The sequence below is a fragment of the Paenarthrobacter sp. YAF11_1 genome (assembly GCF_052113445.1).
Taxonomy (GTDB): domain Bacteria; phylum Actinomycetota; class Actinomycetes; order Actinomycetales; family Micrococcaceae; genus Arthrobacter.
Genome location: NZ_JBFRDF010000005.1, coordinates 1 through 56,528 on the forward strand (window position 1 = coordinate 1; position 56,528 = coordinate 56,528).

Sequence of the window (56,528 nt, forward strand, 5' to 3'; positions counted from 1 at the left end):
GCGCACGGTGCACCATGACCGCGGCGTTCCACCGCATGTACGCACGGTACCGGCGCTCGAACTCCTCGTTCCCCGGGAACTGCGCTTCCTGGTCCACCGGGATCGTGTTCACATAATCAGTGGTCGTCACCATCGGCACACCCACCGACCTCGCACCAGCACGCTGGAGCAAACTCCGCATAATGTACTGGGCACGCTCGGTACCCTGCTCCGCGATCAACGCATCAAGGGACTCAATCCACTCCGCGGTCTCTTCCGGATCACGATCAGGCAGCTGGGCAGTCAACCCGCTGAGGATGTGTGAGGTCTCTTCTCCTGCAGCCACGTCCAACCTCTCTTCATTGAATGTCTGGGCGCTTGCTCTGTGGGGGCGCTCATGGAATTTCGTATTGTGAGAATAAAATTCTGCAATTCGAGATTACGTCCGCTGATGGGCAGCGTCAACACGGATTGCGTATCCGAAACAGTCAACTGGGAAACCGCTGCCCAAGCAACCGAATGTGACCCTGCATACACCTGGAACCCTTGACGTTACGTGACCTGAGTCATAGAGTGCTTTCACTATTCAATAACTAGATTCCGCATTGTGGAATCAGTATGAAGTGGAGATCCACGATGCAGACGACTTCATCAGTCGGCGTCACTGAGACTCCGGGAGACAAGGACGCAGGTGGCCCCAACCACCCGGTCGTGGGCAACACCGACCTCTGCGCCATTGCTTCCGAAGCATCAGGCCGTACCATCAGCCCCAGTCTTTACAACATCGACCTCGCTCCCACCAAGGCCAAGGGCCGCAAGTGGACCAGCTACAGCATCTTTACCCTCTGGGCCAACGACGTCCACAGCCTGGGTAATTATGCCTTCGCCATCGGCCTGTTCTCCCTTGGTTTGGGCGGCTGGCAGATTCTGGTGGCCCTCGGAATCGGCGCCATCCTCCTTTTCGCCCTCCTGAACTTCTCGGGGTTCATGGGCGAAAAGACCGGCGTACCCTTCCCGGTCATGAGCCGCATCAGCTTCGGCATCCGCGGGGCACAGATTGCCAGCCTCGTCCGCGGCGCCGTTGCCGTGGCGTGGTTCGGCATCCAGACCTACCTGGCTTCGGTGGTCCTCCGCGTCATGCTGGTGGCCATGGCCCCCGGACTGAAGGACCTGGACAGCAACTCCATTCTCGGCCTCTCCACCTTGGGGTGGCTCTCCTTCGTGGCGCTGTGGATTGTCCAGCTGGTCATCGTCAGCTTCGGCATGGAAATGATCCGTAAATACGAGGCCTTCGCCGGCCCCGTCATCCTGGTGACCATGGCTGCGATCGCGGTGTGGGTCTTCATCGAAGCCGGCGGAGCCATCCAGTGGAGCGGCATCAAGGGTCTGGAAGGCACCGAAATGTGGCTCACCATCTTTGCCGGTGGTGCACTGTGGGTTTCCATCTACGGAACGTTCGTCCTGAACTTTTGCGACTTCACGCGTTCGTCGGCTTCCAAGAAGTCGATCGTCAAGGGCAACTTCTGGGGCATCCCCATCAACATGCTGGTCTTCGGCGCAATCGTCGTGGTCATGGCCGGTGGGCAGTACAAGATCAACGGCACTGTCATCGAGAGCCCCTCGGACATCGTCCAGAGCATCCCGAACACGCTCCTGCTGGTCCTGGCCTGCCTCGCCCTGCTGATCCTGACCGTCGCCGTGAACCTGATGGCCAATTTCGTGGCTCCGGTTTACGCCCTGACCAACTTGTTCCCGCGGCACCTGAACTTCCGCAAGGCGGCGTGGGTCAGTGGAACCATTGGCCTGGTGATCCTCCCGTGGAACCTCTACAACAACCCGATTGTGATCGTGTACTTCCTGGGTGGCCTCGGCGCGCTGCTTGGCCCGCTGTTCGGCGTGGTCATGGCCGACTACTGGCTGGTCCGCCGCGGCAAGGTCAACGTCCCCGAGCTCTATACCGAGGACCCCAAGGGTGCCTACTTCTACAAGCGCGGTGTGAACCCGAAAGCAATCATCGCGATGCTTCCGGCAGCCGGCCTCGCCATCGCTATCGCCTTCATTCCCGGGCTGGCAGCAGCTGCACCGTTCGCGTGGTTCATCGGAGCCGGCGTCGCCGCCCTGACGTACTTCGCTGTCGCGGATAAGAAACAGGTCCACGAGGACGTCTCCGGCGAGCCGATCGCTGTCGCCAGCACCCACTGACTCATCGAGCATCAAGGCGTCGCCCGTACTCCCCGGTTCATCGGGCAGGACGGGCGCTGCCGTTGAGAGGAACCCCCATGCGCATCCTTGTCGCAAACGTCAACACCACCCAGTCCATGACGGACTCCATCGCAGCCCAGGCCCGTGCGGTGGCCGCTCCTGGTACCGAGATCATCGGTATCACCCCGCGTTTCGGCGCCGACTCCTGCGAGGGAAACTTTGAGAGCTACCTCGCCGCGATCGCCGTCATGGATGCCGTGGTCAACTACCCCGAGCCTTTCGATGCCGTCATCCAGGCCGGCTATGGCGAGCACGGCCGCGAGGGCCTCCAGGAACTCCTGGATGTCCCCGTGGTCGATATCACCGAGGCCGCAGCCAGCACCGCGATGTTCCTGGGCCACAAGTATTCGGTGGTCACCACACTGGACCGCGCGGTGCCGCTCATCGAGGACCGCCTCAAACTCGCCGGCCTGGAAGCGCGCTGCGCTTCTGTGAGGGCCAGTGGCATGGCCGTGCTGGAACTCGAGGAATTCCCGGAGCGTGCTGTCGAGGCGATCGTGGGCCAGGCCGAGGAAGCAGTGAACAGTGACAAAGCCGAAGTGATCGTCCTCGGCTGCGGCGGCATGGCCGGACTCGACGAGGAGATCCGCCAGCGCACCGGCGTCCCCGTTGTGGACGGAGTGGCCGCAGCAGTCACCATTGCCGAGTCCCTGGTCCGCCTTGGCCTGTCCACGTCCAAGGTCAGGACATATGCCACGCCGCGTCCGAAGACTGTCATAGGCTGGCCGATAACCTCAGCCCAAGCAACCTCAGCCCAAGCAACCTCAGCCCAAGCAACCTCACCCCAGCCTGCCGACGCCGCACGCTGACGCTGCCACCCGCATTTCCCCGAAAGGCAACCACATGACTGACTCCAGCCCGCCCACAGACCCGAGGGTCGCCGTCGTCACCGGGGCAGGTTCGGGGATCGGGCGGGCCGTCGCCCGGCTGATGCTCTCCGATGGCTACAGGGTGGCGCTGGCGGGGCGTCGTGAGGCGCAACTGCTGGAGACTGCCGGTGACCATCCGGAGGCGTTTGCGGTTCCGTGCGACGTGACAGCGCCCGACGACGTCGCGCGCCTTTTCGCGGAGGTCCGCCAGCGCTGGGGCCGGGTTGATGTGCTGTTCAACAACGCAGGGATCTTTGGGCCGGCCGGAGACGTCGGCGAGATCAGTGTGGACGACTGGAATGCGACGCTGCAGGTTAATGTGACCGGCTCCATGCTGTGTGCCGCCGAAGCTGTGCGGACCATGAAAGCCCAAGAGCCCCGGGGTGGCCGCATCATCAACAACGGCTCCATTTCGGCGCATTCGCCCAGGCCCAGGTCTGTGGCGTACACCGTGACCAAGCATGCGATGACGGGCCTGACCAAGAGCATCGAGCTCGACGGTCGGGAGTTTGGCATCACCTGCGGGCAGATCGACATCGGTAATACCCGCACCGAAATCATGGACACCATCGGCGTGGGCTCCGGGGCGCTGCAGGCCGACGGCAGCCGGAAGGTGGAGCCCATGTTCCCCGTGGACGACGCCGCCCGGGCTGTGCTGATGATGGCCAACATGCCGGCGTCGGCCAGTGTGGGTTCCCTGGTGGTAACGGCTGCCGGCATGCCATTCGTGGGCCGCGGCTAGCGTCAACCACCCGTCCCGCGTGGGTGCTCGCGTACCGCCACCACCCACTTTGATTTCTGAATGCCCGTGACACGCCTGCGAAGGGGTGTGTCGCGGGCATTTCTGCGCCAAAGGCGGTGATGGAGGAGCGGGCACTCGCCCTCCAAACCGAATGTGACTTCCACAATACGGAATAACATTTTCCCCTTGCGGAATGGTGTGAGCGGGATTACATTTGAAAAACCCCCTCAAAATGTGGGGCTGTTCCCAACTGATTGGTTCAGATCAATGAAGATCCCAGACTCCGCGGCGCTGAAGGCGAGTTCGGCCCCGCAGAAGAAAAAGCGGCTGTACCAGTCGCTCTTTTTTCAAATCCTGATCGCCGTCGTCGCAGGTGTACTCATCGGTCATTTTTGGCCGACCATTGGGTCAGCCCTCCGGCCACTGGGCGATGGATTCATTCAACTCATCAAAATGATCATCGCTCCGCTGATTTTCCTCGTGATCGTCACGGGCATCTCGGCAGTGGGCGACGTCAAGGCGGTCGGAAGGGTCGGGGTCAAGGCGCTCCTGTACTTCACCGGCGCCACTCTTTTCGCCCTCGTCTTCGGGCTCATCGTCGGAAATATCGTTCAGCCTGGTGCTGGCCTTAATATCGACCCCGCTACGCTCTCCCAGGACGCACTGAACGCCAAGACCGGAAACGCGCCTCCCAAGGACGCCGCAGCGTTCATCCTGGATGTCATTCCCGTCAGCGTGATCGGTGCTTTTGCCAACAACAGCCTGCTTCAGGTGCTGTTCTTCTCAGTCTTCTTCGGCGCCGCCATTGTGGTCATCGGCCGCGAGCGTTGCCTGCCGGTCATCAGCCTCATGGAAACCGTCCTGGAGCTGATCTTCAAGATCATGTCCTGGATCATGAGGGTGGCCCCCATCGGTGCCTTCGGTGCCATGGCCTTCATCATTGGCCAGTACGGGATCAGCACTCTGAGCACCTATGCTCTCCTGATAGCCGCCTGCTACGGAGCAGCCATCATCTTTATCGGCTTGCTGTTCGTGGTGGCCTGGGGCTTCGCCCGCGTTCCGCTGTGGCAGTTCCTCAAGTACACCCGTGAAGAGTTCCTGCTGGCACTGGGCACTGCGTCCACAGAAGCTGTGATGCCGCGCATCATGACCAAGCTGACCAACGCCGGTTGCTCCCGTGCCACCACCGGCCTGGTAGTTCCTACCGGCTATTCCTTCAACCTCGACGGCGCCGCGATCTACCTTTCGATTTCGCTGCTGTTCCTGGCACAGGCGTTCGGCCACAATCTTGATCTCGGCCAGCAGCTGGCTGCCCTGGGTGTGCTGCTCCTGACCTCCAAGGGCATGGCGGGCGTACCGGGTTCGTCCTTCCTGGCACTCTCCGCTACCGCTGCCGCCCTCGGTATCTTCCCGGTTGCCGGCGTCGCCCTCCTTCTCGGAGCCGACCGCCTCATGGACTCCATGCGCGTCGTAGTGAACCTGCTCGGCAACTGTGTGGCAACGTTCGTGGTCGCCAAATGGGAAGGCCAGTTCGACCGCAGCGTTATGCTCCGCGCTTTCAACGGTGAGATCACCAACGAGGACACGGCCATCATGCTCGGCAAGGAAGACGTCTATGCACAGCAGGAACTGGATCGCATCAGCGGTGGCCAGGAGCCCTCGCCGAAGTTCCGCGGCGGTCCTGCCGCCAGCGACATCCCGCAGTTCGAGATGAGCAAGAAGGGGCAGTCAACAACCCCGGTCTGCCCGGACTAACCGGATAGTTTTGTACAGCTGATGCCCTTAAGACACGGTCTTAGGGGCATCAGCTGTACAAAAACTCCCTAGAGCGGGAGCAGTTCGGAGAGGTTCGCGCGTAGGCCGGACGCGGTCACCCGGTGGGTTGAAACCGCGTCCGCCCACGACAGACTGCCGGTCACCAAGGAAAGCCACGTGGCGGCGTCGCACTCGATCACGTTCGGGGGAGTTCCGCGCGTGTGGCGGGGACCCTCCACACATTGGGTGACGCCGAAGGGCGGCACCCGGACCTCCACCGAATTGCCGGGCGCGCGGGCGGTGACTTCCTCCAGGGAGTAGCGGACCGCCGTCGCAATTAACGAGCGCGACGGCGCGTTCCCGGCGGCGGCACCCGGCGAACCGGCGGCAGTACCGGAAGGTTCGACGGCGGCCCGCCAGGCTGCCAGCGCGGCGCGGCCTTCCTCAATGTCGACGCGGCGTCGTGCAACGGCCAAGGGTTCTCTCCTCAGAGATCTAGTCGAGCAGGGCTGAGACAGCGTGGCCCAGCCGGATTTTGCCCACGGTGCGTCCGCCTCCGAGGACGGGCTCCACTATGCGTTCCAGGACATTGGAAACGGCAGGGATGTCCACGGCGCCGCTCACGGCCAGGAGGGTGAGCCCCACCAAGGACGTTGCGCGGAGGTTCCCGTCCAGCATCTTCACGGCCACCGTTGCGCCGGTGGATGTGGCCAGGACCAGAATGCCCTCGGCACCGATTTTGGCCAGGACCTCGAGTTCTTCCATGACGATCGTGTTGGACTCGCCCGTTCCTTGGACGGCCCAGGGGTAGTCGAGCATGGAGGTGGCGATGGTGGCGGCCCGGGCGTTGGACGTTTTATCCCCCGGAGACTTGGCCAAACGGGAGTACGCACGGGCCAGTCCGGTCAGCGAGATTGCGGCAACGGGAGCGCCGCAACCGTCGATCCCCAGGTGGGAGATGGTTTCGCCGCTGTATTCCTCAATGACGGACCGGACCCTCTGCTGGAGGGGGTGGTTCGGCTCAAGGTAGCTGCGGAGGTCCCAGCCGTTTTCGGTGCAGGCCCACAGGAAAGCGGCGTGCTTGCCGGAGCAGTTGAAGGCCAGCTTGGACTGACCCCGCTCCGACCGGACCAGCCAGTTGCGGGCAGTCTCGTCCTGCGGCCAAGCGGTGGGGCACTGGAGGTTCTCTTCCTTCACGCCCGCCGCTTTGAGCATTCCCTCCACAACGTCCATGTGATCCAGGGATCCGGTGTGGCTGCCGCACGCAACAGCAACCTGTGCGCCACGCAGGGGCACACCGGACTGCATGGAGGCCAGGGCTTGGAAGGGCTTGAGGGTGGAGCGGGCCAGGATGGGGGCATCGATGTCACCAAGACGGGTGACCACCGAGCCGTCGCCGGCGAGAACAACGGCCGCGCCGATGTGCCGGGACTCAATAAAGCCACTTCGTTCGATCACTGCCAGTTCCACCGCGGACTCAACGTTGAACGTTTCATGCGAACTCATGGGCATAAGCCAAGTCTAGGGCGCGGCAGGGTCCGGTGAATGACACAGCTTAGGCCGCGGGCCCTTCACAAAGTACCCTTGAGGACTGTGAAGGTACTCGTCATTGGCCCAGGCGGCCGCGAACACGCCATTGTCCGCTCTCTGCTTGAAGATCCCAACGTTTCCGAGGTCCACGCGGCCCCGGGCAACGCGGGCATCAGCAAACTCGTTCCCACCCATGCGATTGACGGGAACAACCCGGAAGCCGTGTCTGCCCTCGCCATCAAGCTGGGCGTGGACCTGGTTGTCGTAGGACCCGAGGCGCCGCTGGCTGCCGGTGTGTCCGACGCCGTCCGCGAAGCCGGCATCCCGGTGTTCGGTCCCAGCAAGGAAGCTGCCCAGCTGGAGGCTTCCAAGGCCTTCGCCAAGCAGATCATGGCCGAAGCCAACGTCCCTACGGCCATGGCCCGCGTGGCCACCAACGCCGAGGAAGCTGCAGACGCCCTGGACACGTTCGGCGCACCGCACGTAGTTAAGGACGACGGCCTGGCCGCCGGCAAGGGCGTGGTGGTCACCAAGGACCGCGCCGAAGCCCTGGCACACGCCCAAGCGTGCTTCGACGCCGGTGGAACCGTGGTCATCGAGGAGTTCCTCGACGGCCCCGAGGTTTCCCTGTTCGTCCTCTGCGACGGCCGCACCACCGTCCCGCTCTCCCCGGCGCAGGACTTCAAGCGCATCTTCGACAACGACGAAGGCCCCAACACCGGCGGCATGGGCGCGTACACCCCGCTTGAGTGGGCTCCTGCAGGGCTGGTCCAGGAAGTCATCGACCGCGTGGCGCAGCCCACCGTGGACGAGATGGCGCGCCGCGGCACCCCCTTTGTCGGCGTGCTCTACTGCGGCCTGGCACTGACCTCGCGCGGTACCCGCGTCATTGAGTTCAACGTCCGCTTCGGCGATCCCGAGACACAGGCTGTCCTGGCCCGCCTCAAGACCCCGCTCGGGGCGCTGCTGCTGGCAGCTGCCAAGGGCGAACTGGACACCGCAGAAGAGCTGCGCTGGTCCAAGGACACTGCAGTCGCCGTCGTCGTGGCCGCCGAAAACTATCCTGACGCGCCCCGCACCGGCGACCGCATCCGCGGCCTGAAGAAGGTTGACGAGTTGGACGGCGTTCACGTGGTCCACGCCGGCACCAAACTGGATGACGAAGGCAAAGTGGTCTCCGCAGGTGGTCGCGTCCTGGCCGTTGTTGCGCTCGGTTCGGATCTGGTGGAGGCCCGCGAAAAAGCGTACGACGGCGTCGAGCTGGTTCAGCTTGAAGGCTCACAGTTCCGTACGGACATCGGAGGCAAAGCCGCACGCGGCGAAATCCGCGTGCCGTACACCGCCACCGGCACCATCCCGAAAGTGCAGGCCTGAGCATGACTGACGGCATCCCCACGGGCGGCTTCAAAACTGAAACGTTGGACCTGCCGGGTTGGACGCACGTTTACTCCGGCAAGGTCCGCGACCTCTACGTCCCGGCCGACGAAGCCATCACGGAGAAGATCGGCCAGGAGTGCGTCCTGGTGGTAGCCAGTGACCGCATCAGCGCGTACGACCACGTGTTGAGCAGCGAAATCCCGGACAAGGGCCGCGTCCTGACCCAGCTGAGCCTATGGTGGTTCGACCAGTTGGACGTTGAGCACCACGTGCTGGCGTCCACGGTTGAGGGTGGCGTTCCTGCCGCCGTCGAGGGCCGGGCCATGATCTGCAAGAAGCTGGACATGTTCCCGGTGGAGTGCATTGCCCGCGGCTACCTCACTGGCTCCGGCCTGGTGGAGTACAAGGAATCCGGCACGGTCTGCGAGATCCCGTTGCCCGAAGGCCTCGTGGATGGTTCCCGCCTGGACGAAGCCCTGTTCACGCCGTCGGCCAAGGCCGAGGTGGGCGAGCACGACGTCAACATCACCTACGACGACGTCGTGGCCATGGTGGGCGACGACATCGCAGCCCGCCTCAGCGAGTTGACTTTGAAGATCTACACCCGCGCCGAGGAGATAGCCCGCGAACGCGGCATCATCCTGGCCGACACCAAGGTGGAGTTCGGCATTGATGCAGCCACTGGCATCATCACGCTGGGCGACGAAGTCCTGACCCCGGATTCTTCACGGTTCTGGGAAGCGTCCACGTACGCGCCGGGCAAGTCGCAGCCCTCCTATGACAAGCAGTACGTCCGCGACTGGCTGACGTCAGCCGAGTCCGGCTGGGACAAGTCCTCGGACACCCCGCCGCCGGCATTGCCCGCCGAGGTAGTGGAGCGTACCCGCGCGCGTTACGTGGAGGCTTACGAGAAGCTGACGGGCCGCACCTTCGCCTAGGCACCCAACTGAGTCGCAGTTCAGGCCGTTTTTGAGCTCTCAGAACGGCCTGAACTGCGACTTACTTGGGTTAAATCAGGCTTCCGAGTGTTCTTTCGCGGCACGGCGCTCGGCCAGGCGGATCTCGAGGACGGCATCCATGGCTTGCTGGACCCTGTCTGAGGCTCCGGCAGCGCTGAAGTCGTGCTGGGCCTCTTCGAGGAACTGCAGTGCCTCAGAGGCTTCGCCGGCGGCTTTCAACGACTTGCCGAGCAGCAGCGAGACTTCGCCGGCCGTGTGCCTGGCCAGGACCTTGCGGTCTGCATGGATTTCGCGGAGTTTGTCGACGGCGGCCGGAATGTCACCGGTCAGGTACAGCCAGCGGGCGCGGATGAAGGCGACCTCCAGTTGGTCGGTCTTGTTTCCGCCCACAATGGACAGCGCGAGTTCCGCACGCTCAATGGCGGAGAGGGTTTCCGGTTCCACGATCCCCGAGGATAGGCGGACCGCTGCGGATGCTTTGTTGAAGCGGGCCCACAGTTCGATGTCGTTGGCGGGGGAGAGGAGCTTGGCTGCGCGCTCGTGGTGCTTGATGCCCTCCACATAGTCGTGGCGCATGAAGGCCACGTTGCCCACCACCCAGGCCACTTCGCCTGCGAGTTGGGACATGGAGTGCTCGTCCATGTGCTCGATCATGGCCAGGCAGTACGTCCACGCTTCATCCAGCTTGCCGCTCTCGGCAAGCGCGCCGATCAGCGCGCGGTGCGCGCCGATGATGAGCGTGGATCCCTTGGGCAGCTGCTCGCTGAGCTTGACGGCTTGCTTGGCATGCTCGACGGCGGTGGCCAGCTGACCTTGTCCGTGACACACCGCGGCAAGCATCTGCCAGGCGCGCACTCCCAGGCCGGCGGATTCGGTGGCCATGGGGTGTTCCAGGAGGTGCTCAACGATTTGCTGGCATTCCTTCAGCTGCCCCTGCTTCATGACGCATTCGGCCTGCATGTACGTCATGTTCCACCAAGCGCTGTTGTTCTTGGCCTCGAGGGCGATCTGCGCGGCGGTGGCGGCGTGGCTGGCGGCAAGTTGGTAGTCCCGGAGGTCCCAGGCTTGCCGGGCGTAGAGCCCGGCGAGGACGTACTCGGCGTCGCTCACGGAAACGGGTTGGCTCCACGCTTCCAAGGCTTTGGGCGCGAGTTCAAGCCGGCGTGCCAGTTCTTCGATGACCTCAGCCGTTGGTTCTCGACGGCCTGTTTCGAGCAGCGAAATGTAGCTGGGCGAATACAGGTTTTTGCCGAGTTCTGCCTGCGTTAACCCACGTTCGAGCCGTTCGGCACGTAGCTTCTCGCCGAATCCGTTTCCCACGGGTCCCTCCTACAGGTGTCTTTTGACCAAAACCTTGACAGTCTCTGTGGAAAACATTTTACAATGTATGTCAACAGGGACCGTGCAATTTCCGTAACGAATCCGACTCGCATTGGGGTACTACATCATGTTCAAGAAAATCATTGCTTCAGTAGCCGTGGCAGGCGCACTGACGTTCGCGGTCGCGGCTCCCGGTGTGGTCTCTGCTGCTCCCGCAGCCGATTCCAGCACTGTCAGTGCTATTGGCAACTGGCCCGATCCTATGCGCGCAAGCGTCACAGCGCCGAGCAAGGACACGACCACCGTTGAACCGACATATTCAACCATGTCGATCGGCAACTGGCCGGATCCCATGTAAATCAATTGTAGTAAAAGAAACCCCGGAGCGTGACGAGCGATGCTCCGGGGTTTTCTTTTTGCTCATTCGCAAGGGCAGGGAAACACAAAAGAGGGTCTTCCATGTGGAAGACCCTCTTTGTTTTGGTCGGGATGACAGGATTTGAACCTGCGACCTCTTCGTCCCGAACGAAGCGCGCTACCAAGCTGCGCTACATCCCGATCCGCTGCGAAAGCAACTGTTCAAGAATAGCCGAAACGTCCCGTGATGCGAAATCGAGGAGCCGGTGTGCCTCGTCACAGCCGCAGGGCCGCGAAAGCTACACCAGGGAGTCCCGCCAGGCCCCGTGCAGCTGGGCAAAGCGCCCGCCTCCACTGATCAACTCGGCGGGCGTTCCGTCCTCCACGATGCGGCCGTCGTGGACCACCAGAACCCTGTCGGCTGTCTCTACGGTGGAGAGGCGGTGGGCGATGATGATTGCTGTGCGGGCGGAGTTCCCGCCGGCTACGCCTTCCAAGAGCTGGGCGAGGCCCTGCTGAACCATCCGCTCGGACGGAATGTCCAGGGAGGACGTTGCTTCGTCAAGGATCAGCACGGCAGGTGCGGCAAGGAAGGCCCGGGCGAAACCAATGAGCTGTCGCTGGCCTGAAGACACCCGCCCGCCGCGCTTGTTGACGTCCGTGTCGTAGCCCTCGGGCAGGCTGGTGATGAACTCGTGGGCTCCCACAGCGGCCGCAGCAGCTTCAATCTCGGCCCTCGACGCCTCAGGCCGGCCCAACGCGATGTTGTCCGCCACGGAGCCACTGAACAGGAACGCTTCCTGGGTCACCATGACTACCGCACGGCGGAGGTCGGTAGTCGCCAGGTCCCGTAGGTCCACCCCATCCAAGGTGATGGAACCGGACGTGACGTCATAGAAGCGGGCCACGAGCTTAGCCAGCGTGGACTTGCCGGCACCTGTCTGGCCCACCAGCGCGATAGTTTGTCCCGCCGGGATGTGCAGATCCAGGGTAGGAACAACCACGTGGCCGTCGCTGTAGCCAAACTCCACGCCCTTGAAGTCGATCTCACCCCGGGAACTCTTCAACGGCACCGGGTTCTTGGGCGGACGGACCGTGGGAACTTCTTCGAGGAGCCCGGATACCTTCTCCAACGCTGCCTGTGCGCTCTGGAAGGAGTTGTAGAACATCGCCATCTGGTCCACCGGCTGGAAGAACCGCTTGGTGGACAGGATCAGGGCCAGCAGGACGCCGACGGCGAGGTCGCCACCCAGGACGCGGAAGCCACCCAACAGCAGGACCACGGCGACGCAGACGTTGCCGATCAGCACCAGACCCGGCTGGAAAATGCCGTTCAGGTTGATGGAGCGGACGGTGTTCTTCCGGTAATCCTCAGCCAACTCGCCGTACCGGTCAGCGTTTTCGGACTCCTTGCGGAAGGCCTTCACAGCGCGGATGCCGGTCATGGTCTCCACGAAGTGGACGATCAACCTGGCAGACACCACCCGTGATTCGCGGAAGGCGATCTGCGAGTGCTTCTGGTACCAACGGGCCAGGAAGAACATGGGTACGCCGGCAGCCAGCATGATCAAACCGCTGCGCCAATCCAGCGCAAACACCGTGACTGCCGTGAAGAGCATGAACAGCATGCCTGATGCCAAAGAGCTGACACCGGAGTCCAGGAGTTCGCGGAGTGCTTCAAGGTCCGAGGTCTGCCGGGCAATGATGCGCCCGGACGTGTATTTCTCGTGGAACTCAAGGCTCAGCCGCTGCGTGTGCCGGAAAACGCGCAGCCGGAGATCCAGGAGCATGGCTTGACTCAGCCGGGCCGTGGAGGTCACGTACAGCGCAGTCATGCCGGCGGTGGCGATCGCAGCGGCCAGGTACAGGGCTCCGGCCCACACCAAGGGGCCGTTATTGCCCGACTGGAGCGCGGGAAGGGCGTTGTCAATGCCGAAGGCGATCAGTGCGGGCCCGGCAACGCGGGTGAGCTGCGAGACCACCACCATCACGATCGTCAGCCAGAAACGCAACCGAACCGGGCGGATGAGCGAGGCAAGCAAGGCGAGCGACCGGCGTCGTACGGCTTTGCTGTCTGCTTTGGTGAGGAGCGTGTTGTCCTCGTTGGCGGTTCCAAACGTTGCGGCACTCACCGGCGTGCCTCCTCTGCTTCTTCGAGCTCGTCCAGTTCGGTGTCCAGGTCCTTGGGACCGGTGTCCAGGCTGGCGATGACGTAGCGGTAATGATCGTTGTCGGCCAGCAGTTCCGTATGGGTCCCGACGGCGGTGATGGTTCCGTTTTCGAGCAACGCCACCCGGTCCGCCAGAGCCACAGTGGAAGGGCGGTGCGCGACGATCAACGTGGTGGTCTCGCGCAGGACTTCCCGCAAACGGGCCTCTACGCGTTCCTCGGTGTTCACGTCCAGCGCGGACAGGGGATCGTCCAGGACCAGGACCCTCGGCTTGGCAGCGATGGCACGGGCCAGGGCAATGCGCTGGCGTTGGCCGCCGGAGAGGCTTAACCCCTCTTCGCCGATGAGCGTGTCCACGCCGTCGGGCAACGAGTAGGCAAACTGGGCCTGCGCTACGTCCAGGGCTTCATCCAAGGCGGCGTCGCTCGGATCGGGAGCGCCCAGGAGAACGTTGTCGCGCACCGAACTGGAGAACAACGTGGTGTCCTCGAAGGCCACGGCGACGATCCTGCGGAGCTCGTCAATGTCGTAGTCGCGGACATCCACGCCGTCGATGGTCACGGCGCCCTGGGTCACGTCGTACAGGCGGGGGACCAGTTGGAGCATGGCACTCTTGCCGCTGCCGGTGATGCCCACCAGGGCCATGGTCTCGCCCGGGCGGATATCCAGGGTGAGGTCGTGCAGGAGCGAACCGCCGTCGTCGAACCCGAAACCCGCATGCTCAAAGCGCAAGGCGCCCTTTACCGTTTCCGGCACCGTGGCCTGGCTCGGCGAGGTGATGGTGTTCTCCGTGTCCATGACTTCGAAATGGCGGTCCAGGGCGGTCTTCGCGGTCAGTGCCATGGCAAGGAGCATGCCCGAGAATTCCACGGGCGTGGCCACCACGGCGGCGGTTGCGAAGAAGGCCACCAGCGCGCCGATGCTCAGCTCCCCGCTGGCTGCGAGCATGATGCCCACCACCAAACCGACGCCCAAGGCCAGCTCCGGAAGGAGCGTGACCACCAAGGTGAAGCCGGCTTGCTGTTTGGCCTTCGCTATCTCGGTCTGGCGAAGTTCCTCGGCCTGGCCGTTGAAGTTTTCCAGTGCTTCGCGGCTCCGGCCGAAGGCCTTCAGGACGCGGATGCCGTGGACGGATTCCTCCACGGTGGTGGCGAGGTCGCCGGCCTGGTCCTGGCTCAGGCGGGTGACCAGGCTGAAGCGGCGGCGGAAGCGGAAGGAGTTGATCATGATCGGCACGGCCGCGCCCAGGAAAATCAGCGCCAGTTGCCAGCTCATGGAGAACATCACGCCAACGCCGATGATCACCGTCAGCGTGGTGACCACCAGCATGATCGCGCCGAAGGCCATCCAGCGGCGCAGGAAGCTCAGGTCCGTCATGGCACGGGAGAGCAGCTGGCCCGAACCCCAGCGGTCGTGGAACGCCACGGTGAGCTGCTGCAAGTGCCCGTACAGGGTCACGCGCATCCTGGTCTCAACGGTGGTGGCGGGGTTGATGACGAACTGCCGGCGCAACGCCACCAGGCCGGCTTCAGCCACACCCAACGCAAGAATCACGACGGCGGCGATCCAGACTGCGTCCGTGGAACCGCCGGGCTGCAAAGAGTTGTTGACGAGGACCCGCAGTACCTGCGGGATCGTCAGTGCAACAATGCTCGCGAGCAAGGCGCAGATCAGGCCCATGAACAGGCGGGGGAGGATGGGCCGCACATGAGGGTACAGGCGGCCGACGGAGGTGAAAAATGACGTTTGCTTGGACATGCCCGCTTCTCAACAGCTGGATCTTCAGATGGTGCGGAGGTAGTTTCCCGTAGCAACTACCCTATGTCATGGCGTGATTCGTTTCACAGGTCAACGCAACGTAGGTGAAATGTTTGACCCAGTTATTGAGGATCGTAATGATCCCTCTGCGTTTAGCTGCGTGCCGTGAGGGTGAGCAGGACTGCCTCCGGGCGGCAGGCGATCCGGACTGGCGCGAAACGCGACGTACCGATACCGCCGGAGACGTTCACTGGTGTGGTGAATTCATTACTTTCCCAGTCGTGGAGGCCTTTTGCGCGCCACGTGGGGAGGTCGCAGTTGGAGACCAAGGCGCCGTAGCCGGGGATGCAGATCTGACCGCCGTGCGTGTGGCCGGCGAGGATCAGGTCTGCTCCGGCCTCGGTGAAGTGGTCCAGCACGCGCTGGTACGGAGCGTGAATGACGCCGACCTTCAGATGGCGGCGCGCATCCTGGTTGACGGTTCCGCGGGGCCAGCCGGCGTAGCGTTCCCGTTTGAGGTGCGGGTCGTCGATTCCGGAGAAATCGAAGCGCAGTCCGTTGAGGACCACTGACTGGGCGCGGTTGGTGAGATCGATCCACCCGCCCATGCCGAACGCAGAGCGGAGCTTTGGCCAGTCGAGCTTGATAGGTTCAGTTTTGAGCTTTGACGGCCCGCGGAAATATCCCGCCGGGTTCTTGATTCTTGGCGCGTAGTAGTCATTGGATCCCGGCACGAAAACGCCTGGGAATTCCAACAGCGGGCGCAGGGCCTGGATCAAGGGGTCGACGGCTTTGATGTGGCTCAGGTTGTCGCCGGTGTTGACCACAAGGTCGGGTTTCAGATCCGCCAACGACTGGAGCCACTGGGCCTTCTTGTCCTGACCTGGAACGAAGTGGATATCGCTCAGGTGGAGGACCCGGAACGGCGCTGAGCCCTCAGGGAGGATCGGCAGGGTTTCGTGGCGGACCTCGAACTGGTCCTTCTCCCACCAGCCATAGGCAGCTGCTGCCGCGCCGGCTGTTGCACCGAGGGCTGTAGTGACGGCGAAACCGCGCCCGACGGTGCGGACGCGGTTTGCCAGTGAATCACGGAAGGACACGCTTAGTCCTTATCGTTGTTGCCGTTGCCGTTATTGCCATTGTTCCCGTTGCCGCCGTTTCCGTTACCGGAGGACGGTGCGGGGTTCGGCGTGGTGGGTGCCTGCGTCGTGTTGCGCTGCGGGGCTGCCGTGCCCAGCAGGTTGGACGGCGGCTGCTGGAACGGGTTGGTGCCGTAGGCCGGGGCAACCGACAACATGTAGTTGGTGAACTGCGGACCGGCAATCATGTAACCGTCGATGGCCGGGTAGAACTTGCCGTTGACGGTCAGATTGCGACCGGGACGGAGCTGGTTGTCCAACGGGTCGCCGAACCAAGAGGCCGTTGCCAGACCGGTGGTGTAACCCACAACCCAAGTTGAACCGTTGGAGTCGTTGGTACCCGTCTTGGCGGCAACCGGGAAGTTGCCCTTCGTGGAAAGCGACGGGCGGATCAGCGAACCCGACCCTGCATTCAGAACTTCCTGCATGGCGTACGCAACGCCACGGGCAACCTCGGGCTTTACCGCGTCCTTACAGTTGGAGGACTGGGCCGGCAGTTCAGCGCCCGACTGGTCCTTCACCGATGTGATGGCGATCGGTTCGCAGTATTTGCCGTCAGCGGCGAAGGTCGCGAAAGCGGCGGCCATGGTCAGGGGCGCAGTCTGAGTGGCACCGATCAGGTTGGACAGCGTGGTCATCGGAACCTTGGGGTTCGGATCAGTGACCTTGCCCGTGTCATCGCGGCTCGGGAGTCCACCGTGGATGCCGGTGGCATCCACGATGCCCTGAATACCGCAAAGGTCAACCTGGGCTGCCGAAGCAAACGTCGCGGTGTTGATGGAGTTCATGAGGCCGTAAAGGACGGTCATGTTCCGGTAGTAGCCCTCATCCGAGTTCTGGAGGTCGAAGCTACCGGCCACGTTCCTGTCGTAGAACCCATTCACCGGTGTGGAGCAGGTGTTCCGCCAAGGGAAGTTCACACCGTACCTACGGACGCTCGCGTTGATGTTCTGGTTCATCGACTTGCCCTCGTTCAGCCATTGGGCGAACGTAAACGGTTTCATCGTCGAGCCTGGTTGGAAGCCACCGATGCCGTTGAGGTCGTTGCCGTTGGCGTCCAGGACGTCAACGTTGAAGTTCTGGGTCTGATCGAACTTGCCCTCTTGAGGCAGCCAGACGGTGTTCTGGGCCATGCTGACGATCTGGCCCGTACCCGGCTGGACGGAGGTGATCGAGGCCCCCCACTTGTCCGGGTTGGCTCCGGCCGTGGCATCAACCTGCTGCTGTGCCACAGTCTGGGCGGTGGGATCAAGGGTGGTCTGGATGGTGAGGCCGCCACGCTGGACGCGCTTGATGCGCTCTTCCGTGGTGTCACCGTACGCCGGGTTGTTGAAGAGCAGGTGAAGGACGTAGTCACAGAAGTACGGCGCCATGGTGGCGTACGCGCAACCCTGACGGGCGGGAGTGACCTTGGTGGTGACCGGGGTGGCAACGGCTTCGTCGTACTCAGCCTGCGTGATCTTGCCCTGGTTCACCATGGCAGCGAGGACAAGGTCGCGGCGCTTCTGCGCGTTGTCCGGGTTCGCGATGGGATCGAACGCCGAGGGGCTGTTCACGAGGCCGGCCAGGAGGGCGGCCTGCGGAAGCGTCAGGTCCTTGGCGGTGGTGCTGAAGAAGAATTTGGAGGCAGCTTCGATTCCGTAAGCGTCACGGTTGAAGAAGACGATGTTGAGGTAGCCCTCGAGGATCTGCTCCTTGGAGAACTTCTTCTCCAGGGCGATGGCGAGCTTCATTTCGCGGAGCTTGTCGCCCACGCCCTTGCCGCCACCATTGAGCTTGACGTCTTCTTCGCGGTCGGACGCCACCAGGGACTCGTTGATGACGTTGTTCACGTACTGCTGCGTGATGGTGGACGCGCCCTGCTTGTTGCCGCGGGCGGTGCTGACAATGGCTCGCATGATGCCGGTGGTGTCGATGCCGCCGTGCTCATAGAAACGGCTGTCCTCGATCGCGATGACAGCGTCCTTGATGAACGGGCTCATCGAATCCAGGGGAACCTTGGTCCGGTTCTCCGCGTAGATCGAGGCGATCGGCGTACCGTCCTTCGCCAGGATCGTGGTGTTCTGGCTGGGCGGATCCACCTGAAGCTCCGCCGGCAGAGTGTCAAAGAACTGTATTGAACCACTTGCGGCACTGCCCGAAACGGCGGCTGCGGGGACCAGAAGGCCCGCCACCAGGACGCCACAAATCGCGCTCACACCGAGGAAACCTAGAATCTTTCCGAGGGTGGTGGCAGTGTCGAATAGTGGGTTCTTGCGAGTCACCATGTTTTCCACTTTACCGGCAAGGGCTAGGCTTTCTGTCATGACCAAATGGGAGTACGCCACGATTCCGCTCATAATCCACGCCACGAAGCAGATCCTGGACCAGTGGGGCGAAGACGGCTGGGAGCTTGTCCAGGTCGTCGGTGGCCCCGATGGCAAAGGCCTTGTTGCATACCTGAAGAGGGAGAAGCAGTAACCATGACCACCCCCGCAGAAACCACGTCTCCCGCGGAATCCGGTGCCCCCACGTCTGCTGTGGAGCAGCGCCTGGCGGAGCTCGGATTGACCCTCCCCGAGGTCGCCGCACCCGTTGCCGACTACGTGCCGGCCATCGTCTCCGGCAACTACGTTTACACGTCCGGACAGCTGCCCTTTATTAACGGCAAACTCGAAGCTAAGGGCAAGGTCTCCCTCGGTGAGTTGGGCACGTCCGACGAACCTACTGTTGATCCCGAAGACGCCAAGCGCTACGCCGCAATCTGCGCCATCAACGCCCTGGCAGCAGTCAAGAGCGTCATCGGCGACCTCGACCGCATCACCCGCATCGTCAAGGTGGTGGGTTTCGTAGCCTCCGAGTCCACCTTCACCGGCCAGCCCGGCGTCATCAACGGCGCGTCCGAACTCCTCGGCCAGGTTCTGGGCGAGGCAGGCAAGCACGCACGCTCCGCCGTCGGCGTTTCTGTCCTGCCGCTCGACTCTCCTGTTGAAGTCGAGCTCATCGCTGAATTCAGCTAAGGAACCGGTTCACCCCCTTGCCGCAGCTAGCCCGCCGCCTGTTTGTACTGCCTCCCGAACTCGAAGGGGCGGCTCGAAACTGGCTTGAACTTGGCGAGCGGACCCCCAGGGCCGCCCGCCATGCATCGTCCGTTGTGCTGTTGCGCGACTCGCCCACCGGTTTGGAGACCTGGCTTGGTTACAGGCCAGGTTCCTCGCCGTTGGGCGTTGTCGCGTTCCCGGGCGGTTCCCTTGACCCGTCCGACGACGATCCTGTCGGGTGGGTAGGCCCCACGCCCCAGCAGTGGGCTGAGCATATGGGAACGGACGACGTCGGACTCGCCCGCCGTCACGTGGTGGGCGCCATCCGCGAACTCTTTGAAGAAACCGGTGTCCTGCTCGCCGGACCGGATGCTTCCTCCACCGTTGAGGCCAACTCAACGGTGGATTGGATGCGGGCCCGGGAAGCCGTGGCGGCTCAGGAAAAATCATTCACGGAGATGCTTTCCAAGCGTGGGCTGTCTCTCCGCACTGATCTGCTCAAACCTCTGGTGAACTGGCTAAGCCCGGACTTTGCGCATGCCCGGTTCAACACGAGGTACTTTGCCGCAACAGTCCCCGTAAACCAGCAGCCCAGCATCCTGGAAAGCAAGGGCGTGTGGGGTCGCTGGGTGACTGCAGCCGAAGCGATCGCCCTCAGGGAGACCCCGGCGCTCGGCGACGAAGTTGGACAGCCGAATACTGTGGGCCTCACCTTGGGTCAGCTTTTGGTTCCAGGCTCCGAAATCATGCTCGAGAAAATGGCGGCCTCCAATGGGTGCATCGCCTATCTGAGCTACAAACGCAAAGCGCATGTGTACCAGGCGAAGCTCGTGGACGAAGGCGGAATCCTGATGCTCGAGGTCGAGGCAGCACGGACCATCGCCGGAGAGCCCCAGCGCGAACGCTAGCCCCCCATCTGACCCTCTCTCACATCCCGCGGGTTTGGGCCGGACGGTCTCTCATGTCCCGCGGGTTTGAGCGCGACCGTCTCTCACTACCCTTCCGCAGCCGGAGCCGAGCCCGGTTCGCCGTTCGTCGCCCGGAGGTAGACGTCCGCCAGGTGCCTCAAGTGCGGTACCAAGGCAGGTGGCGACTCGACAGTGAAATCCATGCCAAGCATGCCGATGTACGCGGCGATCGTTTCGAGGCTGTCGGCTCCGGTGACCAGCACGGACTCGGTCTCGGAGATCGACTCCACCACCCCGACCGTGTGGTTGATTCGAGCAAGGACGGCCTCTGCGGGTGCGGCGACGCGAAGACGAGCGTGCACTTTCCAGCCGCTGGCGGCGATCGAGCGCATGGCGAACGCAGTATAGTCTCCACCTGGCAGCGGTGACGGGGAGAACCGACGGCGGGTAGGCATCCGGGGTTCTATCAAGTCCGCACGGAAGACGCCCCACTCATCGGCGACAGGGTCCCGACCCACCAGGTACCAGCGCCGTTGCCAGTTCAGCAGACGGTAAGGCTCCACAAGCCTGGACGTACCGCGGTCATCGAACCGGAACCATTCGACGTCGCGGATGGCAGCGGCAATGGCCGCTAGAACAGAGTGGTTGACCTCAGGATCGGGTGCGTCCGTTCCGTTGTTCTCTGGTGCGCGGTCGACTTTTGACAGGGCGGTAACCGTGGGCCGCAGCCTCGCCGGAAGTACCTGTTCGAGTTTCGCGAGGGCACGGGCACTCGACTCGGCAATGCCCGCGATGCCCGTTGCCGTGCGGAGGCCAATAGCGACGGCGACGGCTTCCTCGTCGTCGAGGAGCAGCGGCGGTAGCTTACCGCCGGCACCGAGGCGATAGCCTCCCGCTGTCCCGCGGGTCGCATCCACCGGGTAGCCTAGCTCCCGCAATCGGTCGATGTCTTTGCGAACCGTGCGCGTCGAAACGCCGAGGCGGTCAGCGAGGTCCGTGCCTGTCCAATCGGGCCGGGTCTGCAGGAGCGAGAGGAGAGCCAAGAGACGTTCAGCTGTAGAAGACATCGTGGGAAATTCCTGATTCTTTTAGGAAGAAAAGGTTCCTATATCGACCGTATCGTCTTAATCATGATGAATATCACAGAAGCGAGTATCGATATCCGCGACTTCCGCCTCGACGTTCCCCAGGCGGAACTTGATGATCTGATGGAGCGCCTGGCCCGGACCCGGCTGCCCCAAGAGGCGCCCGTTGACGACTGGGACGCAGGGACCCCTAACTCCTACCTTCGCGAAGCCGTGCACGCTTGGACCACCAGCTTCGACTGGAGGGCCCAGGAAGCGCGCATCAACGCCGTTCAGCATTTCACCACTGAGATCGATGGACAGCATTTCCACTTCATCCATGTGCGCTCACCACATCCGGGAGCCACTCCGCTGCTCCTGGCCCACACGTACCCCGGCTCGTCCATCGACTACCTTGACATGATCGATGAACTCACCGATCCCGTGGCGCACGGCGGACGAGCTGAGGACGCCTTCGACGTAGTGGTCCCCGATGCCCCCGGCTACGGATTTTCTTTTCCTGTGGCCGAATCCGGGTGGAACACTGCACGCGTGGCCCGGGCTTATGACGCTCTCATGCGCGGGCTTGGCTACACCCACTACGGAATCCACGGATCTGACAACGGCGCGATGGTGGCCCGGGAGCTCGGGCTCTTGAACCCTGACGGATTCCTTGGCCTCCACGTGCTGCAGCTCTTTTCATTCCCCTCGGGTGACCCCGCCGAGTTTGAGAAGCTTGAGCCGCAAGACTATGCCGGGCTTGCCCACATGGAATGGTTCCAGTCAGTGGGAGGCTACAACACCATGAACGCAAGCCGGCCGCAGACCGTGGCCGTGGGACTGAGCGACTCGCCTGTGGGGCTGTTGGCTTACAGCGAGTTGTTCAACTCGTTCGGAAACGGCACCTCGCTGGTCCCGCTCGAAAAGATCCTCGCCGAAGTCACCGTGAACTGGTTCGCGAACGCGGCGTCAGGCATGAGTCGGAGCTACCTCGATAACGCGCGAGCCCAGGCAGAGCCCCAGGTCAATATGGCGCCCACCGGGGTGGCAGTTTTCAAGGACGACTTCCAGACGATCCGTGTCTTCGCCGAGCGCGACAACTCAAACATCGTGCATTGGAGCCGGTTTGAGGAGGGCGGCCACTTCGCCGCCTTGGAAGTGCCATCGCTCGTAGCCGGGGACATTCGAGCATTCTTCGGGCTGCTACGCGCTGCGCGGTAACTCTGGTAATCGAAACAAAAAAGCCGCCCCGGTAACGACCGGGGCGGCTTTGAGTTGAGGCGTTTAGCGCGAACGCTGGCGGAGACGCTGCATGTCCAGAATCACCACGGCGCGTGCTTCCAAGCGGAGCCAACCGCGCTGGACGAACTCGGCCAGTGCCTTGTTCACGGTTTCGCGGGAAGCGCCCACCAGCTGGGCCAGTTCTTCCTGAGTGAGCTCGTGGGCCACCAGGACGCCGTCCGTTGCGGGACGACCAAAGCGGTCGGCCAGGTCCAGAAGGGCCTTGGCAACACGGCCCGGAACGTCCGAGAAGACGAGGTCGGACAGGGAGTCGTTGGTACGGCGGAGGCGACGGGCCAGGGCCTGCAGCAGCTGCGCGGAAACCTCGGGGCGCGTGCGGAGCAGCGCGTTGAGGCTCTCGTTCTTGAGGCCGGCCAGACGGGTTTCCGAAACAGCGGTGGCCGTAGCGGTACGCGGGCTGGGGTCGAACAACGCCATTTCGCCAAAGAGCTCGCCCGGGCCGAGGATGGCCAGCAGGGACTCGCGGCCATCGGGGGAGGTGCGGCCGAGCTTCACCTTGCCGGAAACGATGAAGTAGAGCTGGTCACCCTGGTCGCCTTCGCGGAACACCGAAGCTCCACGTGAAAGGTCCACCTCGGTGAGTTCGTCCGTCAGCAAGCGGAATGCGTCGTCGTCAAGGGTGGCGAAGAGGGGTGCGCGGCGCAATACCTCGATGTCCATGAAATCTCCTGAATATAAGTTTCGGTCGTGGCGCTCAGGCCATTGTTTCAGAATTTTTAGGCTTCTGTGACGTACTTGGCACGTGAAACGCTGAAACTACGCGGATTTCGGCCGCGGAACACCGCAAATGGCGGCCCTGAACCGGCTTTTGGTGGCTGCTGCGGGTGATGTGACTAACGGTTGGTTGTCAGGGTCCACAACTACAATTGGCGCTACCCGGCTATGAGGAGCATTGGTGTTTGGCTTGACGATATTGGATTTGGCATTGATCTTGATGCTGCTGTCCTACCTGATCTATGGCCTGCGCAACGGCTTTATGGTCACGCTGGGTGGAATTGCAGGATTTGTGGTCGGCGCCATCGCGGCGTTTGTTGCCGTGCCGCTCGTAAGTGGCTGGGTGACGGACAGCGGTTGGAGGCTGACCGCCACGGTGGGTGCCGCCGTCGTGCTTATTGCTTTGGGTCATGGGTTGGGAACCATGATCGGGCGCAAAATCCGCCACGCCGTGCGGATCAAGCCGCTGCACGCCGTCGACCGGTTGATCGGCGGCGTGGTGAGCGTGGCGGTGGCTGCGCTGGTCATGTCCATGCTGGCATTCAGCATCAGTTCGCTGGGTGTGCCTTTTGTTTCCCAGCAGCTGGCCGGCTCCCGCGTGATCCGCTACATCGACACCATCACTCCAACGCCCGTCAAGAGCACCATGGCGCAGCTGCGGTCCACAGTGATCGGCGACGGCATTCCCAAACTCATCGAGGGCATCGGGCCCGTGACTCCGGTGCCCGTACCCAACGCCTCAACGGACACCCCCGCACTGAATCAGGCTGCCGAATCCGTCCTCAAGATCGCGGGCACAGCCTTTGAATGTGGCCAGAACCAGACCGGTTCCGGATTCGTCGTCTCGCCCGGGCGCGTCGTGACCAATGCGCACGTGGTAGCGGGCGTTTCGCAGCCGGTGGTGGAAGTTCCCGACGGCGGTGCGTTGCCGGGTCGGGTGGTGTACTTCGACCCCCAGCGGGACATCGCAGTCCTGGCCGTGGACGGCCTGCAGTCCAGCCCCCTGCCGATGAGTGCCGACCTGCCCGAAGGCAGCCCTGCGGCATTTGCCGGGTACCCGCACGGCGGTCCTTTCCAATCAAAGCCGGCCACCGTTCAAGGAATTTCGACCATTATTGTCCCGGACATCTACGGCGACAATCCCTCTCCGGAACTGGTCTACAAGCTGGCCGGTGACGTCCAGCCGGGCAACTCCGGCGGTCCGCTGCTGACCATGCAGGGCGAGGTGGCCGGGCTGATCTTCGCCAAGACCACCACCGATGCCGCCCTTGGCTTTGCCCTCACCATGGCAGACCTGGAGCCCGTGGCTGCGCAGGCCTCAGGACTCAGCAGCCCCGTATCGCCAGGTCAATGTACGCGTAAGTAACAGGCGCCTGTTGCCTCCCGGCCTGTTTTGACCGATCCTCTCTCACATCGTGAGCGTTTTGGGCCGATGCTCTCTCACCTTTTGGGCGCGATTCCCCGGCACCCTCCTGCCGCTATAGATTGGGAGCCATGACTGAAGCCACTCCCGCCACCGAAGCCGGTCGCGGCACCATCCTTGTGATCAATGGCCCCAACTTGAATCTGCTGGGTACCCGCGAGCCCGAAAAGTACGGCACGTCCACCTTGGCCGACGTTGAGCAACTCGCCATGTCGGCGGCTGCAGCCCACGGCTTCACTGTTGACTGCGTGCAGTCGAACCACGAGGGCGATCTCCTGGACGCGATCCACGCAGCACGTGGTACCGCCGTGGGGATTGTCATCAACGCCGGGGCCTATACGCACACCTCCGTGGCACTTCGTGACGCCCTGGCCGCAGTGCAGCTACCCGCCGTCGAAGTTCACATCACCAACGTCCACCAGCGTGAAGAGTTCCGTCACCACTCATACCTGTCGGGAGTCTGCACCGCGATCATCGTTGGCGCGGGCGTGCTTGGGTACAAGCTGGCCATCGATTACTTGGCGGAGGCCGTCTAAACCACGCGTTAGGTGAGTGAGGGTTCCCGGGTTGCCCGGGGGATGTGGAAGAGCGTCCGGTTCAAGCCCGTGGGATGTGAGCGAGCGTTCCCGGGAAAGCCCTCGGGATGTGAGCGAGCGTCAGAGGGCCGTGAACCGCAGCAGGATGGCGTGCTCCGGGTTCAGGACGGGCATGGGGAGCCCCACTTCGCCTAGGAACCGTCCCGTTGCTTCGGCTCCGGAGGCCAACCAGTGGGCGGGCTTCGCTTCGATGAACGTGTGCCCGTAATCGGCGTCCCCCGGTGAAGGAAAGATTGCCTCAACCCGGTAAGAGCGTGCGGGCTCCAGTCCTGGAATCGCCACTCGACCCGGCTGCTCGGCGAAGCCTGTCCGGGTCCTGACCACAGCGAACAGCGCGGCCGTGGCACCAACCGGTGTCCCGGCGTCGAGCCCTTCAGCGTCCGCAACAACACCGTGCAGCATCAGCGACTCGTCCGGCAGGTCGGCGCGGACCATTCGTCCACTGTGGATGAGGCCGCGGTGTTCCTTGTAGAGGCCGATGAAGCGCTTGAGTTCCTCACGCTCCGCGCCGGTGACGGAGCGGACGTCCCACTCCATGCCGAAGTGCCCGAACAATGCAGTGATGGCACGGAAGGAGAGGTCGTGCGTCCGCCCGGTGGTGTGCGACGTCGTAGGTCCAATGTGCCCACCCACCAGCTCCGGCGGAACCACCATGCCGGTCCAGCGCTGGATGGTCTGGCGTTCCAGGGCGTCGTTGCAGTCCGAAGCCCAGATGCGGTCCGTCCGCTCAAGGATCCCGAGGTCAACCCGCGCGCCACCGGAGGAGCAACTTTCAATTTCAACCCCGGGATGGGCCACGCGCAGCGCATCGAAGAGCCGGTACGCGGCCAAGGTCTGTTCGTGAACGGAGGCCCGGCCCGCACGCCCGTGCTCCACGAGGTCCCGGTTCTGGTCCCACTTGAGATAACTGATGTCGTTCTCGCGCAGCAAAGTATCCATGCGTTCGAAGATGTACTGCCACGCGTCCGGGTTCACGAGGTCGATCACGTGCTGCTGCCGCCACTCAAGAGGCAGCCGGCCACCGTCCTTGTGGGAAACGGCGGAAGGTCCCACGATCCATTCGGGATGCGCCCGGGCGATGTCGGAGTCGAGGTTGATCATTTCGGGTTCGACCCAGATGCCAAACTCCATGCCGCGAGAGGTCACTGCCTCGATCAACGGTGTCAGCCCGTTGGGCCACACCGCCTCGTCCACGTACCAGTCGCCCAGCCCGGCGTGGTCGTCGCGGCGCCCGCGGAACCAGCCGTCGTCGAGCACGAAGCGCTCCACACCGAGGTCGGCAGCGGACTCGGCCAGCTCCATCAGGGTGTCCAGATTGTGGTCGAAGTAGACCGCTTCCCAGGTGTTGAGGACTACTGGGCGCGGCTTGCCTGAGAGCGCGCCGACGTGATGCGGCCGTGAGCGGAACCAGCTGTAGAACGCCTCGCTGATGCCGTCCAGGCCGCGGTCTGAGTAGGCGGCAAACAGTGCAGGAGTGGTGTAACTTTCACCGGGCTGCAGGACCACTTCGGCAGGTCCCAGCAGCTCGGAGCCGCCTATCACGGTGCGCCCGTCAGCAACGCTGTCCGCGAATTCCTCATGGTTGCCGCTCCATGCCAGATGCGTGGCCCACACTTTGCCATGCCTGTTGCCGAAGCCGGCAGTCCCGGCAGCCAGCAGGAGGGAGGAGTCGTGCCCGGTGCGGCCGTGCCGCCCCGTGCGGACCCACGTTCCCTGCTGGATGGACCTGCGCTGCGGGTGACGCTCACGGCACCAGCGGCCGGTCAAATCCAAGAGTTCGACGGCGTCCGGCGCCACCGGGAGCATCGTCGCCACTTCATCGACCTGGTAAGGCGACGTGCCGTCGTTGGTGACTGTGTGCCGCATTTCCAGCAGCCCGCCCGAGTGCAAGGTGAGGTTGCTGGTCACGGTGATGCCGGCGTCGGGGTCTGCCTGGACAATCACGGCGGTGGACCCGCCCGCAGCGCTGCCGTCCGTCGTCGCGCTCTGCACCCGCAGGCGAACCGAGAAATCGAAGCCGGGTACGCCGTCGGTGATGCGGTGGCCGCGGAGCCCGGGCCTGCCCTGCCAGGCCGACGAAGCCTGGGGGAGGAGCCCGGCAGGGACGTTGGCGTCGATCGAGGACGGCGGGATGGGCTCGCTGAGTATCGCCAGGTCGGGCAGGGTGTCGCCCAGATCGGCTCCCCAGTGGGTGATCTCAGCCTCTCCGCGGTGGGTACTGATCACCAGGCTGGTGCCTGCGGAACGGAGATGGAGCGGGTGCATGTGTGAAGTCGCTTTCGAATCGAGGGCTCTGGGCTGAACGGCGTGTTGTGWGGCCCGCTCTGCGCGCTTCGCGAGGAACTTAGGGCGCAGAGCGGGCCTCACAACGGGTGGGTTACAACGGGTGGGGCTACTTGAAGAGGTTGTTGACCTGGTTGTTGGCTTCGGTCAACGAGGACGCGGGCTTCTTTCCGGAGAGTACGGCATCCATGGCCGGCTTCATGATGCCGTCAACCTTGGCAGCCTTGTCCGCGATGGGGAAGAGGAACGTGGTGCCGTCCTTCACATGCGTGGTGAAGGCGGAAACGTCGGTGCCCTTGTCAGCGAAGGCCTTGGCGGCAATCTCGGAGGAGCTGGCAAGAGCCGGGAAGACTACTGCCTTGCTGGCCACTACGTCCTGGCAAGCCGTGGAACCGAGGTATTCCACCCACTTGACGCTGGCTCCCGGGTTCTTGGTACCGGCCCAAATGGAGTCGGCCAAGCCGTTGAACATGGAAGCGCGCTCGCCGTTGGGTCCCTTGGGCGTGGGTGCGAAGGCAGTCTCGATGCCCTTGTAGGTCTGGTACTGGCCGATCAACCAGTCACCGTTGGTGTTGATCGCTGACTTTCCGGCGCCGAAGCTGTCCGGCATGCTGGCACCCACCGTGGTCTCCAGCTTGGGCATGTAGCCCTTCTCTACCAGGCCGGCCCACCAGGCGATGGTCTCCTGGAAACGGGGGTCGTCGTAGTTGAACTTGCCGCCCCACGGGTTCTTGTCCGTTGCGGTCCAACCGGTGGTGGCGGTCAGGAAGCTCCACTCGGTTTGGCCCTGGCCGGAACCACTGCCCGTCAGGCCCAGTCCGTAAGTGGCCACGTTGTTCTTGTCGAACCCTGCTTCGTCCCCGCGCTTGCCGTTCTTGTCCACGGTGAGGTGCGCAATGGTCTTCTCGTAGCTGCCACCGTCCTTCGGGTTCCAATCAAGCGAAGCCATCTGCTCTGCCGAGATCCCCGCGGCGTCAGTCATGGCCTTGTTGTAGAACAGGCCCACTGTGTCCCAGTCCTTCGGAAGGCCGTAGCGTTTGCCATCCTGGCCGACCCAAAGCTCCGGGAGCCCCTTGGTGTACGCGTCCAGCTTGATGCCGTCCTTCTCCACAGCCTCATCCAGGGAGAGCAACTGCTTCTTTGCGGCGTACTCGGGGTACTTGGAGAGGTGGTTGGTAAAGACGTCCGGGGCTGTTCCGGCCACGAAGCCATTGGTCAGGGTGGTCCAGTAGTCGTCCCATCCGCGCTGGGTGATCTTGACCTTGATATCCGGGTTGGCCTTGGTGAAGTCGTCAGCGCATTGCTGGTAGGCCGGGAGTTGGTTTGCGTCCCAGAGCCAGTAGTTGATCTCACCCTTGGCCTCGGTGGAAGCAGGGGAGGAGCCCCCACAGGCGGACAGGGTCAGGGCGATGGCGGCGGCAGCAGCGGCGACGCCGAGGGTTTTCTTCATAGCGAACCTTTCAAGGGTCTTTACAGAGGGGGTTTCAGGGTTGTTTTCAAGGGGGTTACTTGATTCCGGAGAATCCGATGGAGTTGACTACCTTCTTGCCGAAGGCGATGAACAGCAGGAAGATCGGCAGCGCTGCCACGAGGGTTCCGGCCATGAGCCCGGACCAGTCGAGGGCGCCTTGCGGTGACTGTGACTTGAAGACGCTCAGCCCCACCGTGAGCACGCGGACGTTCTCGTCCTGGCCCACCAGCAGCGGCCAGAAGTATTCGTTCCACTGACCGATGAAGGTCAGCAGCGCCAGGGTGGCGATGGGGGCGGCGGCGTTGGGAAGCACAATCTGGAAGAAGATGCGCAGGTGCTTGGCGCCGTCGAGCATTGCCGCTTCCTCCACCTCGCGGGACATGCTGAGGAAGAACTGGCGCAGGAAGAAGATGGCAAACGGAGTCATAAACAGGAACGGCAGGGACATTCCGGCCATGGTGTTCAGCAGCCCGAGGTTCTTGATCATCAGGAAGTTGGGCAGGGCCGTGAAGATCGGGGGAACCATCATGGTGGTCAGGAAGATGGCGAACACTTTGTTCCGGCCGGGCCAGCGCAACCGTGCGAAGGCGTAGGCGGCCATCGCGCTGAAGAACACCTGGCCGGCTGTGGTGATGGTGGCGAAGATGATGGAGTTGCGCAGGTAGAGCCAGAAGTTGATGGCCGCACCGGAGCCGCCGTCGGCGATTGCTTCTTCGGTGGTCTGCAGGCCAAGCACGCGTTTGAACGCGCCCCAACTGAAGTCGGCCGGCAGGAGGTTGCCGGCGTTGGAGGCCAGCGCGCTGTTGCTGGACAGTGCCGTCCGCAGCATCCACAGGAACGGTGCGATGGTGATGGCGAGGGCGACGGCGACCAGCACCCACGCGCCGATCCGGCGCCAGTTGAGGGGCTTCTTGCGATTACGGGGCAGGGTTGAGGTAGTCATGGCGGTTTCCTTAGTCCACATCCGGCTTAGTCCAGGTCCGATTCATTGCCCTTGAGGAACTTCATTTGCACGAAGGCCACCAGGGCGAGAATGACGAAGAGGATCACGGACAGGGCGGAGGCGTAGCCGAAGTCGGACTCGCCGAAGGCTTTTTGGTAGATGTACATCTGGATCACGCGGGAGGCGTTGACGGGGCCACCGTTGGTGGTGACGGCCACGGTGTCGAACACCTGGAAGGAGCCGATCACGGTGACTACCAGCACCAACACCAACACGGGGCGGAGCAGTGGCATGGTGACGCTCCAGAACGTCCTGGTGGGGGACGCGCCGTCGAGGTTTGCTACCTCATAGAGGTGGTTGGGGATGGATTGCAGGCCCGCGAAAATCAGCAGCGCGGTGTACCCCATGTGCCGCCAGACGTTCACGAACGCGATGGTGGGAATGGCCCATTGTTCGCTGCCGAAGAAGGCGACGCGGGGAAGCCCTACCCAGCTCATGACTTCGTTGACGATGCCCAGCTGGTAATCGAGCATCCAGAACCAGAGGAGGGCGACGATGACGTTGGCCACCAGGAACGGAAGCAGCAGTGCCCCGCGGACGAACGTGGACTTGGCAACCCGGTGCATCAGCAGGGCCAGGCCCAGGGCAATGACGGTCTGGAAGCCGATGTTGAGGCCGACGTACTGGAGGGTGACGCCCATGGCGTTCCAGAACAGTTCGTCTGCGAAGATCGCGGTGTAGTTCTTGATCCCGATCCAGGTGGGCTCGCCCAGGATGCTGTATTCCGTGAAGCTGAGGTAAATGCCGCGGATGGTGGGGACCAGGAAGAAAGCTACGAAGCCGATCATGGCCGGGAAGATGAAGAAGAGAGCGATTTTCAGGTCGCCGAGGCGGCTGGTCATGCTGCGTTTGGCAGGTTGGAGCTTGCGTCCGTGGTTGCCTCCGGAACGCCCCGAAGCCTTCCCGGTTTGCTTGGTTAGCGTGGTCATCGTCGACCCTTTCCTGACTGTGATGGGGGTAACAACTGGATGTGAATCTACACGAGTAGATTTGGATAGCGCAAGACATGACAGCACTTTTTGGTGATAAATGTTCGAATCTGTTCTATCTGTTGACTCGTGTAGATCCCGGTGGAAGACTCATGAAGAACCCAACAAGGGACGCTTCGCAAGCTGCGCCTGCAGCTTCAGGAAAGGCAAACAATGACGTTTTCGATCGGTGTTGTGGGTGCCGGGCAGTTCGGCAGCCAGTTCGCACACTTGTTCAAGCTCCACCCGGGCGTCAGCGCGGTCTACGCAGTGGATGAACTCCCCGAGCGTGCAGCTGCAGCCCAGGAACGCTGGGGCCTGGATGGCGTCAAGGGCAGCTTTGAAGAGTTGTTGGAGTCCGACGTCGATGCTGTCGCCATCTTCACGCAGCGGTGGACCCACGGGCCTTTGGTCGAGCGTGCGCTGCGCGCTGGAAAGCACGTCTATTCAGCCGTGCCGATGGCCATTTCCGAAGAAGAAATCGCCCGGATCATCGAAGCCGTACGCGAGACCAAGCTTGTGTACGCGATGGGGGAGACCAGCTACTACAACCCCGCCACGGTGTTCGCCCGCCAGCAACACGCCGCCGGCAAATTCGGCAGGATCTTCTACACCGAGGGCGACTATGTCCACGACATGGACCTGGGATTCTACGAGGCCTACCAGTACAGCGGCGGAGAGCGTTGGAAGGAAACCGCCAGCTACCCGCCCATGCTCTACCCGACCCACGCTATTGGCGGCGTCCTTGGCGCTGTGCCCGGCCACGCGGTCAGTGTCAGCTGCATCGGAGTGAAGGACCAGCGTGGCGACGGTGTCTTCGACAAGGAAGTCAGCATGTTCGCCAACGATTTTTCCAACGCCACGGCGCTGTTCGAAATGAACGACGGCGGTGCGATGCGCACCAATGAGATGCGCCGCGTCGGCTACCCCTCGCACATCCGGGAATCACGCTTCCGCTTCTTCGGCACGGACGCCAGCTTTGAACAACTCGCTACCACCACGGTGTGGCAGGACAAGTCTTCCGTGCAGGACGTGTCCGAGCAGGTGGAAACCAAACCGACCATGTCCGCCGATGATCCCTCCCTGGCAGACGTGGCGCCCGAGCTGCGGGACGCCTTCATCTCAGGCCTTGCACCGGTTCACGATCAGTCCCGTTTGCCCGACGAGTTCCTGGGCGCACCCAACGGGCATGAAGGCAGCCACCAATTCCTGGTGGACGACTTCGTGACGGCCGTGAACAACCGGACGCTTCCACCGGTCAATGCCTGGGTGGCCGCCCGCTTCACCCTCCCTGGGATCGTCGCCCACGAATCCGCGCTTCGTGCTGGGGAGCGGCTTCCCATCCGCGACTTCGGTGATGCTCCCGTGGAGTAGCTAGCATTTACCTCATGACATCAACAGCAGTACAAACCCCGCGCGGCCCGGTTACACGCAAAGACGTGGCCCGGTACGCCGGGGTGAGTACCGCCGTCGTGAGTTATGTGGTGAACGGTGGGCCCAAGAACGTAGCCCCTGCCACGGAAGCCAAGGTGCGTGATGCCATCCGTGTCCTGGGGTACCGGCCGAACGCTGCGGCGCGGGCGCTGAAGCTGGGTTCCAGCGAGACGATCGGCGTCGTAGTGCCGGATAACACCAACCCGTTCTTCACGCATCTGGCCCATGCCGTGGAAGAGGCGGCCTCGGAACTGGGCTACGGGATGGTGCTCACCAACTCCGATGGCAGCCTGACCCGCGAGCGGAAGAACATCCGGACCTTGGCCGCGCGCCAGGTGGACGGAGTGTTCCTGGCCAGCTGTGTGTTCGACCCCGACGTCACGGAGTTGGAGGCCTCGGAAATCCCGTCGGTCCTCTTGAACAACGCGGGATCCCCGCCGGGTTTTGCCAGCGTTGGCGTGGACCTGGAAGCCGGCGGCCGGGCCGCTGTCCAGCACCTGATAGGCCATGGACACACGAACATCGGCCTGGCCATCGGCACCAACACCGGCAACCAACTGGACGGGCGCGAAGTTGGCTGGCTGGCCTCGCTGCGTGAGGCCGGCTTGCCGGATGGCCCCATGCTGCACAGCCCGTTCACCCGGCCCGGCGGCTACGAAGTGGGCAAGCGATTCCTGTCCATGGCCAACCGGCCCACTGCGATTTTTGCCAGTAACGACATGCAGGCCATCGGCATCCTCCGCGCTTTCCACGAGGCCGGGGTCAGGGTGCCCGAGGACATGGCGCTGGTGTCCTTCGACGGGTCCTTGGACTCCGAATACAGTTGGCCCGCGCTGACCACGGTGGCCCAACCGGTCCAACTGATGGCAGAAGCCGCCGTTCGGGCGTTGGTGGGCAAGGGCCGCTCCGAGGAACCACAGCACCACATCCTGCCCACCGAGCTGATCATCCGGCAGTCCTGCGGCTGCAAATAGCCCCGCCGAGGTTGCAGTTCACACCCATGTTTTTGGAAAACACGGGTGTGAACTGCCAACTCGCGGGAGGTTACGACGGCGGCGGGCGGCTATGAGTCCATGCTCGCGTAGCGCTCCGGGCGGGCCAGCACCTGGCTGATCTGCGCCGTCCCGGCAGCGACGGCCAGACGGACCAGCAGGAAACCGGCGGCGAACACTCCGCCAATGGTCAGGAACACCACAGGCTGGGTCAACAACACCATGCCCGTCAGCGGCAGGACCAGCGCGGCCGCGGCGGCCGCCGAAATGCCAGCTACCAGGAACAACGGCGACATCACGGCTTTGACCCGCGACGCCACCATGAGCTTGCGCGGCATGCCCACGCGATCCAAGGCCACCAGCGTCGAAGCCCGGTCGAGCACCGCGGCTGCCTGGTTCACACCCGCTGAACACGCCACCATCAGGAACGAACCCAGCAGGGTGATCATCACGCCCGTGTTGATGTCCCGGACCAACAAGGCCGTCTCATCCGTGGCGTTGCCGCCCATGGTGTCGGCCACAGCCATGCCGACGCCCACGAAGACCCCTACGAAGCTGGTCATCGCGACGCCCCCAACTTGCCGCCACGATTCCTTGGGGCTTTCCAGCACGGTCCGGGCTGCCAGCAATTGCTCGGGCCGCTTGGCCCGCTTGAGCTGCGAGGACGCCCGCAACCTCAGGATCCACGGACCCATCAGGTTCAACGCCAGCAACGCCAGGCCAAAACAACCGCCCATGACGGCGATGATCACAATGAACGCGCCAAAGCTGCTGAGCATACCCATCGCCATCACGCCGACCACCACCACAACAGCCGCGATGAGTCCGCGAACCCAATGGACGCCGTCGGCCGTTTGCCTGGTCCTGACGCCCAGCGGGGTGACCACGACCTTGCGAAGTCCCAGGGCAGCGCTCGCCGCGGCCAGCACACAGACGCCCAGGATGCAGCCGAGGATGGAGGGCACGGACAGCCAGGCGTGGCCGGCGATGGCTTGTCCGCGGAACTGGATCAGCCCCAGGAAGGGCGCTGCGCAGGCGTACAGCCCCGCCCCCGCGAGCGCTCCCACTGCCGCGAGCACCGTGGACTCGATGACGGTCATCCAGACCACTGTGGCGCTGTCCGCGCCCAACAAGCGCAAGGATGCCAAGCGGTCATCACGACGGCGGGCGGCGAGTCGGGCGGCCGAGGCGCCGAGGGTCAGGAGCGGGATGATGAGCAAGACCATGGCGACGACGGCGAGCGCTTGGTAAGTGCCTGCGATGTCGTCCGACCAGGACCAGAAAACCTGCGAGCCGCCGGCCACGGTCAGGAGCAGGGCTGTGACTGTTCCGAAGGCGAGGACCGGCAGTCCGGCGTCGCGGAGGCCTGTTTCGCGGAGACTGCTGCCGCTGCTTCGTGCCAGGTACGGGGTGAGCCGGAGGGCCATGGAGAGACTAGACATTGAAGGCACCCTTGAAGCTGGTGGTGGACGGTGCCGGTGTAGCCTGCGGGCTTGGCTGAACAGGCCCGCCGCTGTCCGCCACGATCCTGCCGTCGCGCAATTCCACCACCCGCTGGCATCGGGCTGCCACATTGGGATCGTGGGTGACCACCAGCAACGTGCGCCCGTTGGCTGCTACCGAGCGAAGCAGGACGTCCAGGACTTCATTGGAGGTGGTGGAGTCCAAGGCACCGGTGGGCTCATCAGCAAAGACAACCCGGGCGCCCGTGACCTGGGCCCGGGCGATGGCTACACGCTGGACCTGTCCGCCGGACAGCTCGCCCAACCGGCGCTGCTCCATGCCGGCCAGGCCCAACGCTCCAAGCCATTCGGCGGCACGGGACTCGGAGGTTGCGCGGTCTGTGCCGTTGAGCATCAGCGCCAGTGCAACGTTCTCCACGGCGGTCAGTTCCGGCAGGAGCATGCCCTGCTGGAACACGAAGCCGAACTCTTCCCTGCGCAGGCGGGACAACGCTGCGTCGCCCAGGGTATCCAGGCGCAAAGGTGCCGTTGGCGTGTTCAAGGTGATCGAACCGGCGTCGGGCCTTAAGATCCCGGCGAGGCAGTGCAGCAGGGTGGTCTTGCCCGAACCGGAGGGGCCGATGATCGCGATGGATTCGCCGGCGTTCGCGGTGAAGTCGACGTGGTCCAGCGCAATGCTGCCGGGGTAATGCTTGGTGAGTTGCTGGGCGTGGAGGATGGCGTTCATAAATCCAGCTTCGCCGAATGGCGCCTCCGCCGGCGTCAGTCCCGCGGATGAACTCTGCGGCCACGCCTCCACCCGGGGTATGAGACCCAAGTAGGTAGCAGTTGACGTCGTTTTGAGCTCTCAGAATGACGTCAACTGCGACCTACTTGGGTGAGGCCCCGGATGAAGACTTCTTCATTCCCGTTTCATCAACCCCTCATAGTGGCCTGCAACGATGAACGCATGCAAACAATGCGACGAGTTCTCCTGCTGGGGGCGCTGCTGGTGGTTCCGGTGCTTCTTGCGGTGGCCGGAACCCTGCTTGCGGCTCCTTCAGGACCGCCGGCCGTGGATGCGAATCCGATTGAGTTGGGGCCTGGGCCTGACGGCAGGCCGGCGCCGGGCCTTGAGCCCACGCCCTCACCGACGACGCCCGCCCCTGCGCCCACGACGCCCGCCCCTGCACCCACCACGACGCCTCCGCCGGTGGCCCCGGCTCCCGCCCCGCCTGTCGTGCCACAGCCGGTGGTTCCTGTTCCGGTGGTGCCGCCCGTGGTGATTGATGACGATGACGATGCTGGAGAGGTGGACGACTGATGACGATGACGGACACCACCGCAAACACTGCACCACTGCCCGCCGTCCCGGAAAGGCATCCCCGCACTGGCAACCCCGGCGCCCGGTCCGGCTCGAAAGTTCCGGCCCGTTGGCGGATCGCGGGGTGGATCCTGCTGACCACGGCCCTGACGTTGCTCGCCGTGATGCTGACCATGCGTTCCCTGCTGTTGAACGGCGCGCAAACCCAGGCACATCAGGACATCACCCAGGAGCTCCAGGAATTCCGTGCTTTCGCCGCGGAGGGTGTGGACCCCACCACGGCCAAGCCTTTTACCTCGATTGAGAAGATGCTGGAGATCTTCCTCAGCCGGCAGTCGGCGGCGCAAGGCGAGGTGATTGTGGGAACGGTGGGCCAACGCATCCTCTACACGCCCACGGGTGCGCTCAGCTCGCAGGCAAACGGCCACGACCTCCCGCGGGATCAAGCGTTGATGGACTCGATCCGCACCGGCGATGCTTCATCGGGGATCGCGCATACCAGTGAGGGAGAGATGCACTGGGTTCGCCTGCCCGTGGTTTCCGGTAACGAGACGGGTCACCTGATTGTGGGAATTTATATGGCCCCGCGTGAGGCACAGGTGGCGGGAACAGTCCTCACCATCTTCTTCGTGTCGCTGGGTGGGTTGGCTGTGACGGCTGGCATTGCGTGGCTGGTGGCAGGCCAGATCCTGTCGCCGGTCCGTGAAGTCCGCCGCGTGGCGGAGGACATTTCCGAAAGCGACCTGACCGCGCGTGTTCCGGTCAGGGGCAGTGATGACATTTCGGCGCTCGCCGTCACGTTCAACACCATGCTGGATCGCATTGAATCGGCGTACCGGACCCAGCGGGCGTTTGTCGATGACGCGTCGCATGAACTGCGCACGCCCATCACAGTGATCCGGGGACATCTTGAACTCATGGAAGACAACGAGGCAGACAGGGCCCGCACCCTGGCGCTGGTGGACGATGAGCTGGCCAGGATGGGACGGATTGTGTCGGACTTGCTGCTTCTGGCCAAGGTGGACCGTCCGGGCTTCGCGCAGCCCCGGCGCACCGACGCTGCAACACTCCTGCTTGATATTGAGGCGAAAGCACAGGTTTTGGGGCCCAGGGGATGGCCCATCCTGGAGATTGCCGAGGGCAGCATCAGCGTTGATACGCAGCGGATGACCCAGGCGGTCCTGCAGTTGGCCACCAATGCGTGCCAGTACTCCCCGGAGGAGAGCACCGTCAGCCTTGGGTCGCGCTTTGAAGGCGAAGGTGGCGCCCGTCAGTTCACCATCTGGGTTTCGGATCAAGGACGAGGCGTGGAGGAGGAAGAAGCGGCCCGTATCTTCGGCCGTTTCCACCGGGGCCAGGCGGCGCAGGATACCGAGCGTGCCCGGCCGGGTGCCGGCTTGGGACTGGCCATAGTCCGCAGCATCGCCGAAGCCCACCATGGTTCTGCCTGGGTTCGCAGCACCCGGGGAAGCGGAGCAACGTTCGGCATCACGGTGCCGTCACCGATATACGACGACGACGGCGATGCCGGCTCGGGCGGGAACGTCACCGAACGCCTGGATGAAGTGAAGGAGCACCAACAGTGAGCAGGATCCTGATCGCAGAGGATGATCGTCGGATTGCCGACTTCATCGAAAAGGGATTGAGGGCCGCCGGCTACACGTGCCTGGTGGTGGACGATGGCGCCAGCGCCTTGCTGCTGGCACGTTCCGGCGAGTTCGGCATGATCATCCTGGACATAGGCCTTCCCATGCTGAGCGGCTTCGAAGTCCTTGAACGGCTGCGGAGTGAAGGTTCCAAGACGCCGGTGATCGTGTTGACGGCCAGCGACTCCGTGGCTGACACCGTGTACGGGCTGGAAAGCGGCGCCAACGATTACATGACAAAGCCGTTCCAGTTCGCGGAGTTGCTGGCCCGGATCCGGTTGCGGTTGAACGATGACGCTGACAGTTCGCCGGTCCTGAACCTCACACATGGTGACATGGTCCTGGACCTTCGAAGCCGTAGGGTCCGTGTTGGTGATGCCGGCGCCGACCTGACAGCCCGCGAGTTCTCGCTCCTGGAGGTCTTCCTGCGCCATCCCGGCCAGGTGCTCACCAGGGAGCAGTTGATTTCGCACGCCTGGAACATGGACTTCGATCCAGCGTCGAACGTGGTGGACGTGTACGTCCGCGCGCTCCGGGCCAAAATTGGAGCGGAACGGCTGGAGACCGTCCGCGGCGCGGGGTATCGGCTGACATGAGGCAGGTCTATTACAGCTCAGCCCCCTCCACACCGGCGGATCCGGCGGAGGTTGATACGGGCAGGAAGATCTTTGGCGTCCTCCGCCCGGCAGCAGCCATCGCACTGGTCGCGGCGCTGGCCATCATGGTGGCGTTCGCCGTGAACTCGGTCAACGGATGGGGTCTGGACGGCCATGCAGCGGTGACCCTCTGCATCTTTGTGGCTGCCATGTGGTTCTGGATTTTCTCCCCCGTTGAGGACACCTACGTAGCCTTGGGGGCCGCCGTCGCGCTGGTCATCAGCGGGACTCTTCCCACGCAGAGCCTCTTTGCTGCACTGGGCGAGGACACCATCTGGTTGTTGATGGCCGCGTTCGTCATTGCCAGCGCCGTCGCGTCCACCGGTCTGGCGGCGAGGGGCGCTGCCTTCATCATTTCCGGTGCACGATCGGTCCGTCAGTTGGCGTATCTGTCCTGCCTGGGCCTGGTAGTAACCGCCTTCGCGATTCCGGCGACCTCCGGCAGGGCAGCGCTGGTCCTGCCCATCTTCCTCACGTTGCGCAAAGTGCTCCAGGACCGGCCTGCCGTGGTGAAGATGCTCGCAGTGCTGTTTCCCACGGTGATCCTCCTGTCCGCGGTGAGCTCGTTCCTGGGCGCCGGAGCTCATTTGATCACCAGCCAGATCCTTCAGTCCGCTGGGTTTCCCGGCTTTGACTTTGCTTCGTGGCTGTTGCTGGGCCTGCCGTTGGCTTTGGTCTCGTCCTTCATGGCGGCTGAACTGGTAGTCAGGCTGTTTACGGCGGCCGGTGACAGGACCAAACCCCTGGCAATCGACCTGGCCGAGCTGCAGAGGGACAGCACCCAACGCATCAGCGGACCACTGGACCTGGACGAGCAACGGTCCCTTCTGTTGCTCGCCGCCGTAGTGACCCTGTGGTGTACCGAACCGATCCACGGACTCGACCCCGCCTTGGTGGCCCTGATGGGAGCGCTGGTGGTTTCCCTGCCATGCTACGGATCCGTCACCTTGGGTTCCGCGCTGAAGAAGGTGCCCTGGTCCATGTTGATCTTCATGGCCGCCACCCTGGCCCTGGGATCAAGCCTGGTGACCACAGGCGCGGCTGCCTGGCTTGCGAATTCCCTGATGGGACCTGTCGCCGTGTTCGGCGCGGCGAAACCCTACCTTTTCGTGGTGGTTGTGGTGGTGGTATCCACTGCAGCGCACTTGGTGATCCAATCCCGATCAGCCCGTTCCGCTGTCCTCATCCCCATCGTGGTGGCTTCGGCGGCGCCCATGGGCGTGGAACCGATGGCAGCTGCGTTTGCTTCCACCGCCGCAGCAGGTTTCTGCCACACGCTCACCAGTTCCGCCAAACCGGTGGCCATCTTTGCCGAGACGGACGGTCAGCCCAACTACCAGCCGGCGGATCTCCTCCGGCTCTCAGCCTGGCTGGCACCCCTGAGCGCCGTCGTCGTCCTGCTCTTTTCCTTCCTGGTCTGGCCCCTGCTGGGCCTGCCGCTCATCACTTCGCCATAACCCACAAGAAAAAGGTGCCCTCATGGTCATGTCCATTCCGCAACGCATTCTGGTTGCACCGTCCGGTTTCAAGGAAAGTCTCGACGCCGTGGAAGTCGCCGCCGCGATTTCGGCCGGGATCCGCCGGGTTATCCCGGGCGTCAGCATCAACTCAGTCCCCATGGCAGACGGTGGCGAGGGCACCGCCGCAGCGCTCGCCAGCGCGACCGGGGGCAAGATCATCCGTACGCGGGTCACCGGTCCGGTAGGCCTGCCTGTGGATTCCCACTTTGCTGTCCTCGGCACAGTGGACCGGCCCACAGCCGTGGTGGAGATGGCTGCTGCCGCGGGCCTGCGCCTGGTCCCCGGAACCATGCGAAACCCCGGCCTGACCACCACCCGAGGTGTGGGGGAGTTGATCCTGGCGGCCCTGGACCAGGGTGCCGAACGCATCGTGGTGGGCTGCGGGGATTCAGGAACGTCCGACGGCGGGGCCGGCGCCTTGCGCGCCATGGGCGTAAGAATCCTGGACGTCCACGGCAACGACCTCCCGGAGGGCGGCGCTGCGCTGGCAGATGCCGGGAGCGTGGACTTCTCCGGCCTTGATCCGCGCCTGGCCGGATGCCGGTTGGAGCTGGCACTGAATCCGTTCAATGTCCTCTGCGGTCCGCAGGGCGTGGCCCGGGTTTTCGGGCCGCAGAAGGGTGCCACGCCGGAGCAGGTGGAACAACTGTCCCAAGGCCTGGACCACTGGGCCGCCCTGCTGGCCGAAGCCACCGGGACGCCGGAGGAATTCCTCAGGAGCGGTGCGGGAACAGGAGCCTCCGGTGGACTCGGGGCCGGTCTCGCTGCGGTGGGCGGCCGACTGGTGCCGCGATTCGAACTCTTGCTGGATTCAGGACTGGCCGGGATCGACCTCGACGCTCACATCGCCAACGCTGACCTGGTGGTCACGGCGGAAGGCGCCATCGATTTCCAGACACCCCGGGGAAAAGTCCCGGCAGAAGTTGCACGCCGCGCCCAGCGGGCAGGAGTCCCCGTGCTGGCGTTCGCAGGTTCCATTGGCAAGGACGCAGCCGATGTCCACGCCGCCGGCATTGACGCGATCGCCGGGATCATCCCGATTCCCATGGACCTGGACCGGGCCGTTGCCGAAGGAGCCACGCTGTTGCAGGAAGCTACTGAGCGCACCTTCCGGGTCCTGCTGTTGGGCTCGGCCATCTCGTCCCGGGTGGGGGCTGCAGCCTAAGCTCTTACGCGCCGGCGATCCTCACCCTGGCCACATTCTCGGCCAGCACGCGTCGGGCGTCCTCGCCCAGCAGTGAATCCGTGATCAACTCGTCGGCCTCCTCCAACTGCGCGATCGAGGCGATGCCCACCACGCCCCACTTGCTGTGATCAGCCAACACAACGGTGCTCCGTGCGGATGTCATGAAGGCCCGGTCAGTTTCTGCCTCCAGCAGGTTCGGCGTAGTGAAACCGGCCTGGGCATCCATGCCGTGGACTCCCAGGAACAGGACATCGAGGTGGAGCTGCTTCAGGGAGGCCGTAGCAATCGGTCCCACCAAAGCATCGGACGGCGTGCGCTCGCCGCCGATCAGGATCACCGTGGAACCGAACCGGGCGGGCCCTGATGAGGACCCGTGATGAAAGAGGTCGGCGATGCGTACGGAGTTGGTGACCACAGTAATGCGGGGGCCGTGGACCAGTTCCTGGGCAAGGGCCCACGTGGTTGTTCCGGCGCTGAGGCCGATCGCCATGCCTTCCTGAACCATCGAGGCAGCCTCGACGGCAATGGCGTGCTTCTCCGCGGTAAGCTGCGTGGATTTCAGCTCAAAGCCCGGTTCATGGGTGCTAGCATCACCGGGCAGCTTGGCACCGCCGTGGATACGTTCCACGCGGCCGGTTTCCTCGAGTGCTTCGATGTCCCGCCGGACGGTCATGGGGGAGACCCCCAGCAATTGCGCGAGGTCAGAGACCCGGACCACGCGCTCACGCTGGACGGCGTCGATGATGGCGGAGTGGCGTGCTGCCTGAAGCATCAGGGCCTTTCTGGAACTTCGTCAAACAGGGGGCTGAGTCTGGCTCCAGTCTAGGACGCGGCCCCTCCGCCCGGCGGCTCATCGGGTCGCGGCGTCGTCACGCACGCGTCACGGACCTGCCCTAAAGCACGACGACGCCGCTCACCCCGTAAGGTGAGCGGCGCCGTCGTGCATTACTTACTTGCGGAGCGAATCCGCGATCTGCTGCATGATGCCGGGGTCTGCCAGTGTGGTGGCGTCGCCGGTGTCGCGGCCTTCTGCGATGTCTTTGAGGAGGCGGCGGACGATCTTGCCGGAGCGCGTCTTGGGTAGTTCCGGAACGATCAGCAACTGCTTGGGCTTGGCGATCGGGCCGATTTCCTTGCCCACGTGGTTCCGCAGTTCCAGGACGGTTTCGTCTCCGTTGTTCACGGCATCGCCGCGAAGGATGACGAACGCGACGACGGACTGGCCGGTGGTCTCGTCCGCGGCGCCAACGACGGCTGCTTCGGCCACGGACGGGTGGCTGACCAGCGCGGACTCGATTTCCGTGGTGGAGAGGCGGTGGCCGGAGACGTTCATGACATCGTCCACGCGGCCCAGGAGCCAGACGTCGCCGTCCTCGTCCTTCTTGGCGCCGTCACCGGCGAAGTACATGGCCTCGAAGCGGGACCAATAGGTGTCCTTGAACCGCTCGGGGTCGCCCCAAATGCCGCGCAGCATGGACGGCCACGGTTCGCGGACCACCAAGTAGCCGCCTTCACCGTTGGCCACTGGCTGGCCGGCTTCGTCCACCACGTCCACGGCGATGCCGGGCAGCGGAACCTGCGCGGAACCGGGCTTGGTGGCTGTGACGCCGGGCAGCGGGGCGATCATTTGCGCGCCGGTTTCGGTCTGCCACCAGGTGTCCACGATCGGGGCGGGGTGTTCCTTCTTTTCGCCGTTCTTCCCGGCGTTGGCGCCGATAACGTCCCGGTACCACATCCACGCTTCGGGGTTGATGGATTCGCCCACGGAGCCCAGGACGCGGATGGAGGAAAGATCGTACTTGTCCGGGATGTCCCGGCCCCACTTCATGAACGTCCGGATGGCAGTGGGTGCGGTGTACAGGATGGAGACCTTGTACTTCTCCACGATTTCCCACCAGCGGCCCTGGTGCGGGGAGTCCGGGGTGCCTTCGTACATGACCTGGGTGGCGCCGTTGATGAGCGGCGCGTAGGTGACGTACGAGTGGCCGGTGACCCATCCGACGTCGGCGGTGCACCAGTACACATCCGTTTCCGGGTGGAGGTCGAACACCGCCTTGTGCGTGTACGCGCCCTGGGTGAGGTAGCCGCCGGTGGTGTGCAGGATGCCCTTGGGCTTGCCGGTGGTGCCGGAGGTGTAGAGGATGAACAGCGGGTGTTCGGAGTCATGCCCGACGGCGGTGTGTTCCTTCTCTGCGGCGTCTACAGTGTCGCTCCACCAGAGGTCGCGGCCTTCCACCCAGTTGACGTCTTCGCCGTTGCGCTTGACCACCACAACGTTCTGGACGGTATGACCTTCTTTGGACAGGGCTTCATCCACTGCGGGCTTCAGGGCACTGGGCTTGCCTCGGCGGTAGGTGCCATCGGCTGTGACCACCAGCTTGGCTTCGGCGTCCTCGATCCGGGAACGCAGGGCATCGGCGGAGAAGCCACCGAAGACCACGGAGTGCACGGCACCGATCCTGGCGCAGGCAAGGAGCGTGATGACGGCCTCGGGGATCATGGGCAGGTAGACGGCCACGCGGTCGCCCTTGGCCACGCCGAGGGACTCGAAAGCGTTGGCGGCCTTCTTCACCTCTTCGGTCAGCTGCGCGTACGTGTAGGTGCGGGTGTCCCCGGGCTCGCCTTCAAAGTAGATAGCGACGCGGTCGCCCAAGCCATTCTCTACATGGCGGTCCAGCGCGTTGTACGCAGCGTTGACCTCGCCACCGACGAACCACTTGGCGAACGGCGGGTTGGACCAATCCAAGGCCTCGGTGAAGTCCTTGTCCCAGGTCAACAGCTCGCGGGCCTGCTTGGCCCAGAACGCGGGACGGTCCGCTTCGGCCTCTTTGTAGGCATCAGCGCTTGTGACGGCGTTCGCGGCGAATTCGGCCGACGGCGCGAACTTGCGGTTCTCATGGAGGAGGTTTTCAAGTGCCTCCACGTGGGGGGCCTGACCATTCTGAGCAGTTGAAGCTGCAGCAGTGGCCGTGGATCCGGTGGTGTCCTGGGACATGGTGAACCTCATCATTCATCGATCTTTGCTGCGCGGAACCTGCCGCGAGGTTCCCGCCCGGGCCGTCGTCGGCGTCGAACGTCTCCCCGAAAGGTCCGCAGAGTGCTGTCCGCCATCAACACTATCGCTTTGGAAGGTCCTACGTGTGCGTCGTCACAAACGTGCCAGCGAGCGGCGCGGATTTAGCGACGAATGGCACCGTCAGGGGTGGGGAACCGTTTACATGACGCACGACTTACCTGCGCGACTTACCTGCGCGAGTTACCCGCGCGACTTACCTGCGCGACGGCGGCGCATGGCCGCGGCAGCATGCGCTGCCGCGACCAGTCACTTTCTGTAAGGGACCTTGGAGTTTGCTGTGGGCGAAGCCGGATGGCCGTTTTCAGCTAGAACCCTGTCAGTGGGGTGGCATAGGCTGAAGAAGTCTTGGGACGCACCTCGAGCGTGACCGGTTTTCCGCGGAATCCTGCGGGGGTCACCTGTCCGGACTGCCCAAGACGCCGCCGTACGAAGGAGAAATAGATGAACCAGCTGAGCCCAGGCCCGCACGACTCACCCCGGACGGGACCGGACACCACGGCTGGAACGGCCACCGCACCGGGTGGCAACGCTGCTGGGAATCCTGACGCTGCCAAGAACGACGCCACCAAGTACGACGCCACCAAGTACGACGCCGTCGCAGGGCCGTTCACCATCCGTGACCTGACAGTCTTCGGCTCCACGCTGCTGATGTTCGTCGCTTCCCTGCTGCCCATGTTCGGAGAGCGTTACAACCTCTGGAACCTTGGAAACCTGTTTTTCCTGCTGCTGGGTATCATTCTGCCGCTGGTTGTGGTGGCACTCTTTGTTGCCCGCAGATTGCAGCCGGGAACCATCGTCCGCGTAGGTTCGCTGTCTGTTGACCAGTTCGCGTCCGTCACGGCGTCATTCGCATTCCCGCTCTTCTTCCTGACCATCGCCAACTCCTTCAACGGCGGCGTGCTGCTGGGCCTGATCGGCTCCGTGGGCCTCCTGGCCGCAACCGTCCTTGCTCCGCACCTTCCGTGGCTGTCGGCCGATTTCAAGGGCCGCACCGAAACGCCGGCCCACGTTGTTGCCCGCGAAGCCGCTGTGCCCAGCCGCAAGCCCGCGGCCCCCAAAGCGCCCAAGGAACCCACAGCTCCCAAGACCGCCGCAGGAACGTCCGCGGCTGCTCCGGCGCCCGGGTTCCAAGGATCGACGCCCGGACACCAGGCTCCGGGCGCGTCCGTTCACGGGTCGCAGGCATCTGGCTCGCAGGCATCCGGATTCCAGGTCCCTGCCGCGGCGGCGGCTGCGGCGTCCACTGGAGCAGCCCCTACGGGAGCGCAAGGCACCGGTGCTTCCGGGGCTGGTGCTTCCAGCGCTGGTGCTGCGGGTGCCGGAGGCGCTGGTGCTACCGGTTCCAGCCCGTTCGCTCCGCCAGCCAGCTACGGAGCTGCACAGTCGGCCGCAACGGAGGCTCCCGCCGTCGTGCATTCAGCGGACGGCACCTCAACAGGCAGCATTCCCTCGGACCAGTCTTCCGACGGCAGTCCCTCATCTGAAAGTAAGCCAGCAGAAATGGGCAGCCCCTCACCGGCTGGTTCCGCGACGAGCCAAGCACCGGCCGGGCCCAGCGCTCCTTCTTCCGCGCCCACTCCGGCGCAGGAGCCAGAGAAGGGTGCTGAGGCAGCGACGGAAGCCGGTGAGACTCCGGCGGCCGCTGAGCCTGCCACTACCCAGCACGTGACGCAGCCAGCAGCGCAGCAGCCTGCTGCCCAGCAACCCGCCGCGCAACAGCCGTGGGCTGCCACCATGGCCACTCCCATCGTTTCCGGCGACACCCGGAGAGTCAGCGACTCGATCGGTGCCACCGTGGACCCGGCCAGCCGTCCGGAAGAATCCGATTCCCCGCACTATGAGGCGTTCTGGTTTGCCGTGGCCCAGCCGAGGACTGCGTACGACGAACACTCGGGAGCTCCTGCCTTCAGCATCGAACCCGGTGGCTGGGTGCTCGCGCTGGAGGACCGGGGGCATGAATTCCTGGTGCAGGACACCGACGGCAAGGTTGGGGTTCTTCGGGAGCTCAGCAACATCGAACGCGGCTAAGCAGGGATCCCGTGGCCATCGCTGAAGCTGGTTCGCTGCTCGCACTCAAACGCCGGGCCCGTAAGATCAACCGGGTCCTGGCGGAAAAGTATCCGTACGCGCATGCGGAGCTGGATTTCCGCAACCCGTTTGAGCTGGTGGTGGCCACGCTTCTGTCCGCCCAGACCACCGATGTGCTGGTCAACCAGGTCACTAAGATCCTGTTTGCCCGGTACCCGGATGCGCGGGCCATGTCAGAGGCTGATCCCGTGGAGTTGGAGACCATCCTTCAGCCCACCGGCTTCTTCCGGGCCAAAGCGCGGAACGTCCTGGCTCTGAGCAACCGGCTGGTGGATGAGTACGACGGCGAGGTCCCGGGCAAGCTGGAGGACCTGGTGACGTTGCCTGGCGTCGGACGGAAAACGGCCAACGTGGTTCTTGGTAATGCCTTCGGCGTCCCCGGGATCACGGTGGACACGCACTTCGGACGGCTGGCCCGGCGCTTCGGGTGGACGGCTTCCGATGATCCGGTGAAGATCGAATTCGACGTCGCCGAACTGTTCGAACCCAAGGATTGGACCATGTTGTCGCATCGGGTGGTCTTCCACGGCCGCAGGGTGTGCCATGCCAGGAAGCCTGCGTGCGGTGCCTGTCCGGTGGCCAGTCTCTGTCCCAGTTACGGCGACGGCGAGACGGATCCGGTCAAGGCAGCCAAGCTTCTGAAGTACGAGCTCGCCCCGGGCAATGAGGCACTGCTGGAGCAGCTTTTGGCGGAAACCCACCGCGCCGCGGAAATCCGCATGGAATCGCAAAGGAGGCCCGGGTGACCGCGCTTGAGGAATTGTCGGCGCTGGTGACCCGCTTCGAGGCTGGCGAACAGCAGCACTCTGCCCTGTGGGAGAGGCTTCCCGTCCTCCCGGAAACCAACCGGCCCGCAGCCGTACTCATGCTTTTTGGCGTGTTGGATGACGTGCCGGCTGAGTCCGGGCGCCCCATAGCACCGGCCGACCTTGACGTCCTGTTGCTGGAGCGGGCACACACCCTTGACGACCATCCTGGCCAGGTAGCCTTCCCCGGCGGCATGGTGGACCCGGAGGACGAGTCGGTGGTGGCTGCGGCATTGCGGGAAGCAGTGGAAGAAACCGGGCTGGACGCCGGCGGAGTCCGCGTTCTCGGCGTCATCCCCGAGCTTGGTCTGATCCGCAGCAATTTCCGAGTGACACCCGTGCTGGGCTGGTGGGATGCGCCCTCGCCTGTCCGCGTAGTGGATTACGCCGAATCCGCACAGGTGTTCAGGGTTCCGGTGCGCGACCTCCTGGATCCCGTCAACCGGGTCACGGCCACCATTTCCCGCTTCGGACGCACGTACACCAGCCCGGGCTTCACCGTGAACGGCGTGCTGGTTTGGGGCTTCACAGGGATGGTCCTGAGCGGGCTCTTCGACGAACTCGGCTGGACCGTCCCCTGGGACGCGGAAAAACTCCACGACGTCGATCTCTAGCAACAGGGGCCTCCCCGCAGCGCCACGGGTCTGAGCAGCTGTCATTTTCAGAAGCTGACTGCACTGAACGTCAGAAGTGGTCGGCACTGCGAATTTGTGCACGATAGGGGATCCTTCACCGGGCGGGCCCGAGGTCTGCTCTGGCCCCGGCTTCACAAGAGAGTGGCCCCGCAGTTAACTCAGTGAAAACTGGTCCGTTGCAGTGGTGTAGCGAATGACTGGCGCGCCGCTGGACCCTTCGTCTCTAATCACAACATCTCGACGAAGCGTGGTTCCGAGCTTCCTCATCACGTGGGCTATGCCGTCCACCGTTGCCTGGTTGACGAGTTCCCGGAGGTCGACGTCGAAAGTCACCGCGTCCGGACCGGGGAAGAAGTTGACGCGTACTCCATCGACGGGCCAGACAGCAAAGCTCTCAAATTCGGCAAGACCGTGTCTGTTGAACGGCAGAGGTGAATGGCCATCACTGGTTGTCACTCGCCAGCAGCTGCGGTGCAGCATCGCAAACACTGCATCCCAGTCGTGTTCTGCACTCCCGAGTACCTCGCCATCAGGGAGCACTCCGGGGTCGTCCCCGAAGGCCCTATGGAAGCGCGTCCAGTCAAGATCCGATGTCATGGGCACAATCATCGCTCAGATCGTGTAGTGGTCGTGGGATTGCTCTGTTGGGAGGCTCGAAGCGACGCCCGTAAGCGATCCCTCAGCGGGCAGGATCGTCTGACTAGCAGCAGAGGTAGGGTCATCTGCATGATGTCGAGAGGAGTTTGATTCGAAATGAATACGATTCATCGCAGTATGAGCCAACAGCGCAACTGGCTGAAGATAGTTCTTTACGGCTCGATCGCCAGCGGAGTGTTGGCGCTGCTAACGGCAGGATTGGCTTTAATTCTGTTCCAGGAAATTGAGAGCAAGGGTGACGTTACCAACGCGCATGATTTCGGGTGGCGCGCAGTCGCGCTTGCCGTGTTGTCCATCGTGCTCTTCACTGTCTACCTCATCCGTCGCAATGCGCAGCGTAGGAAGGTCCCGCAAACGTAGAAGAATGGCTCCAACTCTGCGACGTGATAATGGTGCCGACACAACGAGTAAGTGAGGCACTCTTCTGCAGGCCCCCGAGCTTAGACGAGGGTGTCCGCATGAGATTCTATGAGCGATCCTTTAGCGTGCACTGTAGACCCACTTCCGAACAGCCGGGGTCCGCGGCGATGATGGCGAACAATACGGCCAGCATTAGTCTTCGCAGAGACACAGCGCTGGCTTGAGGCTGATACGGGATCGGGAGCGGAAAAGGACTTGGCTAGGAATCACAGCAATCGACTCCCTGCCCCGTGACCCGGAGGAGTTCGCGGACGCCGCATCTGCGGGCGTTCGTGGGAGGGATATATCTCTGCGTGGGGTAAGGAATACTGAAACCATGACAGCGATGACGGCTTCACAGCAGGCACCACGGATTGCCAGGGTGCTTAGACACTCGGCAGTCATGACACTGCTCGCCAGCTTCCTCTTGTATGTGGCGTCAGTCGGACTTGTAAACGCCATATCACCGAAAATTGTCACCGGATCATGGCATCAAATGAACGATCCCTACTCTGATGCGGCGTTTGCGTTGACGCTGATCATCGCACCACTCAGCATCGCAGCTATTGGACTAAGCAATCGGATCAAGGTCCACCAAGCTCACAAAAGCACCTCGGCACACGTAGGAGCAAGTATCATCTGGGTGCTCCTTGCCCTCATCTCAATCCCTGTCACCATGGCGATCCTTACAGTCACCAAGTGGCAGGTCATCATGATTGTCGACATCTGGAGCCTGTACGGAAAATAAAGCACAAGTCTCCCGACCTTGCGAACGCACCCCAGAATGAGGAAGCCCTGCTGGGCAGCTTTCCACTCTTGGTTTTTCCACTTCCAAGGAAGTTGGAACACGTATCCGTGTAGCGTCTAGGGCTGTGACTTTCGGCGATAAGTGGCGGTGCTTCCGTAAGCCGGTGGTCCACAGGGTGTCCAAGCGCCCGCACGGGGATCGCCTTACGGGCGTTGTCCTAGAGGGCTGCTGCTCCTCAACTTCCCTCAGCGTTTAACAATGACTCGTCGAACCAGACGTCTTCGTAGCCAGGTGCTAAGAGGAACCGCCATCCCGGAGGCAGCGCGAGATAGGGAAGGACTTCCGGACACCAGGTCGTCAGATGTTCGACGTGCAAGGGAACGAAGAAGTCGTGGGCGGTTCCTAGCTCTTCTCCGCGCCAGATGAACCAGCCACTGGTACCAATTGCGGCGGGATGCCTTAGACCATTGAGGGGAAGGAGATGCGGCCACCGCACGTTTTCGGAAACGCCTGCCTTGACTCCTTGCGAGGGCGGTGCCGGAACAGCCCCGAGCCTGGTGGTCAGCTGGATCTGGGCGGAGAGGATCGAATCGTGCATATAAAGAATCTTCGCCTATGAACGCACACCATCTGCTCCTTAGACGATCCCCCAACCGTGCATGCGCTGGTAGCGCAAGGGGTGATTCTGGCGGCGAGTAGGTCCGATTGACCGACGGGGATTCCTGTCTGTCTCCCGTGTCCCATCAGCCGAAGCGTTGCTAGAGTAGCGGGATGCCCACCCGCCTTGAGCAGTTCCTCTCCCATCTCGACGACCTCAGCGGCGGGATCGAACCACGGTTCTTTCCGATCGAAAAGAGCCATCCTGGGCTGCCCGGTGTGACTGCGATCGTCTACGACAACCTTCCCGAGTGCGGGATGATCACCGGCTTCACCTACGGCATCAGCCTAGCCAACCACCCTCTTTGGCGCTTCGGCAGACCCGAGCTCTGTATCAGCGTGAAGTCAAACGACGTCCGTTGGCCGTTGGCCCTCGCGCACATCGGAGAGGGCCAACGGGGAAACCCGTTCCAAATCGGCGACACGATCAACTTTGGCGAGAGGATCGCTCCTGACTCCCACATGACCGCATTCGTCATCTTCGCCCCCGCCGTCCTTGACCGTGAGGACTACACCGGCATCAACATCGGCGAGACTCTGCCAATAAACCTCTGTGGTCTCTACCCGATTCATGAGGCCGAGCGCCGCTACATCCAGGATCACGGCATCGGGGCCTTCTGGGATCTCGACTGGGACCCCTACGACGTCAGTCGGCCCTCCGTCGTCTGAGCGGGCCTCGTCCGGTAAGGATCCTTTACCGGGCGCTGACATGGGGGTATAGGAAGGTGAGATGGGCGGTGCCGAAATTGCAGTTACTTATTCATACACTCTGGCAGCGAGTAGCATCTGGGCGATAAGCCGCCAGGAAGGTACGTCGGGGACTGGCTCGCCGCGGTTTGTGAAGTAACCATCCATTTCGCGCGTCCATGCGGACAACGCCTCCAGGAAGCTTTCGAGGTCGTTATTCTCCCAGCTCTCAGGATCTTGTCTCAGTGAATCCCTGAATTGATCAATAAAGTCAGCCAAGTCTTGACGACTCAAGTCGGGGTCAGGGTATGCCGAAAACGTCATGCCTAAATGCAAACATACTGTGTCCGCGTTCGATGATCCGTCGGTGGGGATGGTCAAACATACTGCCTCCATCGCCGGGGTGGCCGAACAATCAAGGCTCGACCACCATCCAAGCGAATCTCTCGGAAGTCATCAAAGCACTTCGGGCAGACCCACGTATACGAATCATCGCTAGTTACCCAAGCCTCGTTGTACTCGGCGTGCCCAGTCCGGTCATCTGATATCTCCGTCGAGCAGAAATCGCAGTGATCGTGGTCCCAGCCCTCCCGGTATGGAGTCCATGCAGTGAAGTGCATTCTGCCCCCAGCGAGGTAACGCTCCTGCCCCATCAAACGCCAATCTTCGTCCACGACTTGAGAATACTGGCTCTTGGGTGTCGGCCGGCAGGATGACCATGCCGAAAACTGCACTTTCGTCCGCACGGTAGCCGATCCTTCACCGGACACCAAACGAGCCCGCTCAAGCATGGTCCAAGCACGGGGTACTTCGTGCTAAAACGGACGAGGGCCATCAATGCGCTCTCCAAAGTCTTAGTTCCAGGACCAGCGGACTATCGACCGATATCTTCCCTGCGACAGAATCAGGCCGGACGTACGTTCGTCTGGCGGAAGGCGTGCCGTGGTAAGCAAAGACGAAGTCATCCGTGAGTTACTCGTATCGGGCCTAGCCGATTGGGTTTCCTTGCATAACGTCGTGTGGTGGGGCACTAGAGGCACAATTACCCCAGATACGAAGCAGGTAGTCCTGGACGTCCTCCATTCCGTTTATTCGGAGGGGCTCCTGGTGCCCGGAGAGCTCGGGGAGACGGGCCTTGAGGATTGGGCACCCCCGTCAGAAACATGGGCTATTCGGTCAGAGATGGCACTCGACGCTCTAGAGTGGCGACCGATGGGTGAAGGCTTTTGGTTGAGGCTAACGCCGCGAGGAGAGACCCTCGCGCACCAATATGAAGCCGAAGGAGAGGACCTCTCGGAGTAGTAGTGGTTCCTTTGGACGACTTGGTGGTGCCAGCTAGGGGGCCCGTAAGCCGGTCGATCACCGTGCTGCCAAAGCCTGTTGCCACGCTCCGCGCGCTGCTGGCCAAGGCCATGTACGTAAGACCCGCACGATGAAATGCACGGTGACGGGGGGATTACTGCAACCATGTCTTTATGACCCGAATGAAGATCGGCTATGCCCGGGTCTCGACGAACGAGCAGGACCTGACCGCCCAACGAAACGCCCTCCTTACCCTGGGCGGTGAGAAAAGCAGATCTTCGTCGATCACGGACTGACGGGCACGAACAGGGTGCGCCCGGGCCTCAGCGAAGCGATGGCAGCCTGCCGACCGGCGATACGCTGGTGGTGACCAAGCTCGACCGGATGGCGCGCTCTCTATCTGATGCCAGGGACATTGCCGGTGCCTGACGGCCAGGGGACTCCTGACATTCTCAGGTCACACTCATTTGCACTGCCGCCGGAAATCCGCGGGATCGAGTGCGGACGACTTTTGAATATGACAGCGCTGGTTCGCTGTCAGGCGGCCCTGCGTGCCGCCGCCGAACGATCCACTACCAGTCCGGTCGCAGCGTTTTCGCGGACGGCTTTGATGCCTGCAATCACACCCTCGAGGTGCCTGAACGTCGGTGACTCGGCCACAACGGTTCCGTCGGCCGCGGTCAGGCGGAACCGGTATGTTTCGTCGTTGTCTTTGAGAATTTCAAACCTGCCAGCCATTGATGCTCCCCCTTGATGCTTCCTTGCACACATATGTGGACCAGCGAAGTACCCACATAGTGAAAGTAGCCAGAACCAGGGGAGAACGAAAGTTACTTGGCGGTACCGGTCATTCCGCCTCATATGGCGAGATATGACTGGATAGTCCACGAGGTTGTGGGTACTGTGCGGCTACTTCGCCTTGTCGTAGGAATCGACGACGGCGACACTCACCGGGAATTCGACCGGGATACGTCCGAACATGAGCTCCTTGGCCGCGGCGGCTGCCTCTTCGATGGCTTGGATACAGGCTTCCACCGCGTCGTCCGGGGCGTGAACCATCACTTCGTCGTGCAGGAAGAAGACCAGCTCCCCGGAAGGTGAGCCTTCGGCGCGCATGGCCCGCAACCGCCGTCGTAATTCAGCGAGCCAGCACGCCGCCCACTCAGCAGCCGAGCCCTGGACCACGAAGTTGCGGGTGAACCGGCCACGGGACCGGGCCAGGTTATCCGCGCGGCGCTGTTCTTCCGCAGTGGTGGATTGCTGGCTGCGCAACCAGCCGGTAGATGGCGGTGGGCTGCTTCGGCCAAGCCGCGTAGTGACCGTCCTGCCGGCCTCGCCTTGTCGGGCTGCTTGCTCCACGAAGCCGACGGCGCGTGGATAGGTGCGCGTGAGCTGCGGCATGAGCCGGCCCGATTCGCCAGTAGTGGCGCCGTAGATGGCACCCAAAAGTGCGATCTTCGCTTTGGCCCGGTCGCCGCCGAAGCCCTGCGCGGCGATGCCCGCGTAGAGATCTTTGTCGCGTGCTGCTTCGGCCATTTTCGTGTCCTGGGCCAGTGCAACCAGCACTCGGGGTTCCAGTTGCGAGGCATCGGCGACGATGAGTTTGTGGCCGGGATTGGCATGCACCGCGCCCCGGATGTTCCGGGGGATCTGCAGTGCACCGCCGCCCCGGGACGCCCAGCGACCGGAGACAACGCCGCCCACCACGTATTCCGGGTGGAACCGGCCGTCCCGCACCCATGCGTCCAGCCATGCCCAGCCGTTGGCAGTGTGGAGCCGGGAGAGCTTTTTGTAGGCGAGCAGGGGCTGGATGGCAGGGTGCTTGGATTCCTGCAGCTCCCATTGGCGCGTGCTCTTCACCTCAATCCCGTTCCGGTGCAGCGCCCGCATGAGGTCCTGAGGGGAGTCCGGGTTCAAGCCGGGGGAATTGAGGATGGCCCGGAGCTCGGTGCAAAGCGCTTCAAGGGCCGGAGGCCGGTGTCCCATGGGCGGACGGGTGCCTAAGACGTCGGCGAGGATCTGTTGATGCAACTCTTCGCGCCACGGGACGCCGGCGTGTTGCATTTCGACGGCGATGATGGCGCAGGCTGATTCGGCGGCGAGCAGCAGCTGGAGGCGCTGCTTTCGCTGTTCGTCGGTGGTGACGTGGGCGACTGCTTGCTGTTGGGCTGCGAATTCGGCTTTGAGTTCGGCCAGCCCCGCTTTGGTAGTCGACGGCGCAAGGTCGTCGAAGAGTGCGCCTTGGTCTGCCGGCGGCGCCGGGGGTTGGAGGACGCGTGGCGGCGCCGAGTCGTCGTCCTGCGTGAGCTTGACCGCATGCCGGGCGTAGTCGGTGTCCGCCGTGAATTCCGAGTGCGCCAGAATGGCCCCGCACAGGGCCAGATCGTGGCACCGCTCCAGCTCAATGCCCTGGGTCAGCAGTTCCGGATACCAGTCCATGGCGCGATGCCACACCCAGCGCGGCCGCTGGGCTTCGAATTCACGCACGACGCCGGGCAGCTCACCGCGGGTGACGACGCGTGCGTCAGCCGTGGCTTTTCCGGTGGGAGAGATCCTTTGTATGGCTGCGCCTTCCGGGTGGGCGGCAAGCAGCAAATACATGGTCTCCATTCTGCCTTGTGTGCGGTGATGCCGTGGCACTCTTCCTCCACAAGCGGTGCCGGGCCAGGTGGTTTCAGTCCACGTTGTGCACATAGGAGCTTCAGCCCCTTATGGTGTTCCGCCCGGTCCACGATGGTGGATCAATGAGCAAGCGAGATCGCCCGCACAGGCAACCCATCAACCAGCCACCTGAACCGGACATGGACGGAACCTGGGTTCCCCACGATACTGCCGGTATTTTGCTCGTTTCCGCCGACACCTACCTGCAGGAAGAGGCCAAACGGATTGTTGCTGCCGCTGGTGGAAGCCTCACGACAGCCACCGACGTGACCGAAGCTGTGCACGGATGGGACAGCGCCGACGTTGTTTTGGTGGGCAGCGATGTCCGGGAGTTACCCCCTCGGCGTCGCTCGCCCACAGTACTGCTCGGCAGGGCCTCCGACGGGGACGGACTCTGGGAGTTGGCTGCTTCCCTGGGGGCTGAACGGGTGGCCGTTCTCCCCGAAGCTGCGGCCTGGCTGGCCGAACACCTCAGCATGTCCGGGTCTCCCGATCCCGGGGGGACGGTCATGGGCATCATCGGTGGCAGCGGCGGAGCGGGGGCCACCACTACAGCCATCTGGCTGGCCCAGGCGGCCGCCGATCACGGAGTCAGCACCATGCTCATCGACGGCGATCCTTGGGGTGGCGGCCTTGAACTGGCCGTAACGGCCGAGGACATCCCCGGACTCAGGTGGCCCGACTTCTCCGAAACCCGCGGAAGCATAGATCCCGCGCAGTTTCGGGATTCCTTGCCGTTCGCAGGCGGGTTCGCTTACTTGTCCTGGCCCGGAACGCGGGACGCGATCCACAGCCCGGACACGCGTGCAGTAGCCGCGGTCCTGGACGCCGCACGCCGCAGCTTTGAGCTCATCCTGGTGGACATCGGGCGGAGCGGAGAAGGAGTGCGGAACCTTGCGTGGGATTGCGACAGGATTGTCCTGCTCGCCAAGGCGCACCTTAAATCCGCAGTAGCGGCAGGGCGCATCCTGAGCGAACTCCCGCCCATCGAAGCAGGGTTGGTGGTCCGTGGCAGCAGTGCCTCCTCCGTGGATGCCGGCCTCATTGCCGAGTCACTGGGACTGCCGTTGTTGGGCATCCTTCCCGAGGTGAGGGGCGTGGCAGCCGGCACCGAAATGGGACGCATCCTTGAATTCGGCCGACGCAGGCCGGTCAGCCGTTTTGCCACGTCAGTCCTGGGATTCGACGGTGGTACCCAGTGAACCCGTTCGAGGGAACGCGACGCAGACAGGGCCGGAAACTTGATTCCCTGCTCCTTGAAACCGTGCGGGAGTCCGTGCTCGCGGGCAACGGGCCAGTCACGCCGTCCACCATCGCAGCGGCGGTTCAGGCAAGCGGCAGGCTGCTGGGAACCGCTGGCGCCTTGGAAGCCGCTGAGTCCATCAACGCCGAGCTGAACGGGTTGGGCCCCTTGCAACAGTTGGCCCAGGATCCGGCTGTCACGGACATCTTCGTCAACGGCCCCGACTCCGTCTGGCTGGACCGTGGACAGGGGCTGGAAAGGTCATCGGTGCACTTCGACACTGAGCAACAGATCAGGTCCCTGGCCTCCCGACTGGTTTCCGCTGGTGGCCGTCGGTTGGATGATGGGTCGCCCTGTGTAGACGTGCGCCTCAACGGCGGCTACCGGGTGCATGCGGTCC

The 56,528-nt window shown here is 63.3% G+C and carries 50 protein-coding genes, 1 tRNA gene and 2 pseudogenes (1 of these 53 running past the window's edge); 29 read left to right on the forward strand and 24 right to left on the reverse strand.

Translation table 11 applies throughout. The features are described 5' to 3' along the window. A pseudogene (locus AB4Y77_RS09855) lies at positions 1–325 on the reverse strand (pyruvate dehydrogenase (acetyl-transferring), homodimeric type); the annotation flags it as partial. 290 nt (positions 326–615) lie between these two features. Here AB4Y77_RS09855 and AB4Y77_RS09860 point away from each other — a divergent pair. The 4 genes from AB4Y77_RS09860 to AB4Y77_RS09875 all read left to right on the forward strand — a co-directional run bounded on the left by AB4Y77_RS09860 (position 616) and on the right by AB4Y77_RS09875 (position 5,607). Next, entirely contained in the window at positions 616–2,181 is a 1,566-nt protein-coding gene (locus tag AB4Y77_RS09860; RefSeq protein ID WP_311215380.1) for an NCS1 family nucleobase:cation symporter-1, read from the forward strand. A 77-nt stretch (positions 2,182–2,258) separates the two neighbouring features. Beyond that, positions 2,259–3,050 (forward strand): aspartate/glutamate racemase family protein, encoded by a 792-nt coding sequence (locus tag AB4Y77_RS09865; protein ID WP_442013790.1) that lies wholly within the window; start codon positions 2,259–2,261, stop codon positions 3,048–3,050. 34 nt (positions 3,051–3,084) lie between these two features. After that, the gene (locus tag AB4Y77_RS09870; RefSeq protein ID WP_442013791.1) at positions 3,085–3,852 is read left to right on the forward strand and encodes an SDR family oxidoreductase; all 768 of its coding nucleotides are present in this window, start codon (positions 3,085–3,087) and stop codon (positions 3,850–3,852) included. 267 nt (positions 3,853–4,119) lie between these two features. Then, positions 4,120–5,607, forward strand: coding sequence for a cation:dicarboxylate symporter family transporter (locus tag AB4Y77_RS09875; protein WP_311215377.1), 1,488 nt, complete (start codon positions 4,120–4,122; stop codon positions 5,605–5,607). 68 nt (positions 5,608–5,675) lie between these two features. Here the strand turns inward: AB4Y77_RS09875 and AB4Y77_RS09880 are convergent, their stop codons facing one another. Together AB4Y77_RS09880 and AB4Y77_RS09885 are read right to left on the reverse strand one after the other, a co-directional pair. Then, complete coding sequence (locus AB4Y77_RS09880) at positions 5,676–6,083, reverse strand: sterol carrier family protein (protein WP_442013792.1); 408 nt, start codon at positions 6,081–6,083, stop codon at positions 5,676–5,678. 19 nt (positions 6,084–6,102) lie between these two features. Continuing rightward, complete coding sequence (locus AB4Y77_RS09885; protein WP_442013793.1) at positions 6,103–7,119, reverse strand: asparaginase; 1,017 nt, start codon at positions 7,117–7,119, stop codon at positions 6,103–6,105. A gap of 33 nt (positions 7,120–7,152) precedes the next feature. On the opposite strand from AB4Y77_RS09885, the gene purD reads away from it, so the two are divergent. Next, complete coding sequence (purD, locus tag AB4Y77_RS09890) at positions 7,153–8,511, forward strand: phosphoribosylamine--glycine ligase (RefSeq protein ID WP_442013794.1); 1,359 nt, start codon at positions 7,153–7,155, stop codon at positions 8,509–8,511. Positions 8,512–8,513: 2 nt separating this feature from the next. Beyond that, positions 8,514–9,452, forward strand: a complete 939-nt coding sequence (locus AB4Y77_RS09895; protein ID WP_442013795.1) for a phosphoribosylaminoimidazolesuccinocarboxamide synthase — start codon at positions 8,514–8,516, stop codon at positions 9,450–9,452. Positions 9,453–9,527: 75 nt separating this feature from the next. Here AB4Y77_RS09895 and AB4Y77_RS09900 read toward each other — a convergent pair whose 3' ends face one another. Continuing rightward, on the reverse strand, positions 9,528–10,793 hold the full coding sequence (locus AB4Y77_RS09900; protein ID WP_311215372.1) for a helix-turn-helix transcriptional regulator: 1,266 nt from the start codon (positions 10,791–10,793) through the stop codon (positions 9,528–9,530). Between the two features lie 127 nt (positions 10,794–10,920). Between AB4Y77_RS09900 and AB4Y77_RS09905 the strand changes: the two genes are divergently transcribed. Then, positions 10,921–11,151, forward strand: coding sequence for a hypothetical protein (locus AB4Y77_RS09905; RefSeq protein WP_311215371.1), 231 nt, complete (start codon positions 10,921–10,923; stop codon positions 11,149–11,151). A gap of 123 nt (positions 11,152–11,274) precedes the next feature. Here the strand turns inward: AB4Y77_RS09905 and AB4Y77_RS09910 are convergent. From AB4Y77_RS09910 to AB4Y77_RS09930, 5 genes are all read right to left on the reverse strand, one after another. Continuing rightward, positions 11,275–11,351: transfer RNA gene (locus AB4Y77_RS09910), tRNA-Pro, on the reverse strand. 98 nt (positions 11,352–11,449) lie between these two features. After that, positions 11,450–13,282 (reverse strand): ABC transporter ATP-binding protein, encoded by a 1,833-nt coding sequence (locus tag AB4Y77_RS09915; RefSeq protein ID WP_442013796.1) that lies wholly within the window; start codon positions 13,280–13,282, stop codon positions 11,450–11,452. After that, a complete protein-coding gene (locus AB4Y77_RS09920; protein ID WP_442013797.1) occupies positions 13,279–15,078 on the reverse strand; it encodes an ABC transporter ATP-binding protein in 1,800 nt (599 codons plus the stop codon). The genes AB4Y77_RS09915 and AB4Y77_RS09920 overlap by 4 nt, the downstream gene beginning before the upstream one ends. Before the next feature lie 152 nt (positions 15,079–15,230). Then, positions 15,231–16,178, reverse strand: coding sequence for a metallophosphoesterase (locus AB4Y77_RS09925; RefSeq protein WP_442013798.1), 948 nt, complete (start codon positions 16,176–16,178; stop codon positions 15,231–15,233). 2 nt (positions 16,179–16,180) lie between these two features. Next, on the reverse strand, positions 16,181–18,523 hold the full coding sequence (locus AB4Y77_RS09930; RefSeq protein ID WP_442013799.1) for a transglycosylase domain-containing protein: 2,343 nt from the start codon (positions 18,521–18,523) through the stop codon (positions 16,181–16,183). Here AB4Y77_RS09930 and AB4Y77_RS09935 point away from each other — a divergent pair. Genes AB4Y77_RS09935 through AB4Y77_RS09945 form a run of 3 tightly spaced genes read left to right on the forward strand, consistent with a single transcriptional unit; the run spans position 18,522 to position 20,145 of the window. Next, positions 18,522–18,677 carry a DUF4177 domain-containing protein gene (locus AB4Y77_RS09935; protein ID WP_011775990.1) on the forward strand — a complete coding sequence of 52 codons (156 nt, stop codon included), beginning with the start codon at positions 18,522–18,524 and terminating at the stop codon, positions 18,675–18,677. The genes AB4Y77_RS09930 and AB4Y77_RS09935 overlap by 2 nt on opposite strands. 2 nt (positions 18,678–18,679) lie before the next feature. Beyond that, positions 18,680–19,216 carry a RidA family protein gene (locus AB4Y77_RS09940; RefSeq protein ID WP_354229291.1) on the forward strand — a complete coding sequence of 179 codons (537 nt, stop codon included), beginning with the start codon at positions 18,680–18,682 and terminating at the stop codon, positions 19,214–19,216. A gap of 17 nt (positions 19,217–19,233) precedes the next feature. After that, complete coding sequence (locus tag AB4Y77_RS09945; protein ID WP_311215365.1) at positions 19,234–20,145, forward strand: NUDIX hydrolase; 912 nt, start codon at positions 19,234–19,236, stop codon at positions 20,143–20,145. A gap of 86 nt (positions 20,146–20,231) precedes the next feature. Here the strand turns inward: AB4Y77_RS09945 and AB4Y77_RS09950 are convergent, their stop codons facing one another. Next, positions 20,232–21,212 (reverse strand): helix-turn-helix transcriptional regulator, encoded by a 981-nt coding sequence (locus AB4Y77_RS09950; RefSeq protein ID WP_442013800.1) that lies wholly within the window; start codon positions 21,210–21,212, stop codon positions 20,232–20,234. Between the two features lie 63 nt (positions 21,213–21,275). Between AB4Y77_RS09950 and AB4Y77_RS09955 the strand changes: the two genes are divergently transcribed. After that, a complete protein-coding gene (locus AB4Y77_RS09955; RefSeq protein WP_442013801.1) occupies positions 21,276–22,430 on the forward strand; it encodes an epoxide hydrolase family protein in 1,155 nt (384 codons plus the stop codon). Positions 22,431–22,493: 63 nt separating this feature from the next. Here the strand turns inward: AB4Y77_RS09955 and AB4Y77_RS09960 are convergent, their stop codons facing one another. Next, the gene (locus AB4Y77_RS09960) at positions 22,494–23,171 is read right to left on the reverse strand and encodes a Crp/Fnr family transcriptional regulator (RefSeq protein WP_011775987.1); all 678 of its coding nucleotides are present in this window, start codon (positions 23,169–23,171) and stop codon (positions 22,494–22,496) included. Positions 23,172–23,406: 235 nt separating this feature from the next. Here AB4Y77_RS09960 and AB4Y77_RS09965 point away from each other — a divergent pair, with 235 nt between their 5' ends. Together AB4Y77_RS09965 and aroQ are read left to right on the forward strand one after the other, a co-directional pair. Next, positions 23,407–24,591, forward strand: a complete 1,185-nt coding sequence (locus AB4Y77_RS09965) for a MarP family serine protease (RefSeq protein WP_442013802.1) — start codon at positions 23,407–23,409, stop codon at positions 24,589–24,591. Positions 24,592–24,719: 128 nt separating this feature from the next. Further along, complete coding sequence (gene aroQ, locus AB4Y77_RS09970) at positions 24,720–25,184, forward strand: type II 3-dehydroquinate dehydratase (RefSeq protein ID WP_311214083.1); 465 nt, start codon at positions 24,720–24,722, stop codon at positions 25,182–25,184. A gap of 120 nt (positions 25,185–25,304) precedes the next feature. Here the strand turns inward: aroQ and AB4Y77_RS09975 are convergent, their stop codons facing one another. The 4 genes from AB4Y77_RS09975 to AB4Y77_RS09990 form a co-directional block, all read right to left on the reverse strand. Next, entirely contained in the window at positions 25,305–27,509 is a 2,205-nt protein-coding gene (locus AB4Y77_RS09975; RefSeq protein WP_442013803.1) for an alpha-galactosidase, read from the reverse strand. Between the two features lie 127 nt (positions 27,510–27,636). After that, positions 27,637–28,977 (reverse strand): ABC transporter substrate-binding protein, encoded by a 1,341-nt coding sequence (locus AB4Y77_RS09980; protein ID WP_442013804.1) that lies wholly within the window; start codon positions 28,975–28,977, stop codon positions 27,637–27,639. A 55-nt stretch (positions 28,978–29,032) separates the two neighbouring features. Beyond that, positions 29,033–29,941 carry a carbohydrate ABC transporter permease gene (locus tag AB4Y77_RS09985; protein ID WP_311214080.1) on the reverse strand — a complete coding sequence of 303 codons (909 nt, stop codon included), beginning with the start codon at positions 29,939–29,941 and terminating at the stop codon, positions 29,033–29,035. 26 nt (positions 29,942–29,967) lie between these two features. Then, positions 29,968–30,930, reverse strand: a complete 963-nt coding sequence (locus tag AB4Y77_RS09990) for a carbohydrate ABC transporter permease (protein WP_442013805.1) — start codon at positions 30,928–30,930, stop codon at positions 29,968–29,970. Between the two features lie 213 nt (positions 30,931–31,143). Here AB4Y77_RS09990 and AB4Y77_RS09995 point away from each other — a divergent pair, with 213 nt between their 5' ends. Together AB4Y77_RS09995 and AB4Y77_RS10000 are read left to right on the forward strand one after the other, a co-directional pair. Then, complete coding sequence (locus AB4Y77_RS09995; RefSeq protein WP_442013806.1) at positions 31,144–32,343, forward strand: Gfo/Idh/MocA family protein; 1,200 nt, start codon at positions 31,144–31,146, stop codon at positions 32,341–32,343. A 14-nt stretch (positions 32,344–32,357) separates the two neighbouring features. Continuing rightward, complete coding sequence (locus tag AB4Y77_RS10000; RefSeq protein WP_442013807.1) at positions 32,358–33,377, forward strand: LacI family DNA-binding transcriptional regulator; 1,020 nt, start codon at positions 32,358–32,360, stop codon at positions 33,375–33,377. An 89-nt stretch (positions 33,378–33,466) separates the two neighbouring features. Here AB4Y77_RS10000 and AB4Y77_RS10005 read toward each other — a convergent pair whose 3' ends face one another. Both AB4Y77_RS10005 and AB4Y77_RS10010 read right to left on the reverse strand, forming a co-directional pair. Beyond that, positions 33,467–34,822, reverse strand: coding sequence for an FtsX-like permease family protein (locus AB4Y77_RS10005; RefSeq protein ID WP_442013965.1), 1,356 nt, complete (start codon positions 34,820–34,822; stop codon positions 33,467–33,469). 7 nt (positions 34,823–34,829) lie between these two features. After that, the gene (locus tag AB4Y77_RS10010) at positions 34,830–35,585 is read right to left on the reverse strand and encodes an ABC transporter ATP-binding protein (protein ID WP_311214090.1); all 756 of its coding nucleotides are present in this window, start codon (positions 35,583–35,585) and stop codon (positions 34,830–34,832) included. Positions 35,586–35,807: 222 nt separating this feature from the next. Here AB4Y77_RS10010 and AB4Y77_RS10015 point away from each other — a divergent pair, with 222 nt between their 5' ends. From AB4Y77_RS10015 to AB4Y77_RS10035, 5 genes are read left to right on the forward strand one after another with little or no spacing between them, the layout of a single operon-like run. Further along, positions 35,808–36,161, forward strand: a complete 354-nt coding sequence (locus AB4Y77_RS10015) for a hypothetical protein (RefSeq protein WP_442013808.1) — start codon at positions 35,808–35,810, stop codon at positions 36,159–36,161. Beyond that, entirely contained in the window at positions 36,161–37,747 is a 1,587-nt protein-coding gene (locus AB4Y77_RS10020) for an ATP-binding protein (RefSeq protein ID WP_442013809.1), read from the forward strand. The genes AB4Y77_RS10015 and AB4Y77_RS10020 overlap by 1 nt, the downstream gene beginning before the upstream one ends. Then, the gene (locus AB4Y77_RS10025; RefSeq protein WP_311214074.1) at positions 37,744–38,403 is read left to right on the forward strand and encodes a response regulator transcription factor; all 660 of its coding nucleotides are present in this window, start codon (positions 37,744–37,746) and stop codon (positions 38,401–38,403) included. The genes AB4Y77_RS10020 and AB4Y77_RS10025 overlap by 4 nt, the downstream gene beginning before the upstream one ends. Continuing rightward, on the forward strand, positions 38,400–39,920 hold the full coding sequence (locus tag AB4Y77_RS10030) for an SLC13 family permease (RefSeq protein WP_311214073.1): 1,521 nt from the start codon (positions 38,400–38,402) through the stop codon (positions 39,918–39,920). The genes AB4Y77_RS10025 and AB4Y77_RS10030 overlap by 4 nt, the downstream gene beginning before the upstream one ends. Before the next feature lie 22 nt (positions 39,921–39,942). Next, complete coding sequence (locus AB4Y77_RS10035; RefSeq protein ID WP_442013810.1) at positions 39,943–41,148, forward strand: glycerate kinase family protein; 1,206 nt, start codon at positions 39,943–39,945, stop codon at positions 41,146–41,148. A 4-nt stretch (positions 41,149–41,152) separates the two neighbouring features. On the opposite strand, the gene AB4Y77_RS10040 is transcribed toward AB4Y77_RS10035, so the two are convergent. Next, positions 41,153–41,941, reverse strand: a complete 789-nt coding sequence (locus AB4Y77_RS10040) for a DeoR/GlpR family DNA-binding transcription regulator (protein WP_311214071.1) — start codon at positions 41,939–41,941, stop codon at positions 41,153–41,155. A gap of 177 nt (positions 41,942–42,118) precedes the next feature. Then, positions 42,119–44,164: an acetate--CoA ligase gene (gene acs / locus AB4Y77_RS10045; protein WP_442013966.1), complete on the reverse strand. Its 2,046-nt coding sequence runs from the start codon at positions 44,162–44,164 to the stop codon at positions 42,119–42,121. A 522-nt stretch (positions 44,165–44,686) separates the two neighbouring features. On the opposite strand from acs, the gene AB4Y77_RS10050 reads away from it, so the two are divergent. Genes AB4Y77_RS10050 through AB4Y77_RS10060 form a run of 3 tightly spaced genes read left to right on the forward strand, consistent with a single transcriptional unit; the run spans position 44,687 to position 47,753 of the window. Further along, on the forward strand, positions 44,687–46,273 hold the full coding sequence (locus AB4Y77_RS10050; RefSeq protein WP_442013811.1) for a hypothetical protein: 1,587 nt from the start codon (positions 44,687–44,689) through the stop codon (positions 46,271–46,273). 11 nt (positions 46,274–46,284) lie between these two features. Then, the gene (gene nth, locus AB4Y77_RS10055) at positions 46,285–47,079 is read left to right on the forward strand and encodes an endonuclease III (RefSeq protein WP_442013812.1); all 795 of its coding nucleotides are present in this window, start codon (positions 46,285–46,287) and stop codon (positions 47,077–47,079) included. Next, on the forward strand, positions 47,076–47,753 hold the full coding sequence (locus AB4Y77_RS10060) for an NUDIX hydrolase (RefSeq protein WP_311214068.1): 678 nt from the start codon (positions 47,076–47,078) through the stop codon (positions 47,751–47,753). Before nth ends, AB4Y77_RS10060 begins: the two co-directional genes overlap by 4 nt. Before the next feature lie 174 nt (positions 47,754–47,927). Here AB4Y77_RS10060 and AB4Y77_RS10065 read toward each other — a convergent pair whose 3' ends face one another. Then, complete coding sequence (locus AB4Y77_RS10065; RefSeq protein WP_442013813.1) at positions 47,928–48,371, reverse strand: hypothetical protein; 444 nt, start codon at positions 48,369–48,371, stop codon at positions 47,928–47,930. Positions 48,372–48,527: 156 nt separating this feature from the next. Between AB4Y77_RS10065 and AB4Y77_RS10070 the strand changes: the two genes are divergently transcribed. Continuing rightward, positions 48,528–48,791 carry a hypothetical protein gene (locus AB4Y77_RS10070; protein WP_442013814.1) on the forward strand — a complete coding sequence of 88 codons (264 nt, stop codon included), beginning with the start codon at positions 48,528–48,530 and terminating at the stop codon, positions 48,789–48,791. 376 nt (positions 48,792–49,167) lie between these two features. Beyond that, positions 49,168–49,578, forward strand: a complete 411-nt coding sequence (locus tag AB4Y77_RS10075) for a hypothetical protein (protein ID WP_442013815.1) — start codon at positions 49,168–49,170, stop codon at positions 49,576–49,578. Between the two features lie 235 nt (positions 49,579–49,813). On the opposite strand, the gene AB4Y77_RS10080 is transcribed toward AB4Y77_RS10075, so the two are convergent. Beyond that, positions 49,814–50,176, reverse strand: coding sequence for an immunity protein Imm33 domain-containing protein (locus AB4Y77_RS10080; protein ID WP_442013816.1), 363 nt, complete (start codon positions 50,174–50,176; stop codon positions 49,814–49,816). Between the two features lie 173 nt (positions 50,177–50,349). Between AB4Y77_RS10080 and AB4Y77_RS10085 the strand changes: the two genes are divergently transcribed. After that, positions 50,350–50,904 (forward strand): suppressor of fused domain protein, encoded by a 555-nt coding sequence (locus tag AB4Y77_RS10085; protein ID WP_354231644.1) that lies wholly within the window; start codon positions 50,350–50,352, stop codon positions 50,902–50,904. A gap of 87 nt (positions 50,905–50,991) precedes the next feature. Here the strand turns inward: AB4Y77_RS10085 and AB4Y77_RS10090 are convergent, their stop codons facing one another. Next, positions 50,992–51,318: a DUF7660 family protein gene (locus AB4Y77_RS10090; protein WP_442013817.1), complete on the reverse strand. Its 327-nt coding sequence runs from the start codon at positions 51,316–51,318 to the stop codon at positions 50,992–50,994. Between the two features lie 1,079 nt (positions 51,319–52,397). On the opposite strand from AB4Y77_RS10090, the pseudogene AB4Y77_RS10095 reads away from it, so the two are divergent. Then, positions 52,398–52,644: pseudogene (locus AB4Y77_RS10095) on the forward strand (recombinase family protein); the annotation flags it as partial. Between the two features lie 117 nt (positions 52,645–52,761). Here AB4Y77_RS10095 and AB4Y77_RS10100 read toward each other — a convergent pair. Then, the gene (locus AB4Y77_RS10100) at positions 52,762–52,962 is read right to left on the reverse strand and encodes a YegP family protein (RefSeq protein ID WP_442013818.1); all 201 of its coding nucleotides are present in this window, start codon (positions 52,960–52,962) and stop codon (positions 52,762–52,764) included. Positions 52,963–53,133: 171 nt separating this feature from the next. Beyond that, positions 53,134–54,825 carry a bifunctional 3'-5' exonuclease/DNA polymerase gene (locus AB4Y77_RS10105; RefSeq protein ID WP_442013819.1) on the reverse strand — a complete coding sequence of 564 codons (1,692 nt, stop codon included), beginning with the start codon at positions 54,823–54,825 and terminating at the stop codon, positions 53,134–53,136. 143 nt (positions 54,826–54,968) lie between these two features. Between AB4Y77_RS10105 and ssd the strand changes: the two genes are divergently transcribed. Both ssd and AB4Y77_RS10115 read left to right on the forward strand, forming a co-directional pair. Next, a complete protein-coding gene (gene ssd, locus AB4Y77_RS10110; RefSeq protein WP_442013820.1) occupies positions 54,969–56,087 on the forward strand; it encodes a septum site-determining protein Ssd in 1,119 nt (372 codons plus the stop codon). Next, positions 56,084–56,528, forward strand: partial view of a TadA family conjugal transfer-associated ATPase gene (locus AB4Y77_RS10115; protein ID WP_311214062.1) — the beginning only. 956 nt of this gene lie beyond the right edge of the window; only the first 445 of its 1,401 coding nucleotides appear in the window; it begins with the start codon at positions 56,084–56,086; the stop codon falls past the right edge of the window. Before ssd ends, AB4Y77_RS10115 begins: the two co-directional genes overlap by 4 nt.

Bases quoted from the DNA above. Each gene is read 5' to 3' on its own strand.
- AB4Y77_RS09860 (WP_311215380.1), top strand. From the start codon at position 616: ATGCAGACGACTTCATCAGTCGGCGTCACTGAGACTCCGGGAGACAAG.
- AB4Y77_RS09865 (WP_442013790.1), top strand. From the start codon at position 2,259: ATGCGCATCCTTGTCGCAAACGTCAACACCACCCAGTCCATGACGGAC.
- AB4Y77_RS09870 (WP_442013791.1), top strand. From the start codon at position 3,085: ATGACTGACTCCAGCCCGCCCACAGACCCGAGGGTCGCCGTCGTCACC.
- AB4Y77_RS09875 (WP_311215377.1), top strand. From the start codon at position 4,120: ATGAAGATCCCAGACTCCGCGGCGCTGAAGGCGAGTTCGGCCCCGCAG.
- AB4Y77_RS09885 (WP_442013793.1), bottom strand. From the start codon at position 7,119: ATGCCCATGAGTTCGCATGAAACGTTCAACGTTGAGTCCGCGGTGGAA.
- purD (WP_442013794.1), top strand. From the start codon at position 7,153: ATGACACAGCTTAGGCCGCGGGCCCTTCACAAAGTACCCTTGAGGACT.
- AB4Y77_RS09895 (WP_442013795.1), top strand. From the start codon at position 8,514: ATGACTGACGGCATCCCCACGGGCGGCTTCAAAACTGAAACGTTGGAC.
- AB4Y77_RS09905 (WP_311215371.1), top strand. From the start codon at position 10,921: ATGTTCAAGAAAATCATTGCTTCAGTAGCCGTGGCAGGCGCACTGACG.
- AB4Y77_RS09920 (WP_442013797.1), bottom strand. From the start codon at position 15,078: ATGTCCAAGCAAACGTCATTTTTCACCTCCGTCGGCCGCCTGTACCCT.
- AB4Y77_RS09935 (WP_011775990.1), top strand. From the start codon at position 18,522: ATGACCAAATGGGAGTACGCCACGATTCCGCTCATAATCCACGCCACG.
- AB4Y77_RS09930 (WP_442013799.1), bottom strand. From the start codon at position 18,523: ATGACAGAAAGCCTAGCCCTTGCCGGTAAAGTGGAAAACATGGTGACT.
- AB4Y77_RS09940 (WP_354229291.1), top strand. From the start codon at position 18,680: ATGACCACCCCCGCAGAAACCACGTCTCCCGCGGAATCCGGTGCCCCC.
- AB4Y77_RS09950 (WP_442013800.1), bottom strand. From the start codon at position 21,212: ATGTCTTCTACAGCTGAACGTCTCTTGGCTCTCCTCTCGCTCCTGCAG.
- AB4Y77_RS09955 (WP_442013801.1), top strand. From the start codon at position 21,276: ATGATGAATATCACAGAAGCGAGTATCGATATCCGCGACTTCCGCCTC.
- AB4Y77_RS09960 (WP_011775987.1), bottom strand. From the start codon at position 23,171: ATGGACATCGAGGTATTGCGCCGCGCACCCCTCTTCGCCACCCTTGAC.
- aroQ (WP_311214083.1), top strand. From the start codon at position 24,720: ATGACTGAAGCCACTCCCGCCACCGAAGCCGGTCGCGGCACCATCCTT.
- AB4Y77_RS09975 (WP_442013803.1), bottom strand. From the start codon at position 27,509: ATGCACCCGCTCCATCTCCGTTCCGCAGGCACCAGCCTGGTGATCAGT.
- AB4Y77_RS09980 (WP_442013804.1), bottom strand. From the start codon at position 28,977: ATGAAGAAAACCCTCGGCGTCGCCGCTGCTGCCGCCGCCATCGCCCTG.
- AB4Y77_RS09985 (WP_311214080.1), bottom strand. From the start codon at position 29,941: ATGACTACCTCAACCCTGCCCCGTAATCGCAAGAAGCCCCTCAACTGG.
- AB4Y77_RS09990 (WP_442013805.1), bottom strand. From the start codon at position 30,930: ATGACCACGCTAACCAAGCAAACCGGGAAGGCTTCGGGGCGTTCCGGA.
- AB4Y77_RS09995 (WP_442013806.1), top strand. From the start codon at position 31,144: ATGACGTTTTCGATCGGTGTTGTGGGTGCCGGGCAGTTCGGCAGCCAG.
- AB4Y77_RS10000 (WP_442013807.1), top strand. From the start codon at position 32,358: ATGACATCAACAGCAGTACAAACCCCGCGCGGCCCGGTTACACGCAAA.
- AB4Y77_RS10005 (WP_442013965.1), bottom strand. From the start codon at position 34,822: ATGGCCCTCCGGCTCACCCCGTACCTGGCACGAAGCAGCGGCAGCAGT.
- AB4Y77_RS10010 (WP_311214090.1), bottom strand. From the start codon at position 35,585: ATGAACGCCATCCTCCACGCCCAGCAACTCACCAAGCATTACCCCGGC.
- AB4Y77_RS10015 (WP_442013808.1), top strand. From the start codon at position 35,808: ATGCAAACAATGCGACGAGTTCTCCTGCTGGGGGCGCTGCTGGTGGTT.
- AB4Y77_RS10020 (WP_442013809.1), top strand. From the start codon at position 36,161: ATGACGATGACGGACACCACCGCAAACACTGCACCACTGCCCGCCGTC.
- AB4Y77_RS10030 (WP_311214073.1), top strand. From the start codon at position 38,400: ATGAGGCAGGTCTATTACAGCTCAGCCCCCTCCACACCGGCGGATCCG.
- AB4Y77_RS10035 (WP_442013810.1), top strand. From the start codon at position 39,943: ATGGTCATGTCCATTCCGCAACGCATTCTGGTTGCACCGTCCGGTTTC.
- AB4Y77_RS10040 (WP_311214071.1), bottom strand. From the start codon at position 41,941: ATGCTTCAGGCAGCACGCCACTCCGCCATCATCGACGCCGTCCAGCGT.
- acs (WP_442013966.1), bottom strand. From the start codon at position 44,164: ATGTCCCAGGACACCACCGGATCCACGGCCACTGCTGCAGCTTCAACT.
- AB4Y77_RS10050 (WP_442013811.1), top strand. From the start codon at position 44,687: ATGAACCAGCTGAGCCCAGGCCCGCACGACTCACCCCGGACGGGACCG.
- AB4Y77_RS10065 (WP_442013813.1), bottom strand. From the start codon at position 48,371: ATGACATCGGATCTTGACTGGACGCGCTTCCATAGGGCCTTCGGGGAC.
- AB4Y77_RS10070 (WP_442013814.1), top strand. From the start codon at position 48,528: ATGAATACGATTCATCGCAGTATGAGCCAACAGCGCAACTGGCTGAAG.
- AB4Y77_RS10075 (WP_442013815.1), top strand. From the start codon at position 49,168: ATGACAGCGATGACGGCTTCACAGCAGGCACCACGGATTGCCAGGGTG.
- AB4Y77_RS10080 (WP_442013816.1), bottom strand. From the start codon at position 50,176: ATGCACGATTCGATCCTCTCCGCCCAGATCCAGCTGACCACCAGGCTC.
- AB4Y77_RS10085 (WP_354231644.1), top strand. From the start codon at position 50,350: ATGCCCACCCGCCTTGAGCAGTTCCTCTCCCATCTCGACGACCTCAGC.
- AB4Y77_RS10090 (WP_442013817.1), bottom strand. From the start codon at position 51,318: ATGGAGGCAGTATGTTTGACCATCCCCACCGACGGATCATCGAACGCG.
- AB4Y77_RS10100 (WP_442013818.1), bottom strand. From the start codon at position 52,962: ATGGCTGGCAGGTTTGAAATTCTCAAAGACAACGACGAAACATACCGG.
- AB4Y77_RS10105 (WP_442013819.1), bottom strand. From the start codon at position 54,825: ATGTATTTGCTGCTTGCCGCCCACCCGGAAGGCGCAGCCATACAAAGG.
- ssd (WP_442013820.1), top strand. From the start codon at position 54,969: ATGAGCAAGCGAGATCGCCCGCACAGGCAACCCATCAACCAGCCACCT.